The sequence below is a fragment of the Bordetella sputigena genome, from assembly GCF_965137885.1.
GTDB classification, from domain to species: Bacteria; Pseudomonadota; Gammaproteobacteria; order Burkholderiales; family Burkholderiaceae_B; genus Bordetella_C; species Bordetella_C sputigena.
The window spans coordinates 1-56,026 of the sequence record NZ_CBCSCA010000001.1 but is presented as its reverse complement, the minus strand read 5'-3'; the positions used below and the strand labels follow the sequence as shown (position 1 = coordinate 56,026).

At 66.2% G+C, this 56,026-nt stretch carries 54 protein-coding genes (1 of these 54 cut by a window edge); 27 read left to right on the top strand and 27 right to left on the bottom strand.

What is annotated here, in order from left to right:
• The 4 genes from yidC to rpmH form a co-directional block, all read right to left on the bottom strand.
• Positions 1-570: the 5' end (the start) of a membrane protein insertase YidC gene (yidC, locus tag ACNA0R_RS00270; protein WP_415823903.1), read on the bottom strand. Its footprint begins 1,134 nt before the window's first position; only the first 570 of its 1,704 coding nucleotides appear in the window; its start codon is at positions 568-570; the stop codon falls past the left edge of the window.
• 48 nt (positions 571-618) lie between these two features.
• The gene (gene yidD / locus ACNA0R_RS00265) at positions 619-891 is read right to left on the bottom strand and encodes a membrane protein insertion efficiency factor YidD (protein ID WP_415823902.1); all 273 of its coding nucleotides are present in this window, start codon (positions 889-891) and stop codon (positions 619-621) included.
• 22 nt (positions 892-913) lie between these two features.
• Entirely contained in the window at positions 914-1,291 is a 378-nt protein-coding gene (locus ACNA0R_RS00260) for a ribonuclease P protein component (protein ID WP_415823901.1), read from the bottom strand.
• A 74-nt stretch (positions 1,292-1,365) separates the two neighbouring features.
• Positions 1,366-1,500, bottom strand: coding sequence for a 50S ribosomal protein L34 (rpmH, locus tag ACNA0R_RS00255; protein WP_057654304.1), 135 nt, complete (start codon positions 1,498-1,500; stop codon positions 1,366-1,368).
• A gap of 337 nt (positions 1,501-1,837) precedes the next feature.
• Between rpmH and dnaA the strand changes: the two genes are divergently transcribed.
• The 3 genes from dnaA (at position 1,838) to gyrB (ending at position 7,018) form a co-directional block, all read left to right on the top strand.
• Positions 1,838-3,364, top strand: coding sequence for a chromosomal replication initiator protein DnaA (dnaA, locus tag ACNA0R_RS00250; protein ID WP_415823899.1), 1,527 nt, complete (start codon positions 1,838-1,840; stop codon positions 3,362-3,364).
• Positions 3,365-3,366: 2 nt separating this feature from the next.
• Entirely contained in the window at positions 3,367-4,476 is a 1,110-nt protein-coding gene (gene dnaN / locus ACNA0R_RS00245; RefSeq protein ID WP_415823898.1) for a DNA polymerase III subunit beta, read from the top strand.
• Between the two features lie 88 nt (positions 4,477-4,564).
• Positions 4,565-7,018 carry a DNA topoisomerase (ATP-hydrolyzing) subunit B gene (gene gyrB, locus ACNA0R_RS00240; protein WP_415823897.1) on the top strand — a complete coding sequence of 818 codons (2,454 nt, stop codon included), beginning with the start codon at positions 4,565-4,567 and terminating at the stop codon, positions 7,016-7,018.
• Positions 7,019-7,270: 252 nt separating this feature from the next.
• Here the strand turns inward: gyrB and ACNA0R_RS00235 are convergent, their stop codons facing one another.
• On the bottom strand, positions 7,271-8,704 hold the full coding sequence (locus ACNA0R_RS00235; RefSeq protein ID WP_415823896.1) for a CoA transferase: 1,434 nt from the start codon (positions 8,702-8,704) through the stop codon (positions 7,271-7,273).
• 102 nt (positions 8,705-8,806) lie between these two features.
• On the opposite strand from ACNA0R_RS00235, the gene ACNA0R_RS00230 reads away from it, so the two are divergent.
• Both ACNA0R_RS00230 and ACNA0R_RS00225 read left to right on the top strand, forming a co-directional pair.
• Entirely contained in the window at positions 8,807-10,093 is a 1,287-nt protein-coding gene (locus ACNA0R_RS00230) for a citrate synthase family protein (protein WP_415823895.1), read from the top strand.
• Positions 10,094-10,172: 79 nt separating this feature from the next.
• Positions 10,173-10,985, top strand: coding sequence for an SDR family NAD(P)-dependent oxidoreductase (locus tag ACNA0R_RS00225; protein ID WP_415823894.1), 813 nt, complete (start codon positions 10,173-10,175; stop codon positions 10,983-10,985).
• A gap of 17 nt (positions 10,986-11,002) precedes the next feature.
• Here the strand turns inward: ACNA0R_RS00225 and ACNA0R_RS00220 are convergent, their stop codons facing one another.
• Entirely contained in the window at positions 11,003-11,926 is a 924-nt protein-coding gene (locus tag ACNA0R_RS00220; RefSeq protein WP_415823893.1) for a LysR family transcriptional regulator, read from the bottom strand.
• A 269-nt stretch (positions 11,927-12,195) separates the two neighbouring features.
• Between ACNA0R_RS00220 and ACNA0R_RS00215 the strand changes: the two genes are divergently transcribed.
• From ACNA0R_RS00215 to ACNA0R_RS00180, 8 genes are all read left to right on the top strand, one after another.
• On the top strand, positions 12,196-12,879 hold the full coding sequence (locus ACNA0R_RS00215; protein ID WP_415823892.1) for a hydrolase: 684 nt from the start codon (positions 12,196-12,198) through the stop codon (positions 12,877-12,879).
• Positions 12,815-13,615: a pirin family protein gene (locus tag ACNA0R_RS00210; RefSeq protein WP_415823891.1), complete on the top strand. Its 801-nt coding sequence runs from the start codon at positions 12,815-12,817 to the stop codon at positions 13,613-13,615. The genes ACNA0R_RS00215 and ACNA0R_RS00210 overlap by 65 nt, the downstream gene beginning before the upstream one ends.
• 223 nt (positions 13,616-13,838) lie before the next feature.
• Positions 13,839-14,162 carry a DUF4148 domain-containing protein gene (locus ACNA0R_RS00205; protein ID WP_415823890.1) on the top strand — a complete coding sequence of 108 codons (324 nt, stop codon included), beginning with the start codon at positions 13,839-13,841 and terminating at the stop codon, positions 14,160-14,162.
• Between the two features lie 297 nt (positions 14,163-14,459).
• Positions 14,460-15,320 (top strand): HTD2 family dehydratase, encoded by an 861-nt coding sequence (locus ACNA0R_RS00200; protein WP_415823889.1) that lies wholly within the window; start codon positions 14,460-14,462, stop codon positions 15,318-15,320.
• Positions 15,321-15,358: 38 nt separating this feature from the next.
• Positions 15,359-16,516, top strand: coding sequence for an acyl-CoA dehydrogenase family protein (locus ACNA0R_RS00195; RefSeq protein WP_415823888.1), 1,158 nt, complete (start codon positions 15,359-15,361; stop codon positions 16,514-16,516).
• Positions 16,517-16,544: 28 nt separating this feature from the next.
• Complete coding sequence (locus tag ACNA0R_RS00190; protein ID WP_415824444.1) at positions 16,545-17,711, top strand: CaiB/BaiF CoA transferase family protein; 1,167 nt, start codon at positions 16,545-16,547, stop codon at positions 17,709-17,711.
• Between the two features lie 167 nt (positions 17,712-17,878).
• Complete coding sequence (locus ACNA0R_RS00185; protein ID WP_415824443.1) at positions 17,879-19,285, top strand: MmgE/PrpD family protein; 1,407 nt, start codon at positions 17,879-17,881, stop codon at positions 19,283-19,285.
• Positions 19,286-19,414: 129 nt separating this feature from the next.
• Positions 19,415-20,374 carry a LysR family transcriptional regulator gene (locus ACNA0R_RS00180; protein ID WP_415824442.1) on the top strand — a complete coding sequence of 320 codons (960 nt, stop codon included), beginning with the start codon at positions 19,415-19,417 and terminating at the stop codon, positions 20,372-20,374.
• Between the two features lie 3 nt (positions 20,375-20,377).
• Here the strand turns inward: ACNA0R_RS00180 and ACNA0R_RS00175 are convergent, their stop codons facing one another.
• Complete coding sequence (locus tag ACNA0R_RS00175) at positions 20,378-21,517, bottom strand: hypothetical protein (RefSeq protein WP_415823887.1); 1,140 nt, start codon at positions 21,515-21,517, stop codon at positions 20,378-20,380.
• Between the two features lie 169 nt (positions 21,518-21,686).
• Positions 21,687-22,592, bottom strand: coding sequence for a LysR family transcriptional regulator (locus ACNA0R_RS00170; RefSeq protein ID WP_415823886.1), 906 nt, complete (start codon positions 22,590-22,592; stop codon positions 21,687-21,689).
• Between the two features lie 86 nt (positions 22,593-22,678).
• Here ACNA0R_RS00170 and ACNA0R_RS00165 point away from each other — a divergent pair, with 86 nt between their 5' ends.
• From ACNA0R_RS00165 to ACNA0R_RS00135, 7 genes are all read left to right on the top strand, one after another.
• Entirely contained in the window at positions 22,679-23,890 is a 1,212-nt protein-coding gene (locus ACNA0R_RS00165; RefSeq protein ID WP_415823885.1) for an iron-containing alcohol dehydrogenase family protein, read from the top strand.
• Between the two features lie 17 nt (positions 23,891-23,907).
• Entirely contained in the window at positions 23,908-24,795 is an 888-nt protein-coding gene (locus tag ACNA0R_RS00160; protein WP_415823884.1) for a TauD/TfdA dioxygenase family protein, read from the top strand.
• A gap of 67 nt (positions 24,796-24,862) precedes the next feature.
• A complete protein-coding gene (locus ACNA0R_RS00155) occupies positions 24,863-25,897 on the top strand; it encodes a Bug family tripartite tricarboxylate transporter substrate binding protein (RefSeq protein WP_415823883.1) in 1,035 nt (344 codons plus the stop codon).
• Positions 25,898-25,920: 23 nt separating this feature from the next.
• Positions 25,921-27,174 carry an alpha-hydroxy acid oxidase gene (locus ACNA0R_RS00150; protein ID WP_415823882.1) on the top strand — a complete coding sequence of 418 codons (1,254 nt, stop codon included), beginning with the start codon at positions 25,921-25,923 and terminating at the stop codon, positions 27,172-27,174.
• Positions 27,171-27,590: a nuclear transport factor 2 family protein gene (locus tag ACNA0R_RS00145; RefSeq protein WP_415823881.1), complete on the top strand. Its 420-nt coding sequence runs from the start codon at positions 27,171-27,173 to the stop codon at positions 27,588-27,590. The genes ACNA0R_RS00150 and ACNA0R_RS00145 overlap by 4 nt, the downstream gene beginning before the upstream one ends.
• 20 nt (positions 27,591-27,610) lie before the next feature.
• On the top strand, positions 27,611-28,372 hold the full coding sequence (locus ACNA0R_RS00140) for a fumarylacetoacetate hydrolase family protein (RefSeq protein ID WP_415823879.1): 762 nt from the start codon (positions 27,611-27,613) through the stop codon (positions 28,370-28,372).
• A 35-nt stretch (positions 28,373-28,407) separates the two neighbouring features.
• Positions 28,408-29,394, top strand: coding sequence for an NADPH:quinone reductase (locus ACNA0R_RS00135; RefSeq protein WP_415823878.1), 987 nt, complete (start codon positions 28,408-28,410; stop codon positions 29,392-29,394).
• Between the two features lie 41 nt (positions 29,395-29,435).
• Here ACNA0R_RS00135 and ACNA0R_RS00130 read toward each other — a convergent pair whose 3' ends face one another.
• The 8 genes from ACNA0R_RS00130 to ACNA0R_RS00095 all read right to left on the bottom strand — a co-directional run bounded on the left by ACNA0R_RS00130 (position 29,436) and on the right by ACNA0R_RS00095 (position 38,289).
• Positions 29,436-29,999, bottom strand: a complete 564-nt coding sequence (locus ACNA0R_RS00130) for a LuxR C-terminal-related transcriptional regulator (RefSeq protein ID WP_415823877.1) — start codon at positions 29,997-29,999, stop codon at positions 29,436-29,438.
• A 219-nt stretch (positions 30,000-30,218) separates the two neighbouring features.
• Positions 30,219-31,220 (bottom strand): NADPH:quinone oxidoreductase family protein, encoded by a 1,002-nt coding sequence (locus tag ACNA0R_RS00125; protein ID WP_415823876.1) that lies wholly within the window; start codon positions 31,218-31,220, stop codon positions 30,219-30,221.
• 37 nt (positions 31,221-31,257) lie between these two features.
• Positions 31,258-31,767, bottom strand: a complete 510-nt coding sequence (locus tag ACNA0R_RS00120) for a PaaI family thioesterase (RefSeq protein ID WP_415823875.1) — start codon at positions 31,765-31,767, stop codon at positions 31,258-31,260.
• 5 nt (positions 31,768-31,772) lie between these two features.
• The gene (locus tag ACNA0R_RS00115; RefSeq protein ID WP_415823874.1) at positions 31,773-33,509 is read right to left on the bottom strand and encodes a class I adenylate-forming enzyme family protein; all 1,737 of its coding nucleotides are present in this window, start codon (positions 33,507-33,509) and stop codon (positions 31,773-31,775) included.
• Between the two features lie 138 nt (positions 33,510-33,647).
• The gene (locus tag ACNA0R_RS00110) at positions 33,648-34,388 is read right to left on the bottom strand and encodes an SRPBCC family protein (RefSeq protein ID WP_415823873.1); all 741 of its coding nucleotides are present in this window, start codon (positions 34,386-34,388) and stop codon (positions 33,648-33,650) included.
• Between the two features lie 100 nt (positions 34,389-34,488).
• The gene (locus tag ACNA0R_RS00105; RefSeq protein WP_415823872.1) at positions 34,489-36,864 is read right to left on the bottom strand and encodes a xanthine dehydrogenase family protein molybdopterin-binding subunit; all 2,376 of its coding nucleotides are present in this window, start codon (positions 36,862-36,864) and stop codon (positions 34,489-34,491) included.
• A 4-nt stretch (positions 36,865-36,868) separates the two neighbouring features.
• The gene (locus ACNA0R_RS00100) at positions 36,869-37,387 is read right to left on the bottom strand and encodes a (2Fe-2S)-binding protein (RefSeq protein ID WP_415823871.1); all 519 of its coding nucleotides are present in this window, start codon (positions 37,385-37,387) and stop codon (positions 36,869-36,871) included.
• On the bottom strand, positions 37,384-38,289 hold the full coding sequence (locus ACNA0R_RS00095; protein ID WP_415823870.1) for an FAD binding domain-containing protein: 906 nt from the start codon (positions 38,287-38,289) through the stop codon (positions 37,384-37,386). Before ACNA0R_RS00095 ends, ACNA0R_RS00100 begins: the two co-directional genes overlap by 4 nt.
• A 119-nt stretch (positions 38,290-38,408) precedes the next feature.
• Here ACNA0R_RS00095 and ACNA0R_RS00090 point away from each other — a divergent pair, with 119 nt between their 5' ends.
• A complete protein-coding gene (locus ACNA0R_RS00090; RefSeq protein ID WP_415823869.1) occupies positions 38,409-39,299 on the top strand; it encodes a polysaccharide deacetylase family protein in 891 nt (296 codons plus the stop codon).
• A gap of 76 nt (positions 39,300-39,375) precedes the next feature.
• Here the strand turns inward: ACNA0R_RS00090 and ACNA0R_RS00085 are convergent, their stop codons facing one another.
• The 5 genes from ACNA0R_RS00085 to ACNA0R_RS00065 all read right to left on the bottom strand — a co-directional run bounded on the left by ACNA0R_RS00085 (position 39,376) and on the right by ACNA0R_RS00065 (position 45,711).
• Positions 39,376-40,443 (bottom strand): Bug family tripartite tricarboxylate transporter substrate binding protein, encoded by a 1,068-nt coding sequence (locus ACNA0R_RS00085; protein ID WP_415823868.1) that lies wholly within the window; start codon positions 40,441-40,443, stop codon positions 39,376-39,378.
• 162 nt (positions 40,444-40,605) lie between these two features.
• Positions 40,606-43,119: a xanthine dehydrogenase family protein molybdopterin-binding subunit gene (locus tag ACNA0R_RS00080; protein WP_415823867.1), complete on the bottom strand. Its 2,514-nt coding sequence runs from the start codon at positions 43,117-43,119 to the stop codon at positions 40,606-40,608.
• A complete protein-coding gene (locus ACNA0R_RS00075; protein WP_415823866.1) occupies positions 43,116-43,622 on the bottom strand; it encodes a (2Fe-2S)-binding protein in 507 nt (168 codons plus the stop codon). The genes ACNA0R_RS00080 and ACNA0R_RS00075 overlap by 4 nt, the downstream gene beginning before the upstream one ends.
• 62 nt (positions 43,623-43,684) lie before the next feature.
• A complete protein-coding gene (locus ACNA0R_RS00070; RefSeq protein ID WP_415823865.1) occupies positions 43,685-44,575 on the bottom strand; it encodes an FAD binding domain-containing protein in 891 nt (296 codons plus the stop codon).
• A 137-nt stretch (positions 44,576-44,712) separates the two neighbouring features.
• Positions 44,713-45,711, bottom strand: coding sequence for a tripartite tricarboxylate transporter substrate binding protein (locus ACNA0R_RS00065; RefSeq protein WP_415823864.1), 999 nt, complete (start codon positions 45,709-45,711; stop codon positions 44,713-44,715).
• Between the two features lie 187 nt (positions 45,712-45,898).
• On the opposite strand from ACNA0R_RS00065, the gene ACNA0R_RS00060 reads away from it, so the two are divergent.
• A complete protein-coding gene (locus tag ACNA0R_RS00060) occupies positions 45,899-46,651 on the top strand; it encodes a UdgX family uracil-DNA binding protein (protein WP_415823863.1) in 753 nt (250 codons plus the stop codon).
• Positions 46,652-46,787: 136 nt separating this feature from the next.
• Here the strand turns inward: ACNA0R_RS00060 and ACNA0R_RS00055 are convergent, their stop codons facing one another.
• The 5 genes from ACNA0R_RS00055 to ACNA0R_RS00035 form a co-directional block, all read right to left on the bottom strand.
• Entirely contained in the window at positions 46,788-47,117 is a 330-nt protein-coding gene (locus ACNA0R_RS00055; protein ID WP_415823862.1) for a DUF4148 domain-containing protein, read from the bottom strand.
• Positions 47,118-47,477: 360 nt separating this feature from the next.
• Positions 47,478-47,813, bottom strand: coding sequence for a DUF4148 domain-containing protein (locus ACNA0R_RS00050; RefSeq protein ID WP_415823857.1), 336 nt, complete (start codon positions 47,811-47,813; stop codon positions 47,478-47,480).
• A 223-nt stretch (positions 47,814-48,036) separates the two neighbouring features.
• Positions 48,037-48,345 carry a hypothetical protein gene (locus ACNA0R_RS00045; protein ID WP_415823861.1) on the bottom strand — a complete coding sequence of 103 codons (309 nt, stop codon included), beginning with the start codon at positions 48,343-48,345 and terminating at the stop codon, positions 48,037-48,039.
• A gap of 225 nt (positions 48,346-48,570) precedes the next feature.
• Positions 48,571-50,058, bottom strand: a complete 1,488-nt coding sequence (locus ACNA0R_RS00040; RefSeq protein ID WP_415823860.1) for a heavy metal sensor histidine kinase — start codon at positions 50,056-50,058, stop codon at positions 48,571-48,573.
• Positions 50,031-50,726 (bottom strand): heavy metal response regulator transcription factor, encoded by a 696-nt coding sequence (locus tag ACNA0R_RS00035; protein WP_415824441.1) that lies wholly within the window; start codon positions 50,724-50,726, stop codon positions 50,031-50,033. Before ACNA0R_RS00035 ends, ACNA0R_RS00040 begins: the two co-directional genes overlap by 28 nt.
• 178 nt (positions 50,727-50,904) lie before the next feature.
• Between ACNA0R_RS00035 and ACNA0R_RS00030 the strand changes: the two genes are divergently transcribed.
• The 5 genes from ACNA0R_RS00030 (at position 50,905) to ACNA0R_RS00010 (ending at position 54,842) form a co-directional block, all read left to right on the top strand.
• A complete protein-coding gene (locus tag ACNA0R_RS00030) occupies positions 50,905-51,555 on the top strand; it encodes a hypothetical protein (protein ID WP_415823859.1) in 651 nt (216 codons plus the stop codon).
• 103 nt (positions 51,556-51,658) lie between these two features.
• Positions 51,659-52,267 (top strand): cytochrome b/b6 domain-containing protein, encoded by a 609-nt coding sequence (locus ACNA0R_RS00025; protein WP_415824440.1) that lies wholly within the window; start codon positions 51,659-51,661, stop codon positions 52,265-52,267.
• Positions 52,260-53,033 (top strand): molybdopterin-dependent oxidoreductase, encoded by a 774-nt coding sequence (locus ACNA0R_RS00020; RefSeq protein WP_415823858.1) that lies wholly within the window; start codon positions 52,260-52,262, stop codon positions 53,031-53,033. Before ACNA0R_RS00025 ends, ACNA0R_RS00020 begins: the two co-directional genes overlap by 8 nt.
• Before the next feature lie 252 nt (positions 53,034-53,285).
• A complete protein-coding gene (locus ACNA0R_RS00015) occupies positions 53,286-53,621 on the top strand; it encodes a DUF4148 domain-containing protein (RefSeq protein WP_415823857.1) in 336 nt (111 codons plus the stop codon).
• A gap of 228 nt (positions 53,622-53,849) precedes the next feature.
• Positions 53,850-54,842 (top strand): XdhC family protein, encoded by a 993-nt coding sequence (locus ACNA0R_RS00010; RefSeq protein ID WP_415824439.1) that lies wholly within the window; start codon positions 53,850-53,852, stop codon positions 54,840-54,842.
• Between the two features lie 36 nt (positions 54,843-54,878).
• On the opposite strand, the gene ACNA0R_RS00005 is transcribed toward ACNA0R_RS00010, so the two are convergent.
• Positions 54,879-56,026, bottom strand: a 1,148-nt coding sequence (locus tag ACNA0R_RS00005) for an alginate O-acetyltransferase AlgX-related protein (RefSeq protein WP_415823856.1), incomplete at its 5' end; no start/stop codon positions are given.

Here is a 56,026-nt window from a genome sequence, read left to right as displayed (position 1 = left end):
GGTGACCTTCATTCCCCCCGACTCGGCCTCGAACACCACGCTCAGCGTATCGCCGGTCATATTGCGTTCGGACGACACCATGCGGAACGGCGTCTGGTGGGTCGGGAAACCGGGCTGGCCCGCGGCGCCGACCACGCCGGATTGCACGATGTACTGCAGGTCGGGCGTATCGTCCAGCAGCACCGTCGGCTGGTCGCCGCGATTGGCGTCCGGGTACTTCAGCAGCACCGCCTGCACCAGCTGCGCGCCGGTGGTGTCGAAGGTCAGGCGCAGCACGTCGGTGGTGACGACGATTTTCTGCGAATCCGCCTGGGCCTTGGCGGCCGAAGCCGGCACGGCGCCGGGCGCGGCCGTGGCAGGCTGGCCGGCCGCGGGCACGCTGGGAACGGTCGTGTTGCCGGCGGGCTGTGCCGCATCGCCGGCAGCCGGCTTGGCCGCTTGCTGGGCCGGCGTGGTCGCCGGCGGCACGCCGAACAGCGACGGCTTTCCGTTATGGACTTGCCAGTTGTTCCAGAGGAGCAACAGCGAGAAAGAGAAGATCATCCAGAGGATGGTTCGTCGGATATCCATGGTGCCTACAAGGTAAAAGCGGGACCGGCAAAGCCCGCCAGTTTAGCGTCAATCCTGCCGGGCGCGGTGGCCGTGGCGGCAGGAGCAAGGGTCGCCGGACCGCGGCGCGGGGGGAACCGGGTCGAGACCGCCCGGGCTCCAGGGGTGGCATCGGCCAATGCGCCGCGCCGCCAGCCACAGACCGCGCAAAGGCCCGTGAGTTTCAATGGCTTCGATGGCGTAGGCCGAGCAGGTGGGCGTGAAACGGCATTGCCGCCCCATCCAGGGGCTCAGGAAGAACCGGTAGAACCGGATCGGCGCGATCAGCAGGGTCTTGATCATGGACGCGCTCACGCGGGCACCTTCAGGAGGAACAGCGTACCAATCGCACGAAGTGAGTGTCTACTTCGGCGCGGGCCGCGTGTTTCAGGGCTGTCAACGACAGCTCGGGGACGCGCGTGTGCAGCCTGACGACATAGTCGGCCGGCGGCAGCGCGAGGCGGCGGGCCCGGAATGCTTCCCGTATGACGCGTTTCAGGGCGTTGCGGGTCGCGGCACGCGCGGCATGCCGCTTGGCGATGACCATCCCCAACCGGGCTTGAGCCGGCCGGACGTCCGCGGGTGTGGCGGTGGACGTGATCATGAAAAACGCCCCTCGCGCCAGCCGGCGGCCTTTCAGCGCGGCGGCGAATTCCGAGGGGCGATGCATCCGCGCCTCCGGTGGAAGCGTGGTGCGCGGCATGGCGGGCAACTGCGCGGCCGTGCCGGCGGCCTTTATATCGGCCGCGGCGGGCGCAACGCCTCGTGGCGCGGCGCTCAGACCGCCAGACGCTTGCGGCCCTTGGCGCGGCGCGCGTTCAGCACGGCGCGGCCGCCACGGGTCTTCATGCGCACGCGAAAGCCATGGGTGCGCTTGCGGCGGGTAACGGAGGGTTGGAAGGTGCGTTTCATGGGCGGTCCACAAAAAGAACAATTAAAAAATACGGATGGGCACGGACGCGGACAAAATCGCCCGCGCGCCCATGCGGGTCGGCGGTCTTCTCGGCGGTCTTGCTACCGGGGTATCAATCTTTAGCTATATCTCTTAGCTATCTCGGGCCGAGTGGTTTGCGCGAGGCGGTTTGCCTGGGGCGAACGAGGTCACCCCGACCTCAGCCGAGCCCGCCATTTCAGCAAGTTTCTTCTCTGTTGTCAAACAGTTAGCGCCGGGGGTGCCACGGCCGGCACCTCCAGCCTGTGGATAACCACAGCCCAGGCAAGGTAGAATCGAGGTTTAGACAAGACCGACATGAAAGAATTCTGGCAGACCTGCGTCAGTCGTCTTGAGCAGGAGCTCCCCCCTCAGCAGATCAGTGCGTGGATCCGTCCGCTGGTGCCTCTCTCCTTCGACGAGGCGCAAGCGGTGCTGCGCATTTCCGCGCCCAATCGCTTCAAGCTGGATTGGGTGCGCAAGAACTTTGCCCACCAGATAGAGGCGCTGGCCGCCGAATGGTTTCAGCGGCCGGTGCAGGTCCAATTCGAACTGCCGGCGGGCGTCAGCGCGCCCCGCATGCCGGTCGCGCCGCGGGCGGGCTCGCCCGCCGCCGGCATGGCCGGCATTCCCGGCGGGATGCCCGCGGGCGGCGCCGGCGCCGCCATGGCGGTCCCCGGCGCGGGCGCGGCGCCTGTGGGTTACAGCGCATCGGCGCCAGCGGCTGAAACGCTGGCACCCGCGGCCCCGGCGACCACGGCCGCCGCAGCCGCCGCGGTGGCCGCCGCCGTCAATGCCGATGCCGCCAATGTCGTCTACGAACGCTCGCGGCTGAATACGGATCTGACGTTTGAAAACTTCGTCACCGGCAAGGCCAACCAGCTGGCTCGCGCCGCGGCGCTGCAGGTCGCCGAAAACCCCGGCATTTCCTACAACCCGCTGTTCCTTTATGGCGGCGTGGGCCTGGGCAAGACGCACCTGATCCATGCCATCGGCAATGCCATGGTCGCCGCCGGCACCGGCGTGCGCGTGCGCTACGTGCATGCCGACCAGTACGTGTCCGACGTCGTGAAGGCATATCAGCGCAAGGCCTTCGACGACTTCAAGCGCTACTACCATTCGCTGGACCTGCTGCTGATCGATGACATCCAGTTCTTCTCCGGCAAAAACCGCACGCAGGAAGAATTCTTCTACGCGTTCGAAGCGATGGTCGCGCAGCGCAAGCAGATCATCATCACCAGCGACACCTATCCGAAGGAACTGGCCGGCATCGACAGCCGCCTGATCTCCCGCTTCGATTCCGGCCTGACGGTGGCGATCGAGCCGCCGGAACTGGAAATGCGCGTGGCGATCCTGCTGCGCAAGGCGGAATCGGAAGGCGTGCCCATGCCGGAAGAGGTCGCGTTCTTCATCGCCAAGCATCTGCGCAGCAACGTGCGCGAACTGGAAGGCGCCCTGCGCAAGGTGCTGGCCTATGCGCGCTTCCATGGCCGCGACGTGGTGACCGTGGACGTCTGCAAGGACGCCTTGAAGGATTTGCTGTCGGTGTCCAACGGGCAGATCACGGTCGAAAACATCCAGAAGACGGTGGCCGATTTCTACAAGATCAAGGTCGCCGACATGTATTCGAAACGGCGTCCCGCCAATATCGCCCTGCCTCGCCAAGTGGCCATGTACCTGGCCAAGGAGCTCACCCAGAAAAGCCTGCCTGAAATCGGCGATCTGTTCGGTGGCCGCGACCACACCACCGTTCTTCATGCCGTTCGCAAGATTTCGGACGCGCGCGGCAAGCTCGCCGAGCTCAACCATACCCTGCACGTGTTGGAACAAACTCTAAAAGGATGAACATGCAACTCGTACAAACCACACGCGATGCATTGCTGAAACCGCTATCGACTGTGGCGGGCATCGTCGAAAGACGCCATACCCTGCCCATCCTGGCGAACATCCTGATGCGCAAAGAGGCCAACAAGGTGTCGTTCATCGCGACCGACCTCGAAGTGCAGATCACCACGCATGCCGATTTCGGCGTGGGTTCCGACAACGAATCGACCACCGTCGCCGCGCGCAAGCTGCTGGACATCCTGCGCGCGCTCCCGGATACGGGCGACGTCAAGCTGGCGCTGGCCAGCAACAAGCTGTCCGTGCAGACAGGCAAGAGCCGCTTCGCGCTGCAGACGCTGGCGGCCAGCGAATTCCCCACCGTGGCGCAGCCCGAACAATGGGACGTGTCGCTGACGTTGACGCAAAAGAATCTGCGGCATCTGTTGAACATGGTGTATTTCGCCATGGCGCAGCAGGACATCCGCTATTACCTGAACGGCATGCTGATGGTGTTCGAGCCGGGCCGCGTGCGCGCCGTGGCCACCGACGGCCATCGCCTGGCGCATTGCGCCACCGAGGCCGAAGGTATCACCGAAAAGCATGAAGTCATCGTGCCGCGCAAGACCGTGCTGGAAATGCAGCGTCTGCTGGAAGACTCGGATGCGCCCGTGTCGGTGGACGTGGCGCCCGGCCAGATCCGTTTCCGCTTCGGCGAGGTCGAGCTGGTCTCCAAGCTGGTCGAAGGCAAATTCCCCGATTTCACCCGCGTGATTCCCACCAGCTACACGCGGCATTTCGTGGTCAGCCGCGAAGCCCTGCAGGGCAGCCTGCAGCGCGCCGCCATCCTGACCACCGACAAGTTCAAGGGCGTGCGCCTGCAACTGGCGCAGAACGTGATGAAGATCTCTTCTTCGAACGCCGAACAGGAAGAGGCGCAGGAAGAACTCGATATCGACTACGGCCACGAGCCGCTGGATGTCGGCTTCAACGTGAGCTACCTGCTCGATGTCCTGAGCAACGTCAAGGTGGACGAAATCAAATGGTCCGTGATGCCGGACCAGAACGCGTCCGCCCTGATCACCCTACCCGATGACGACAACTTCAAGTACGTCGTGATGCCGATGCGCATCTGACCCGACCTGTCCGTCTATCCTGGCCGCGGCGCGATTCCGCGCGGCCAGGCCGCAAGCCAGCTCTTTATTCGTGCAATCACAGAGATTTATGTCCGATACTCCGAATACCAATCCCGAGAATTCCGGCTACGGTGCCGATTCGATCAAGATGCTCAAGGGGCTGGAGGCCGTGCGCAAGCGCCCCGGCATGTACATCGGCGATACCTCCGATGGCACGGGTCTGCATCATATGGTGTTCGAAGTCGTGGACAACGCCATCGATGAAGCGCTGGCGGGCTATTGCGACGACATCGTCGTCACCATCCACACCGATAATTCGATCTCGGTTTCGGATAACGGGCGCGGCATCCCTACCGATATTCACAAGGACGACGAATTCGGCCGCAGCGCGGCGGAAATCGTCATGACCGAACTGCACGCGGGCGGCAAGTTCGACCAGAACTCGTACAAGGTGTCCGGCGGCCTGCACGGCGTGGGCGTGTCCTGCGTGAACGCGCTGTCCGAATGGCTGCGGCTGACCATCCGCCGCAACGGCGAAGTGCACGAGATGGAGTTCCGCCAGGGCCAGCGCGTGAATCCCCTGACGGTGACGGGCAAGACCGAAAAGCGCGGCACTGAAGTGCGCTTCCTGGCCGACCCCCTCATCTTTAATCACATCGAATACCACTACGATATTCTGTCCAAGCGGCTGCGCGAGCTGTCGTTCCTGAACAATGGCGTCAAGATCCGCCTGATCGACCAGCGCCAGGGCAAGGAAGAAAACTTCGCCTTCTCCGGCGGCGTGAAGGGCTTTGTCGAATACATCAATCGCAGCAAGACGGTGCTGCATCCGAACGTGTTTTCGGTCAGCGCGGAATCCAGCGCGGGCGGCGTGCCGGTGACGGTGGATGTCGCCATGCAGTGGAACGACAGCTATTCCGAAAGCGTGCTGTGCTTCACCAACAACATCCCGCAGCGCGATGGCGGTACCCACATGACGGGCCTGCGCGCGGCGATGACGCGGGTGATCAACAAGTACATCGCGGACAACGAACTGGCCAAGAAGGCCAAGGTCGAAACGTCCGGCGACGATATGCGCGAAGGCCTGACCTGCGTGCTGTCGGTCAAGGTGCCCGAACCGAAGTTCAGCAGCCAGACCAAGGACAAGCTGGTATCCAGCGAAGTGCGTCCGGCGGTGGAAGATGCCGTGGGCCGTACGCTGGAAAGCTGGCTGCTGGAACATCCGGCCGACGCCAAGGCGCTGTGCGGCAAGATTGTCGAGGCCGCCCGCGCGCGCGAAGCCGCCCGCAAGGCGCGTGAAATGACGCGTCGCAAGAGCGTGCTGGAAGGCGCGGGCCTGCCCGGCAAGCTGGCGGATTGCCAGGAAAAGGATCCGGCGCTGTGCGAGCTGTACATCGTGGAAGGGGACTCGGCCGGCGGCTCCGCCAAGCAGGGCCGCGACCGCAAGTTCCAGGCGGTGCTGCCGCTGCGCGGCAAGGTGCTGAACGTGGAGAAGGCGCGCTTCGACCGCCTGATCGCCAGCGAGCAGATTGCTACGCTGATCACCGCCCTGGGCACCAGCATCGGTCCCGATTTCAATGTCGACAAGCTGCGCTACCACCGGCTGATCATCATGACCGATGCCGACGTGGACGGCGCGCACATCCGTACCCTGCTGCTGACGCTGCTGTACCGCCAGATGCCGGAGCTGGTGTCGCGCGGCTACGTGTATATCGCGCAGCCGCCGCTGTACAAGGTCAAGGTGGGCCGCGACGAGCGCTACCTGAAGGACGACGCGGAAGAAGCCATCTTCATGCTGCAGCTGGCCCTGAAGGACGCCGTGCTGATCCCGGCGGAAGGCGCCGAACCCATCACGGGCGATGCGCTGGCCGCGCTGGCGCGGCAGTACACGCTGGCCGATGCCGTCATCGCGCGTGCGTCGCGTATGATCGATGAAGCCGCGCTGTCGGCCATGGCCGAGGGCGTGGAGATCAACCTGGACACGGCGGAAGCCGCCACCGCTTCGGCCCAGCGCCTGGAGAAAGCGCTGTTCGATCCGCTGCACCCGCATGCGGTGAAGGTCTACGCGGAAGTCGACCCCGCGACCGAAAAACAGCGGGTGGTGGTGCAGCGCATGCGCCACGGCAATGCGCGCAACAGCCTGATCGACGCCACCTTCGTCGAAGGCGCCGACTACGGCGTGCTGTCGACCGCGGCCAGGACCTTCCTGGGCCTGATCGGCGCCGGCGCGGTGATCGCGCGCGGCGAAGGCGACAAGCGCAAGGAAGCGCCGGTTTCCGACTTCCGCGAAGCCATGCGCTGGCTGCGCGCCGAAGCCGAACGCAGCGTTTCCAAGCAGCGCTACAAGGGCCTGGGCGAAATGAACCCCGAGCAGCTTTGGGAAACCACCATGGATCCCAAGGTGCGCCGCCTGCTGCGCGTGCAGATCGAAGACGCCATCGCGGCCGACGAGGTGTTCACCACCTTGATGGGCGATGAGGTCGAGCCGCGCCGGGCGTTCATCGAAACGCATGCCTTGTCGGCGAGCAATATCGATATCTGAGGGTGTAGGATCTCGTCAAAAGCTGGCGTATTTCCTACCGAGAGTAGATGTGTTGAATGGGGCTGCCTGATGGCAGCCCCTTTTCTTGCCGAACCGCGTGACTTTTTATTGCGACGCAAGATGGGTTTGAGGAAGACGGTCTTGACGCCGAACCTGAGAGCCTAGGCTGGACAGAGGAGCCTGCTCGCGTTTGGAAGGCCTTGGCTGGAGGTGCTACGGCTGAGTGGTCTCAATCATCGTTCCTGCCCAAACTCAAAGTTCTTCATTCGAAGATAACCATTCAGGCTCATACTCGCCCAGTGCGCGCGCCGGGTAACGCCATGCGAGCGGCGCCCCCTCGATCGCCAATGGAGGAAGCAGCCGGGCCGCGGGCCCCCAGGACGTTTGCTCGACGTCCCCGGCGCGGTCGCGTGGCGTATCCGCCGCGATCTCAAGCACCTCGCTCATTCGCTCCGGGCGCACTTGCAGAACCGCCGCGGTACGCGCCAGCGACGCACGAAACTCGGTTCCAGCCCCTTGGGTCATTCGCTTCGTCAATCCGCGCAGCGCCGCCGCCGCCATCAGGTAGCCGGTCGCATGGTCGATCGCCTGGACCGGCAGGCTGACCGGTTCGTCGCTGCGCATTGCGCGCATGCCTGCCTCGGCGATGCCCGTGCTCATCTGAATAAGGCTGTCGAAACCGCGCCGGCAACGCCACGCGCCGGACCAGCCATACGCGTCGAGCGATACGTCGATCAACGCGGGATTCAGCCCGCGCCGCTCAGCGGCGTCGAGACCGAGACGGGCGAGCGCATCGGACCGGTAGCCGTGGACAACGATGTCCGCGCCGCGCAACAGTTGTCGGAGCGTGTCGAGATCCGCGGCATCTTTCAGGTTCAGCCGCGCACAGCGCTTGCCCAGGACGACCTCGGGCACCGTGCCCGGCTCTTCCCAGCCGTAGGGGTCGATGCGCAACACTTCCGCGCCCAGTCCCGCAAGGAAGCGCGTCGCGACGGGACCCGCGAGGATACGCGTCAAATCGAGCACGCGAATGCCGCGCAACGGACGCTCGCGCGAGGGCTGCCATTCGCGCGTCGCGACACGGCGCTCCGTGTGGACGTGCAACAAGGGCTCGGATGCGACGGCTTGGCCTTGCGGATGTTCGGCCCATTCCCGCCGCGAGTACATGACGGCTGCGCAGCCGCCGCGCGCGACCACGGCGTCTTCGAGTGCATGGGCCTCCCAGCGGCTTACCGCGTGCGCGACGGATTTTGCATCAGCGGCGCAATCGAGAACAGACAGCGCGGCCTGGCGATGATGCGGCGCATTGGTGTGCAACCTGATCCAGCGATCGCGCGCCCGATAATTGCCGGCTATCGGGTCCCATTGCGGCGGCATCGTCCATCCGAGCGGACGCAGCGATGTGCCGAACCATAACGACGCCATACGTCGGTCGACGTGAACCGCCGGCAAGCTGCCGGTCGAGGCCTGCAGCAACTCGGCGGCCGCGATTCCCGCCGCGCCGATGGCCGCCGTCGCCAGATCGGTCACGCGAAACGCGGAAATCAGATCTCCCGATCCGCCAAAGCCGCACGCATCGAGAAACCGGGAGGCTCCACCCAGCGCCGTCCAGAGTTCCCGCAAATGTCCCGATGCCGGGTTCTCATCCTTAATGACTGTGCCTTGTGACACCTTGTCGACACGCATGTTCGCCTCGAATGGTCCAGAGGCGATAAAGATCGGCTGGCTCGCATTTATTGTCAACGTTGATTATCCTGATCAACCGATCGAACGATTCCCTCTCCCACAATGTCGAACTACCTTAATTCGACCGAAGCCGCGGCAAGGCTCGGGGTGTCGCGGCAAACGCTCTACGCGTATGTCAGCCGCGGTCTGCTGCATGCCGAGCCCGGCGGCAATCAACGCGAGAGCCGTTATTTCGCGGCCGATGTCGACAGACTGGCGTCACAGCGCGCACGCGGCCGCAAGCCGAAAGAAGTGGCGAAGGCCGCGCTGAACTGGGGCTCGCCCGTACTGGAGTCGAGCATTACGTTGATCGATGGCGGACGCTTCTACTATCGTGGCGTGGACGCGCTAGGACTCGCCGGCCATGCGAGCCTCGAGGACGTCGCCGCAATACTCTGGCAATGCGACAGGCAGATTGCTTTCGGCCCTCGCGCTGCGCCCGCGCCCGCGGTCTTGCGACCGCTCTTCAAGCACTATCGGGATCAACGCGCGGAGGAAGCGCTCCTGCCGCTTTTCGCCGTCGCGAGCGAAGACGCGCCGACTGCTATCTGGCAGCAAGCGGCCGCGCGGCAGGCCCAAGGCTGCGGAAATCTGGTCCGGATTCTGGCCGCATGCCTGCTGGGCATACGTCCCGATACGGCGCCGATCCACGAGCAATGCGCGCGCGCATGGGGCGTGGATCCTTCGGGAGCGGAACTCATCAGGATGGCACTTGTGCTATGCGCGGATCACGAACTCAACGCATCGAGCTTTACGGCTCGATGCGTGGCCTCGACCAACGCGAGTCTGCGGGCTGTCGTGATCGGCGGCCTGGCCGGCCTGTCCGGCAGACGGCACGGGGCAACCACTGCGCGCGTCGAGGCGTGGTGGGATGAGCTCGGTGCGCGGGATATCGAACGAAAAGTGCGAGACCGGCTTTCCAGGGGAGACGATCTGCCAGGCTTCGGACATTCGCTTTATCCCGACGGCGATGCGCGCGCGGCGTATCTGTTGGCGCGCGTTCTACCGCGCCATCCTCAATGGACACGCATGATCGATGCCGGGACGGCGCTGGTGGGCCAGAAGCCTTCCATGGATCTCGCACTCGTGGCGTTGCGCAGGCATCTACGGCTTCCCCTCGGTGCCGCTTTCGGTCTGTTCGCGCTTGGCCGCTCGATTGGATGGATCGCACACGGACTGGAACAGCGCGCGCAGCCCGATCCGATCAGGCCCCGTGCGGTGTACGTCGGACCCAATGTCGAGCCGGAGCGGACTCGATCCCAGGGACGGTCGACAAAGCGGCAAACGCCGCGGCATGCAGTGCCAAAGAGCGATTTGCCTGCCGCTTTCTTCAGGACTCGACAGCTTTGATCCACGATGTGGTTGCGTATCGCAACCTTTTGGCGTTATCCTGCAGCCAGCGCGTGTGCCGCGGACCGGAGGCTCTGACATGGCTACGATTCCATCCATATACGAGCTCGCGGGGCCGGCTCCGGCGCCGTCTTCCGGGCGGCGTCTGCAGGGCCGGGTTTGCCTGGTTGTAGGGGGCACCAGCGGTATCGGACGCGCTACGGCTTTGCGGATGGCCCACGAAGGCGCGGCGGCGGTGATCGTCACCGGCCGGCGCGAGACGCTTGGGCGGGAACTGGCCGCCGACATCCACCAGACGGGGACGGAAGGCATCTTCATCGCCGCCGATGCAACGGTGGAGGCCGAGCTCGCCGCCGCGATAGCGCAAGTGGTGCAGCGCTTCGGCCGCCTGGACGCGGTATTCAACAACGCCGGCTACCAGGAGCGCCGGGCGCCGCTGGCCGAGCAGACCGACGGCGTCTACACCCGGGTGTTCGACACCAACGTCCGCGCCGTCTTCAATGCCATGCGCCATGAGGTTCCCGCGCTGCTGGCCTCCGGCGGCGGCAGCATCGTCAACAATACGAGCGTCAGCGGGATACGCAATCCCAATCCCGGGCTGGCGCTCTATAGCGCTTCCAAGGCCGCGGCGAACGCGCTGACGCGCGCGGCGGCCATGGAGTATGCGCCGCAAGGCATACGCGTCAATGGCGTCGCGCCGGGGCGGGTGGTGACGGACATGATGCTCGGCTCGGGCATTGCCGATATGAACGCCGTGAAGGCCGGGCTGCCCTTGCGGCGCATGGGTCATCCGGAAGAGGTCGCCGCCGCCGTGGTCTGGCTCATGTCGGCGGAGGCGAGCTATGTGGTGGGCCATATCCTGGCCGCGGATGGCGGATTCCTGGCCAGCTGAGACCGCCTCGCGGTGGCTTATCCCTGCACGTTGTTTGCCCAGGGCTCCGCATTCAAGCGTTCGGCCAGGTAATCGATAAGCGCCTGCACCCGCGCGGGCCGCCGGCGGCCGGGCGGCGTGACGATGTGCAGGGCGATGCTGTCCACCTGCCAATCGTCCATGGCCGTTTCCAGCGCGCCAGACCGCAGATCCTCCCACACCAGGAACTCCGGCTGCAGCGCGAGGCCCAGGCCGGCCCGCAACGCGGGCGTCAATGCTTCGGCGTTGTTCACGTTCAGGAGCACGGGCAGGGCCTGGGAGAACTCGCCATGCGCGTCATGCCGGAATCGCCAGCTGGCGCCATTACGCGCATACATGTACTGCAAGCCGGTGTGCTGCGCCAGATCGCGCGGATGCGTGGGCCGCCCCGCGCGTTTGAAGTATTCGGGCGCGCCCACCAGCAGGATGCGCACGGAACATAGCCGCCGCGCCAGCAAAGTCGAATCCACCAGGTTGGAGATACGCAGCGCCAGGTCGAAACGTTCGGAGACCAGGTCTACTTGCTTGTCGTTGAACTCGATTTCCAGGCCGACGTCGGGATGGGCCTGCATGAAGGGCGGCAGCATGGGCGCCAGATGCGTGATGCCGAACGACATGGGGCAGGTCAGCCGGATTTTCCCGTGCAGGCTGCTCGATTTTTCGGTGACCTCCGCTTCCACGGCCTCGCCTTCTTCCAGGATGCGCGCGGCGCGCTCCAGTGCCGCATAGCCCGCGTCGGTCAGCGACATGCTGCGCGAGGTGCGGTGGAACAAGGTGGTCTTCATGCGCGTTTCCAGCCGCGTGATGGTCTTGGAAATCGTGGCTTGCGACAAGGAAAACTCGGCCGCCGCCTTGGCGAACGAGCCCGTTTCGGCGACCTTGGCGAAGATCGCCCAGCCTTCCAGGTCCGGCAGTTTCTGCATTCGTTATTCCCGCGAAATTTGCGGTCGATGATAGCGGCCGGCCCTGGCGCGGACAAGCGCGGTCCGGCCGATCATGCACAAAACGGAAAGGATGGAATTCGCTTCCTTGGATTCTCAGGGCGGACGCCCTTCCCTAAGATGCCTGCACTGACAGACGACGCGAACGGCACCACGAAACAGCACCTCGCGTATGACTGATCAGCGCAAGCCGGGACGCTTGCGACCTGTCGAATTCATCCTTCACCACACCCTTGAAAGAGAGCCTAGCCATGTCGAACAAATACCTCGAAGTCCTGACCCCGCAGAACAGCCAGATCATCTTCATCGACCAGCAGCCGCAGATGGCTTTCGGTGTGCAGTCCATCGATCGCCAGACGCTCAAGAACAACGTCGTGGGCCTGGCCAAGGCCGCGCGTACCTTCAACATTCCGACCACCATCACGACGGTGGAGACCGACGGGTTTTCGGGTAACACCTATCCGGAACTGCTGGCCGTTTTCCCGGAAAACAAGATCCTGGAGCGCACGTCGATGAACTCCTGGGACGATCAGAACGTGCGCGATTCCCTGGCCGCCAACGGCCGCAAGAAGGTCGTGGTCGCGGGCCTGTGGACGGAAGTGTGCAATACCACCTTCGCGCTGTGCGCGATGCTGGAAGGGAACTACGAGATCTATATGGTGGCCGATGCCTCCGGCGGCACGACGGCGGACGCGCACAAGTATGCGATGGATCGCATGGTGCAGGCGGGTGTCGTGCCGGTGACCTGGCAGCAGGTGATGCTGGAGTGGCAGCGCGATTGGGCCCGCCAGGAAACCTATGACGCGGTGACGTCGATCGCGAAGGAGCACTCGGGCGCCTATGGCATGGGCATCGACTATGCCGTGACGCATGTGCACAAGCTGGCCGAGCGGGTCGCGCACGGCCAGCGTATCGGCCCCAATCCCGCCAAGTAAAGCGGGCACGCTTCCTCACGCAATAGCCATCATGATCGAGCGCCGAGCCCTCGCAAGCCTGGCCACCGCGGGATGCGGGCGGCCCGGCGCCGGATATGGCCTTTGGCCGGCCGGCGGCTCGCCGCGCGCGCGCCCCGCCTGGGGCGCGTTGCGCGCATGGCGTGATGAAACGCTGGCGCCGGGCGCGGGATATCCCGCCGTCGTGCACAGGGATATGGAGATCATCACCTGCGTCCGGGAAGGCGTCCTCACGCACGAGGACGATATGGGAAACCGCGGCCGCGCCGCGGCCGGCGACGTGCAGGTGATGAGCGCGGGCAGTGGCCTGACCTACGCCGAGTTCAATATGGAGGACGAGCCGGCGCGGGTGCAGCGCATCTGGATCGAGCCGGACCGGCGCGTATCCTTTCCCAGCTGGGGCAGGAAGTCTTTCCCCCGCGGCACCACCAGGGATGGCTTCGTGACGCTCGCCAGCGGCATCGATGGCGACCGGGATGCGCTGCCGATACGCAGCGACGCGCGCGTGGTCGGCGTGGCGCTGAAGGCCGGCGAGGTGGCGGTATACCGGTTCGCGCCCGGCTCGCGGCGCGGCTTTCTGGTCGCATCCAGCGGGCGGCTCCGGATCGACGACTTGCCCATCCATCCCGGGGCGGACGCCGTCATTCGCGATGAGTCCAGTGTGCGGATCACCTGCCTGGATGACGCCGAGGCGCTGCTGCTCGACATGCGGGCATGAGGGCGGCAATAGGCCCTGCTTATCGATTCGATAGGCTGCGGCTTAGAATCGAAAGCGATTGGTCTCGAAAATGGAAAGATGATTTTCGGATATGCGGGTTTATCCCTAGTCTCTGGAAGCACAGAATACGTTTCATCGGGAACAGCAACGGACATCGCGACGTTCTCAACAGCAAATCGCGATGGACGTCCCGGATCACTTAACCAGGACTAGGAGTACTGCCATGAAAGCCAAGACCATCGTTTCCGCTCTGATTCTTTCCTTCGCCGCCATCGGCGCCGCGCAAGCCGCTACGCCCCGTGGCGATTCGGACAACACGCCGTTCCAGGGCGTCTACGGCCAGCAAGCCAGCAGCGCCAGCCGCGACCAGGTCGTTGCGCAACTGGAGCAAGCGCGCGCCGCCGGCCTGACCGGCAACGCCGACAACGACAACGCGCCGTTTACCGCGCAAGCGGATACCCCCTCCGTCCCCGCGGTTGCGCAAAGCGGCGGCGTGCACGGCGACCTCGCGTTCGGCGACATCGACAACCAGCCTTTCCAAGGCTGATCAAAGGCTACCGGCGGTTCGAGCAGCCAGATCCGCGTGATCGGGCCGCCAGGAAGTCCTGCCGTTCATGCCAGCATGGATGAACGGTTTCCCCGGCGAGAGGCGGGGATGCTGTAGTGGCAGTCCTCTCGGTGTGGTGCGTAGTACGATCGGCCCCCTTCATAGGGGGCCGATTTTTTTGTCGGCGGGTGGCGCCGTGGTTAACCACGCTCGAATGCGACCTTAAGCAAAAGCGACTTCGCGAAAATGTCCTACGGGCGCATAGTTGAGGGCGTTGCAAAGCGAGGAGACCCGCGCATGCCGGACGACCATGCTCCGCTCGAAGACTGGCTGGACAAGACCGAGACGGTCCAGGATCTGATTACCCCTTTCCCGCTGGCCGCGCTGGCCGCCACGCTGGGACGGGCCGATCCCGGCGGCGTCGTGCCGCCGCTGTGGCATTGGCTGTATTTCCTGCCGGTCACGCCCATGGACGAAGTGGGTCCGGACGGGCACGCCAGGCGCGGCGGATTCCTGCCGCCGGTGCCGCTGCCGCGGCGGATGTGGGCGGGTGGACGGCTGACTTTCCATGCGCCCTTGCGTGAAGGCGAACGAGCGGCCCGGGAGTCGACGATCACGCATATCGAGGACAAGACGGGCCGAAGCGGAAGGCTGGTGTTCGTCACCGTGCAGCATCGTTATTCAGTGGACGATGAGCTGCGTGTCGAGGAAGAGCACGACATCGTTTATCGCGACGCGTCGCCCGCGCCCGGCGGCGCGGCATCGCGTCCGGCCGGCGGGCCGCCGGCCGCCGCCGCGCCAGCCGACGAGGCCTGGTCGCGTACCCTGCATCCGGATCCCGTGCTGCTGTTCCGCTATTCGGCCTTGACCTTCAACAGCCACCGCATCCACTACGACCATCCCTACGTCACCGGCGAGGAAGGCTATCCCGGTTTGATCGTGCATGGTCCGCTGATCGCCACCCTGCTGGTGGACCTGCTGCAGCGCGAGCTGCCCGATGCGGCGCTGCGCAGCTTCGCGTTCCGCGCCATGCGGCCGTGCTTCGCGGGGAATGCCTTGACCGTGTGCGGCAAACGACAAGGCAATAGCGAAGTGACCTTGTGGACCAAGGACCACGAGGGCAGTCTGGGCATGCTGGCCACGGCCACGATAGCCTGACGCGACGGACAGGACGGATGGGACCATCGATGCCAGCCATGAATCCGCGGGAATCTTTCCAGGACATACGCGAAGCGGTGCGCGATCTCTGCGCCCAGTTCCCGCCAGAGTATTTCCGTGAAATCGATGAGGCGCGCGGCTATCCGGAGGCCTTCGTCGACGCCCTGACGAAGGCCGGCTGGCTGGCGGCCCTGATCCCGCAGGAGTACGGTGGCTCGGGCCTGGGCCTGACCGAAGCATCGGTCATCATGGAGGAAATCAACCGCTCCGGCGGCAATGCCGGGGTATGCCATGGCCAGATGTACAACATGGGCACGCTGCTGCGCCACGGTTCGGTCGAGCAGAAGCGCGCCTATCTGCCGAAAATCGCCAGCGGCGAGCTGCGCCTGCAGTCGATGGGCGTGACCGAACCCACCACCGGTACCGATACCACCAGGATCAAGACGACCGCGGAGCGCCGCGGCGACCGCTATGTGGTCAACGGACAGAAGGTCTGGATATCGCGCGTGCAGCATTCCGACCTGATGATCCTGCTGGCGCGCACGACGCCGCTGGCCGACGTGGCGCGCAAGTCGGAAGGCATGTCCATCTTCCTGGTCGACCTGCGCGATGCGGTGGGCAAGGGCCTGACGGTGCGGCCCATCCGCAATATGGTCAACCACGAAACCAACGAGCTGTTCTTCGAGAACCTGGAGATCCCCGTCGAGAACCGCATCGGCGAAGAAGGCCAGGGCTTCAAATACATCCTGGACGGATTGAACGCGGAGCGCACCTTGATCGCGGCGGAATGCATAGGCGACGGCTACTGGTTCGTCGACAAGGTCAGCGCCTATGCCAAGGAGCGGGTGGTGTTCGGCCGGCCCATCGGGCAGAACCAGGGCGTGCAATTTCCGATCGCCCGCGCCTTTATCAACGTCGAGGCGGCCAGCCTGATGCGTTTCGACGCGGCGCGGCGTTTCGATGCGCACGAGCCGTGCGGGGCTCAGGCGAATATGGCCAAGCTGCTGGCCGCCGACGCTTCCTGGGAAGCGGCCAATGCCTGCCTGCAATTCCATGGCGGATTCGGCTTCGCCAGCGAGTACGACGTCGAACGCAAGTTTCGCGAGACGCGGCTGTACCAGGTGGCGCCGATATCGACCAACCTGATCCTGTCGTACGTGGCCGAGCACGTGCTTGGTCTGCCGCGGTCTTTCTAGCCTTCCCGCCAGTCATATGGAACCGATCATCAGACCGCTCGATGGCATCAAGGTAATCGCGCTCGAGCATGCCATCGCCGCGCCGTTCTGCACGCGCCAGCTGGCCGACCAGGGCGCGCGCGTCATCAAGATCGAACGTCCGGGCGTGGGCGACTTCGCGCGGCGCTACGACGAGCGCGTGCATGGGCAGGCCTCGCACTTCGTGTGGACCAATCGCTCGAAGGAAAGCCTGACGCTGGACTTGAAACAGGAAGAGGCGCAGCGCATCCTGCGCGCCCTGGTGGCGGACGCGGATGTGCTGGTGCAGAACCTCGCGCCGGGCGCGGCGGAGCGCATGGGCATGAGCTACGCGGCCTTGTCGCAAAGCCACCCGCGCCTGATCGTCTGCGATATATCGGGCTATGGCGCGGACGGACCCTATCGCGATCGCAAGGCCTACGATCTGTTGATACAAAGCGAATCGGGCTTTCTGTCCGTGACCGGTACGCCTGATGAGCCGGCCAAGGCGGGATGCTCCATTGCCGATATTGCGGCCGGCATGTACGCCTACAGCAACATCCTGAACGCGCTCCTGCTGCGCGGTCGCACCGGGCGGGGTTGCCGCATCGATGTGTCCATGCTGGAGAGCATGGTGGAGTGGATGGGATATCCCCTGTACTACGCCATGGACGGGCAGCCCGCGCCGCCGCGCGCCGGTGCGTCGCATGCGACCATCTATCCCTATGGGCCCTTTCCCACGGGCGACGGCAAGGCCGTCATGCTGGGGCTGCAGAATGAACGGGAATGGAAGGTGTTCTGCGACGAGGTGTTGCGGCAGCCATTGCTGGCGGACGACACGCGCTTCGCCACCAATTCCGCCCGTTCGGCCGCGCGCGATGCCTTGCGCGCGCTGATCGTGGCCGCTTTCGGTGAATTGACGGCGGAACAGGTGGTGGAACGGCTGGACGCGGCCGGCATCGCGAATGCCAGGATGAACACCATGCACGATGTGTGGGCGCATCCGCAGTTGCGGGCGCGTGATCGCTGGCGCCAGGTGGAGGCCCCGGGCGGGGCCATAGACGCATTGCTGCCGCCGGGCATGCCCGCGCGCATGGACGCCGTGCCGGCGCTGGGCCAGCACACCGATGCGATCTTGAACGAGCTGGGCTACGACGCGGCGGCCATCGCGCGCTTGCGCGCCGCCAGGGTCGTTTGAAAAGGTGGTGGCGCGGCCGCAGGGGCAGGCGCCGTGACGGCGCCGTCGCACCGGCCAGCCATGTTCACGCGCGCGCACCCTTGCCGCGCGGCCACGCGGCGCCTTCCACGGCCACGCGGCGTATCGACCGCGACAGCCGCTTTCGAACACAGGAGACACGCATGCATATGCACGACGCCAGCAGTCATCCCACGCGCGACCTGGCCGCTTTCGCGGCGGGGCTGCGCTTCGAGGCCATTCCGGCGGAGGTCGCCGAACGCGCCGTGAACCTGTATGTGGATTGGCTGGGCTCCGCGCTCGCCGGCAAGGGCGCGCGGCCGGTGGAGATCATCGCGCGGTTCGCGCGGGCGGCCGGCGGCCGCGAGGGACCGGCGGAAGTGGTGATCGATCGCGGCCGGGCGTCGTCGTACTTCGCCGCGATGATGAACGGCGCCGCGTCGCACTTCGTCGAGCAGGACGACGTGCACAACGGGTCCGTGCTGCACCCGGCGACAGTGGTGTTCCCGGTGGTGCTGGCACTGGCGCAGGAGCTCGGCGCCTCCGGCGCCGACCTGATCACCGCGGCCGTGGCGGGCTATGAGGTGGGCATCCGCGTCGGCGAATACATGGGCCGCAGCCACTACAAAGTGTTCCACACCACGGGCACCGTAGGGACGCTGGCGGCGGCCGCCGCGGCGGGCCGCATGCTCGGCCTGGATGCCGAACGCATGGTGCATGCCTTCGGATCGGCCGGCACGCAGGCCAGCGGCTTGTGGGAGTTCCTGCGCGACGCGGCGGATTCCAAGCAGTTGCACACCGCGATGGCGGCCGCCAATGGCCTGATGGCGGCGCGGCTGGCGGCCGATGGCTTTCGTGGCGCCGCCCGCATCCTGGAAGGCGCGCAGGGCATGGCCGCCGGCATGTCCAGCGACGCCGACCCCGCGCGCCTGCTGGACCGCCTGGGACAGCGCTGGGCCACCATGGAGACATCCTTCAAGTACCACGCGGCCTGCCGCCACACCCATCCGGCCGCCGATGCCTTACTGGCGGTCATCGCCGAACACGGACTGCGGCCGGCCGACATCGGTCGTGTTACCGCGCGCGTTCATCAAGGCGCGCTCGATGTGCTTGGCAATGTCGTCATCCCGCGCACGGTGCATCAGGCCAAGTTCAATATGGGCACCGTGCTGGGCATCGTGGCGCACCGTGGCTATGCGGGCGTGACGGAGTTCGAAGAAGACTACGACGCCACGGAAATCGCCGCTTTCCGCGACAGGGTGCGGATGGAGCTGGACGCGGAAGTGGATCGTGCCTACCCGGCGCGCTGGATAGGGAAAGTCACCGTCGAAACGGCGGATGGACGCGAGCTGCATGGACGGGTCGACGAGCCCAAGGGCGATCCGGGCAATACCCTATCGCGGGAAGAGATTTCCGCGAAGTTCATCCGGCTGGCGATGTTCCCGGGTGCGGCCGGCGCCGCGGCCGGCTCCCCGGCAGTCGGCGTGGACGAAGCGCGCGCGATACTGGAGCGGGCGTGGCGGATCGCGGAACAGCCTGTCGTCGGCAGCGTCTTCGCCGCCATGCAGACCGCGTGAGGCCGGCAGCGGGTCCGGCCGGCCAGGCAGGGCGCGTGGCGCCTGTCCATGGACCGGACCCGGACTCCGCCACGCGCGGCAAACCGCTCGGTTACCATGGGGATATTCACACTGCCCGGCCGCGCGGATATGCATTTCGATTTCGTCGACCTGCGTCTACTCGTACATCTTGCCGATACCCATAACCTGGCGCGCGCGGCCGAACGATTGCATCTGTCGGCGCCCGCGGCCAGCGCGCGCATCCGCAACCTGGAGCGCGACCTGGGATTTCCGCTGCTGTATCGCAGCAGCCAGGGCATGACCCCGACGCCGGCGGGACAATCCTTCGTACATCACGCCCGCCTGGTGCTGGAGCGCGTCCAGCATCTTGCCGGCGATATGCAGGAGTACGGGGAAGGGATCAAGGGGCACGTCCGCATCTGGGCCAACACCACCGCCATCAGCGAGTTCCTGCCCGGCGCGCTCAGCACTTTCCTGCGCGATTATCCCGATGTGAATGTCGATCTCAAGGAGGTGCTCAGCGTCGAGATCGTCAAGGGCGTGGCCGACGGGGCGACGGATATCGGCATAGTCGCGGGCAATGTGCATGGAGGGCCGCTGGAGATGCTGCCCTATCGCGACGATCGCCTGGTGCTGGTGACGGCCATGCAGCATCCGCTGGCGCGCGAGGACTCGGTCGATTTCGCGCGCACGCTGCGCGACAACTACGTCAGCCTGCCTACGTCCAGCGCGATCCATATGTTCATCGACAGCGCGGCGCAGGCGCTCGGCGGTCGCATCAAGCTGCGCATCCAGGTGGGCAACTTCGAGGCGGCGTGCCGCATGATAGAGGCCGGCGTGGGCATAGGCGTGGTGCCGCAATCGGTGGCGCGACGCCATGCGCGGTCCATGGCCATCGCCATCATTCCCTTGAACGATCCCTGGGCGGAGCGCAAGCTGAAGATCTGCGTGCGCGCGCTGGCCGAGCTGCCGCCATTCGCGCGCACCCTGGTGGAAAGGCTGATGACGGACGTGGCGGCCGGCGATCCGGCGGCCGGCGACCCGGCGGCCGGCGAAGCGCCCACCCTATCTTCCCTGCGGCGCGCATGAACATCACGACGCCGGCGTCGCGGGCATGATGTCGCTTTCCAGATACTCCAGGATGCCCGTACCGGTACCGATATAGAGCCGTTCCTGGTGCTGGTGCATGCAGTTCAGCGCCAAGGGCGCGATATATGCGGGAAACCCGTCGCCCGTTTCGATACCCGGGTCCTGGTTCGCCTGGCCGATGAAGAACAATACCTGTCGCAGGTCCGTGCCCGCCGGGCCGTCCGATGACACCATACCGGCGGGCGCCGGCACGGCCAGATAAAAATTCGGCCCGGTGTAGCTCGTCGTCGATGACACCGCCAATGCCGTCACGCGGGGGTCTATCGCGTACTGCGGCGCATTCACCCGCGGCCCCGGGCCGAGCTTGAATTCCGGGTCGTCATTCTTGGCCTGGAACATCCGCATGTTGACGGTGTACAGGGTCTGCGGCTGCGCCGTGGGGTCGTAGAGCCAGCTGACCAGATAATCGCCTTTGGTGTCATACGAATAGTTCACCGTGCTTTGCACCGTGGCATCGACATAGGCGATGGTATCGAAGCTGTCGTCGCCTTCGTAGAGACAGAGCGCGCCCGAAGTCGTGCCGACGAAGGCGGCGGTCCGGCCGGGATAATTGACCTTGATGCTCTGCACCTTCACACCGAAGGCGGATTGGGCGAAGGCCAATTCCTGGTTGATGTAGCCGTGCGGCCGCCACGTCCTGCCCAGGTCGGTGCTGTACAACACGGTGGCCGGGCTGGCCACGTACAGCGTGCCGTGTTCATCGAAGCAGGCGTTGTGCTCGGATTGCGCGAACATCGTCATCAGTCCGCTGAAGTGCGTCTCGATGTGCCCGCCGGCAGTGGCATTGATGTCGCCTATCCATGCGGCATTGACGATGGCGGCGTCCAGCCCTATCAAGGTCACGCATACGATATCCCCATGGCTGCAGAACGAATAGCACGCGCGCTGCTGGTTGCGGCCCGGCGCGGCAATGGTCCGTACCTTGCGAAAGTCCTGTTCGTGAGCGTCCTTTCGGTACAGGCTGGTCCCGCCAAGCGCGTACAGGCAGTCCGCTTGCTCGTCGTATTGGATGCTGCGTATGGACTCGCCCAGGTTCCAGTTGTGCAACGGCGATGCCGACGCGCGGATTGGCGGTGCGTTCATGTTTCCTCCTTGGGTGGCCCGATCGCCGAACGCTAGCATTCGCGCCCCCGCGCCGTCAGTCGACGGTTACGCCCCGCGGGCCGGATATGCGTGGCGCGGCCTCGGGCGGTATGAATGCACGCCGCCGTCCCGTTGCATCGTGTTGGAATAGATTACGCAGCGGCTGCTCTTACTGCTTCCACTCCGCGTCCTTGAACCAGCGTCGCAAGTGTTCGACGAACAGCCGCACTTTGTAGGGCAGATGTCGCTTGCTCTGCACGATGGCATAGATGTCCAGCCCTTCCGGACGGTATTCCGGCATGACGACCTGCAGGGTGCCGGCGCGTAAGGCGCTTTCCACCATATAGCGCGGGTGCATGGAAATCCCGTGGCCCAGTTTGGCCAGATGCATGATGGACTCGCCCAGGTTGGAATTGAACGTACCCGACACATGCACCACCTGCGTGTTGTTGCGCGCGTCGGTGAATGTCCACATATTCGTCGGCGCCTTCAGGCTGTGCACCAGGCAGTTGTGGTTCTCCAGGTCCTTGGGCGTGGCCGGCGTGCCGTGGGCCTGCAGATAGGCGCGCGTGGCGACGATGACCTGCGGCACGACGGTGATCAGGTAGGCGATCTGGTTGGTGTCCTTCAAGCGCGGGGCGATGCGCACGGACAGGTCCATGTTTTCCGCGATCAGGTCGCTGCGGCCGTCGTCCAACAGCAGCGATATCTTGATCGCGGGATGGCGGCGCAGGAATTCATCGATGGCGGGGGCCAGGTGCACCGCGCCGAACGACGGTGGCGTGCCCAGCCGGATCCGGCCGCTGGGCGTGCGCACCGGGCCCTGCACCAGCTCCTTCAGGTTGCGTGTCGCCAGCGCCAGGGTATCGGCGTTTTCCAGCAGCAGGCGGCCGCTTTCCGTCAGGCTGACGTGTTTGGTATTGCGGTTGAACAGCTGCACGCCGAAATAGCCTTCCAGCCAGGCGATCTTCTTGGTTATCGACGAACGGCTGGACGCCATGCTTTCGGCGGCCTTCGAAAAGCTGAGGCTCTTGCCGACTTCCTGGAAGACTTCCATGCATTCGATCAGGTCCATCGACTGTTTCCGTTTTGGAAAAAATGATTTCGTGGCGTGGGCCTTCTGCGGCGCCGGGGTGCTCACTACACTGGGCCATCTTTTTTGTGAACCGTACCGCATCGGCGCGCACCGGCATGATTCCTGGCGACTTCGATTACCACCTGTTCGGCACGCATGTGCGCTTCGGCGACGGTGTGGCGAATGCCGTGGGAGACGAGCTGCGCGCGCGGGGATTGCAACGGCCGGTGATCCTGACCCAGGACAGGATCGCGAGCGCGCCGCGCCATGCGGCCTTGCTGCGCTCCCTGGACGGCATGGCGGTGCTGCAGCGCGCCGGCATCCCGCCGCATTCCAGTGTCAGTTTAATAGAAACAATGGCGCCGGAAGTGGCCGCTTTCCGCCCCGATTGCCTTATCGCGGTCGGCGGCGGCAGCGTGGCCGATACGGCCAAGGCCCTGGCCTTGTTGCTGGCCGAAGGCGGCTGCCTGGCAGATCACGTTACCGTGTTCCGCCCGCCGGCGACCGTGGAGATTCCGCGCCGGATCAAGCCCAAGTTGCCCATCATCGCGGTTCCCACCACGGCATCCGGGGCGGAGACCACTTCTTCTTTCGGCGTGCGGGATGGCGAGCGCGACAAACGCATGTTCTGGAATCGCCAGGTGTCGGCCGCGGCCATCCTGATCGATCCCTTGCTGAGCCAGGACGTGCCGCTGGCCACGATGCGCTACACGGCGATGAACGGCATCGCGCATTGCCTGGAAAGCCTGTATTCGAAAGGCCGGTCCATCGTGTCGGACGGCATGGCAATGCAGGGCCTGGCGCTGTTCAGCCAGGCGCTGGGACCACCCTTGCCTGAAGAGGCGACGCAACGCCGCCTGATCCTGGCCGCCGCGCACGTATCCGGCATGGCGCTGGCGATGGCGCGCAGCTGCCTGCATCACGCCATCTGCCACGTCGTCGGCGCGCGGCTGGATCTGCCGCACGGGCTGGTGAACACGGTCATTCTGCCGCATGCCGTGCGCTTCAACGAAGCGGCGGCGGCACCTTTGCTGGCGGACGCGCTCGAATGCGTGAATCGACGCGTGGCGCGGCAGGCAGGCGGCGACGCGGCGCGCCGCTACGACAGCCTGTCGAGCTGGCTGGAACAGACCGCCGATGCGCTGCGCTTGCCGCGCCGCCTGCGCGATGTGGGCGTCCCGGAAGAGGCGCTGCCGGACATCGCCGAGCACGTGATGACGGAACGCGGGCTGGCGCTGAACCCCCGTCCTGTCGCCTCCGCGAGCGAGGTGCTCGCGATCCTGCGGCAGGCGTTCTAGATACAGTAGGAGACAACATGAATATCGTGGAAAGCGGCGCCACGCTGGGCGCGCGCATCGAAGGCATGGATCTGGCGCAACCCCTGTCGCCGCGGGACTACCGCTCGATAGAGCAGGCGCTGGGCCGCTACGGCGTGGTGTGCTTTCCGCGCCAGCAGCTGGACGCCGCGTCGCTGAAGCGCTTCGCGCAGAACTTCGGCACGCTGGAAGTGAACGTCGCCAACCTGTATCACGAGCCGGACATTCCCGAGGTCATGATCCTGTCCAACATCGTGGAGAACGGCAAGCCGATAGGGCTGAGCGACGCCGGCCAGGACTGGCACACGGACATGTCGTACAGCCGTACCATCGCGTTCAGCAACGTGCTGTACGGCATACGCATTCCCGTGCGCGACGGCAAGTCGCTGGGCAACACGGAGTTCTGCAATATGCATGCGGCCTACGAGGGCTTGCCGCGGGCTTTGAAGGATGAATTGGACGGCATGACCATTACCCACGACTTCAACAAGTTCTGGGAGATGATGCGGCGCGAGAAAGGCAGCACGCGCCCGCCGCTGACGGAGGAACAGCGCCGCCGCAAGCCGCCCGTTTCTCATCCCGTATTCCTGACGCACCCTATCACCGGCCGCAAGGTGCTGTATGCGAATCCCGGCTATTCCATGCGCATCAACGAGATGACGGAGGCGCGCAGCGCCGAGGTGCTGGACTTTCTGTTCCGGCATCAGCTGCAGGAAAAGTACCGCTATCGCCATAACTGGACCGAAGGCGATGTGCTGATGTGGGACAACATGGGCACCATCCATAACGCGGTGGCCGACTATCGGCCCGACGAGCCGCGCCTGATCAAGCGCTGCCAGGTCATGGCGGACAAATACTTCCCCGAGGCCTTTGCCGCGCAGGGATGACAACGCGCTCGCGAGAACGAGCGACGCACTATGAGCGGCCTATGCCGCCTGCAATGAGGAGACAGACATGAAGCTACGAGACCTGGCCGGCCGGGCACTGGCAAAGGGGGCGATTGCCGTGTTGCCGGCGATGGCGATCGCCGCGCTCGGCGTGATCGCCGCGATGCCTGCGCCCGCGCGCGCCGACGACTATCCGTCGCGGCCGATACGCATGGTGGTGGGCTACGCCGCCGGCGGTCCCACCGACGTGATTGCGCGGGTCATGGCGAAGGAGATGACGGAAAGCCTGGGTGCCTCTGTCGTGGTGGAGAACAAACCGGGCGCCAGCGCGTCCATCGCCGCGACCGACGTGATGCGTTCGCCGCCCGACGGCTACAAACTGCTGGTTACTTCACTGACGTTGAACGTGAACCCGCTACTGTATCCCAAGCGCTATGACTACGATCCGGTGAAGGCTTTCGAGCCCATCACCAACTTCGCCAACAATCCGATGTTGCTGGTCACCCACTACAACTCGCCCTACAAGGATCTGCCCAGCCTGATCGCCGATGCCAAGGCGCATCCCGGCAAGCTGACCTTTGGCTCCTCGGGCGTGGGCGGTTCGGCGCACCTGGCCGCGGAGATGCTGGCGACGGAAGCCGGCATCAAGATGGTCCACGTGCCCTTCAAGGGCAACGGGCCGGCCCTGCAGGAGATGGTGGCGGGACGCATCAGCTTCATGTTCTACCCCAGCGTGGGCATCGCCAACTATGTGGCCGCCAAGCAGCTGCGCGTGCTGGCGGTCGGCACGGATAAGCCGGAGAAGGACTTTCCCGGCGTGCCCACCATGGACAGCCTGGGCTACAAGGGCTTCGAACAGGGCGCGCCCTGGGTCGGCATGCTGGCGCCGGCCGGCACGCCCAAGGCCATCGTCGACAAGCTGAACAAGGCCGCGGTGGATGCGCTGGCGAAGCCCGCCGTGCGCGAGCAGCTGGCACAGCTGGGCGCGGTGGTGGTGGCCGACAGTCCGGCGCACTTCCGCCAGTTCCTGATCGAGGACAAGGCGCGTTGGGCCGACGTCATCAAGAAGGGCAACGTTACCGCGGACGATTCGGGCAATTGAGCATGCGCCTTTTGCCGCCGGGAATGAGCAGAGTCGCCCTGGACGATTGCTATTCCATCGACCGCTTGCGGGCGGCCGCGCGTGCGCGGCTGCCGGCGCCTGTCTTCGACTTCTTCGAAGGCGGCGCGGAAGACGAGATCACCCTGCGCGACAACGTGGATGCGTTCCGGCGCATCCGCCTGCTGCCGCGCGTGCTGCGCGACGTGTCGCGTGTGGACCTGACCGCGACGCTGCTGGGCCGCGCCGCGCGGCTGCCCTTGGCCATAGGGCCCACCGGCGCGGTAGGCTTCGGTTGGCGCGGCGGCGACGTTGCGCTGGCGCGCGCCGCGGCGCGCCTGGAGCTGCCTTATGCGCTATCCACTTCAGCGACAGCGTCGATCGAGGAAATCGCCGACCAGGCGCCGGGCCGGCTCTGGTTCCAGGCCTACATCCTGCGGGACAAGACCCGGCTGGACGAGCTCATCGGCCGCGCGCTGGCGGCGGACTATGAAGGATTGGTGATCACCGTCGATTTGCCCGTGGGCGGCAAGCGCGAGCGCGATCTGGCCAACGGACTGGGCTTTCCGATGAAGATCACGCCGCGCAATTTCTGGCAGTTCGCGCGTCGTCCGGCATGGTCGCTGGACATGCTGATACGCCGGCCGCCCGTCATGCCCAGCCTGGTCGGCATGAACAAGGTCGAAAGCAATCGCAAGGCCATGCAGTCGGTGGCGGGCCGCAATTACGATCCTGCCTTCGACCTGGCGGCGCTGGCGCGCATCCGCGACCGCTGGCCGCGCAAGCTCATCGTGAAGGGCGTCGTGCATCCCGCCGACGTCGAAGCCATCGTCGCGCTGGGCGCGGATGCATTGGTGGTTTCGAATCATGGCGGACGCCAGCTGGATACCGGCATCGCCACGCTGGACGCCCTGCCCGCCATCGTGGCGGCGGCGCGCGGCCGTGTGCCGGTGCTGCTGGACGGCGGCGTGCGACGCGGCAGCGATGTCTACAAGGCCCTGGCGCTGGGCGCCGCGGGCGTTCTGACGGGACGCGCGACGCTGTATGGCGTGCTGGCCGGCGGCCACGACGGCGTGCAGCGGGCGCTGTCCATCCTGGCCGATGAACTGGCGCGCACCATGCAGTTGTGCGGCACGCCCACGCTGGCGGATATATCGAGCGATGTCCTGTGCCTGCCGGAACGGGTGGCCGCGTCCCGGTCGGTGTCCGCCCGCGCATGGGCGGAAGAGCCGCGGCCGGCGCCGTCCGCCGCGTATCGTTATGCAAAGGAGCTGGAATGAACGACACGATCAGCCTGTGCCGCAATCAGGTCATGGGTTTCTTCCGCGACCTGGACGACAATGCCTACGACAGCCTGGTGGGCCGCATGACGCCGGACGGCGTATGGCATCGCCAGGGCAAGATCCTGAACGGCCGCGATGCCGTGCTGCAGGCCCTGTCGGCACGGTCGCCCACGATGCGCATCCATCATTTGATCAGCAATCTGTACGCCGACCAGGCGGACGAGCGCCGGTGCGTCATGCGCGGCTATATGCTGGTGGTGCGGCACGATGCCGGCCGCCCGCTACAAGGTCCCGCGCCGCTGTCCGGCATCGAGAACATCCGCACGACCCATATCGAACTGGCCCGCGTCGACGGCGCGTGGCTGATCGCCCGCATGCGCAATGACGACCCCAGCTTCGCCATGCAGGCATAGACGATCACAAGGAACAGGCGATGAAATGGATACGCTATACGCAGGCCGGGCGCACGGGCTACGGCATTCTGGAAGGCGACAACATCACCGCCGTGCGCGGCGATCCCTTCCACGGACACGAGAAGACCGGCGAGACGGCGCGCCTGGAAGACGTGCGCCTGGAAGTGCCCGTGGTGCCGCCTACCTTCTATTGCGTGGGCCTGAACTACGTAACCCACATCGGCACGGAGGGCCTGAAGATCCCCACGCAGCCGGACGTGGGCTATCGCGCCAACAATGCCCTGCTGGCGCATGGACAGGACGTGATCATGCCGGCCGACGCCACCAAGGTGCATTACGAAGGCGAGCTGGTGGTGGTGATCGGCAAGAAGACGCGCAACGTCAGCGAGTCCGAAGCGCGCGGCTGCGTGCTGGGCTACACCATCGGCAATGACGTCAGCGAACGGGTCTGGCAAGGATCCGATCGCACCTTCTGGCGCGCCAAGAACAGCGATACCTTCAAGCCGATGGGGCCGTGGATAGAGACCCAGGCGGATGTCGATGCGATGGAAACCGTGGTGCGGCTGAATGGCGAGGAAAGCACGCGGTTCCGGACCAACGATATGCTGTTCGGCATCGACCGTTTCATCAGCGCGATGAGCCGCTATCTGACCTTGTATCCCGGCGACATCCTGTGGATGGGCACGGACGGGCACTCGCCCGATCTGCGCGACGGCGATGTGGTCGACGTATCCATCACCGGGCTCGGTACGTTGACGAACCGCTTCGTGCGGGCACAATAGGACTCCTTGTCGGCTTTCGCTTTTCGGAGACCACCATGCGCGCAGCCCTGTATTCCAGGAACGGACCGGCGCGGGACGTTCTGCAAGTGACCGATCTTCCGACGCCGGAACCCGGGCCGGGAGAAGTGCGCGTGAAGCTGGCCGTTTCGGGGGTGAATCCTTCGGACGTGAAATCCCGCGCCGGCGGCCGGCCGGTGACGCAGGGCTATGTGGTGCCGCATAGCGACGGCGCCGGCGTGATCGATCGCGTGGGCAGCGGCGTGGCGGCAAGCCGTGTCGGCGAACGCGTATGGGTCTGGAATGGCCAATGGCAGCGGCCGATGGGTACCGCCGCCGAGTACATCGCCTTGCCGGCGGACCAGGCGGTACCGCTGCCGGACGGCGTCAGCTTCGAGGCCGGCGCTTGCATGGGCATTCCCGGACTGACCGCGATGCGCGGGGTCATGCTGCTGGGCGACCTGGCGGGGAAGACGGTGCTGGTGACCGGCGGTGCTTCAGGCGTCGGCTATTACGCCGCGCAGATGGCCCATCTGCGTGGCGCGCGCGTGATCACGACGGTCGGCTCGGCGGAGAAGGCCAGCCTGCTGCAGCGGGTGGGCGTGACGGACAACATCCTGTACAAGCAGGAATCCGTGGCGGACCGGTTGCTGGAGATGACGGCCGGGCGCGGCGTCGATGCCGTCATCGATATGGATTTTTCCACGACGGCGGCGCTGATACCCGCGGGGGCGGTCGCCGCGCATGGCGTGATCGCGGTGTACGGATCCAATCAGCGCGGCGATATTCCGCTGAACTTCGCGGCATGCCTGCCGCGGTCCCTGAGCTTGCACTTTTATCTCGTCTACGACCTGCTGGCGCGGGTACGGCGCGAAACCGTCGATGCCTTGGACGACCTGCTGCGGCGCGGCGAGCTTGCGCATCTGGTGGCGCCGGCGTTCAGCCTGGACGATATCGTGGGCGCGCATGAAGCGGTGGAGTCGGGGCGCGTGGTGGGGAACGTGGTCGTCGCCCTGCCGGCATAGCCGACACGGCGGGGATCGGCGGCGTGGCCGGCGCAGGGCGATCAATCCTCGCTCGGCCGCATAAGCTTGCCGGCCAGGCCCGAGAACGTCGACGCGGCGAATTTCGCCATCAACCGGGATCGGTACATCTCCACGGTGCGGGGACTCAGGTTGAGATGCCGCGCCACCATCTTGCTGGTCTTGCCTTCGGCGATGAGCAGGGCGATTTCCCGCTCGCGGTCGCTGAGGTCCGGCGTTATCGGGTGCCGGTTGCTCAAGTCTTCGAAGGTCCAGATGCAAAGCGCCAAAGGGTCCGCCGGCGTCAGCGACCTGCCGACCAGGCGGCACCAGAACAGATCGCCGTCCAGGCGCTTCATGATGCGTTCGCAGGCATATATGCCATGGGCGTTCATCGCCGTCCCCGCGCCGTCGGCGGCCCGCGCCGCATCGCGCCGCGCCGGATACAGCGCATCGAAGCCGGTCTCGTTCAGACTGCCGGGAGGGTAGCGAAAGATGGACTCCAGCCGGGCGTTGGCCTGCTGGATGATGCGCCAGCGTGCGACGCACAGGCCGGTCGGCGCCAGCATGAAAGCCTGTCGATAATCGAGCTGTGGCTGCACATCCATGCGGCCTCCCGGGAGTCGCGCCGGCGGGGCGCGTAAGCCGAAATCTACGCCACTAGTCGCCGGTCGTGATATGCGCCTTCCGTATGATTTCGCGTGCGGCCCCGCTCTTGCGGTCCCGCATTTGGCCTAGTCGCCCGGCGCCCGCGCGTTGCTCCCGGGATCGATGTCCGCCACGTAAAGGATCGCGTCGCGGTGGCGGCGTGACCCGGCGGCGCCGGGTCAATGCGCCGCGGTCGCGGGCACCAGCACCAGCCGGCCCTGCGCGGTGCGCGCCTCCAGTTGGCGCAATGCGTCCTGAACCTGATCCAGCGGCATCACGGTCGCGCGCGGCGCGGTCAGCTGGCCGGCTTCGTACAGGCGGAAGATCTCCTGGATGCAGTGGCGCATTTCGTCGGGCGCTTTCTTGCGGTAGTCGCTGACCTGCACGCCGCTGACTTCCATGTTCTTCAGCATGACGTAGTTGACCTTCAGCGTCGGTATGCGGCCCGCGGCGAAGCCGATGACCACGTAGCGACCGCGCCATGCCACCGCGCGGATGGCGGCGTCGAAGATATCGCCCCCCAGCGGGTCCAGCACGATGTCCGCGCCTGCGCCGCCGGTCGCGGCATGGACCTGGGCGCGCAGGCCTTCGCGCAGATCCGGTACCGACAGGTCGATCACCGCATCGGCGCCCGCGCGCAGCACGGTAGCGGCTTTGCCGGGATGGCTGACGGCGGCCAGGACGCGCACGCCATAGGCCTTGGCCAGCTGCACCGCGGCCATGCCGACGGCGCCGGTGGCGCCCAGGATCAGCGCGGTGTCGCCGGGCTTGGCGCGGCCGCGTTCGCATAGCGCGAACCAGGCGGTGTCGAAGCCCAACGACATGGCGGCGGCGTCGACGAAGGACAGGCTGTCGGGCAGGCGGAAGCAACTGGTCGCCGGCACGGCGATTTTCTCGGCATAGCCGCCGTGCTCGGCCAAGGTCAGCACGCGATCGCCGGAGCGCAGTCCGGTAACGCCGGGGCCGATGGCGCTGACAATGCCGGTGGGCAGCTTGCCGGGGGAAAACGGCCTTTCCGGCAGGAACTGGTATTTGCCGGCCACGACCAGGGTATCGACAAAGTTCGCCGCGATGGCCTGGATATCGACGACGACCTGGCCGGTGGCCGGGACGGGATCGGCGACGGTTTCCATGCGCAATTGCTCGATCGCGCCGTGTTCCCTGAGGATAGCTGCCTGCATGGTGCGGGTCCTATGGTGATGGGCGTGCGCCGCGTGCCTACGCGCCGCCGCGCGGTTCCAGGGTGCTGAAGGTGCCGCGGCCCACGGCGCAAGGCGCGGCGCCGGGCGCATGGGCGATCTCTACGTCGGCGCGCGCGATGGCGCGGCCCAGGCGCAGGACCTTGGCGGTGGCGTACAGGTCGGCGCCGGGAGCGGGCTTCAGGTAGTCGATGCGCAGATCCACCGTGGGCGCCATGCGGCTGATCTGCACCGCCACGGCCGCGTGCGCGGCCATGTCGATCAGCGCGGCGATGACGCCGCCGTGGATGTTGTCCGATCCCGCCGCGCGGCGCAGGGCGGGGCTGTACGGCAGGCGGATCACCACGACGCCGGTGTCGGCGTCCGCCGACACGGCCTCGGGCTTGAGCAGGGCGTGGAACGGCGGGTGCGCCAGTTCGTGTTGCAGCCGCTGCAGCACGGTCTCGGGCTGGCGCTGGTCCGCGCCGGCCGGATGCGCGGCATCGGCCGGATGCGCGTATGGAGGCCGTGGTTCCGCGGGATTGCCCATGGCTTTCACTTCGCGGGCGCCGCGGCGCCTTCCCTGGCCTGCCAGCGCACCGGTTGCGGCGACAGGCGGCCGCCCCTGACGTCTTCCACCAGATCGCGCTTGAAGATCTTGCCGCTGGCGGTCAGGGGAATCTCGGGAAGTTCGATGTAGTACTCGGGCATGTCGTAGCGGGACAGCCCGGATGCGTCCAGATGCGCCAGCATATCCTCGCCCGTCAGGCTGGCGCCGGGCTTGAGCATGACCGCCAGGCAGACCTTTTCGCCCAGCCGCGCGTCGGGCACCGGCAGGACGGCGGCGCGAGCCACGGCGGCGTGCTGCATGGCCAGGTTCTCGATGCGGGCGGGGTAGATGTTGTGGCCGCCGCGGATGATCAGGTCTTTCTTGCGCCCGGTGATCACCAAATAGCCGTCCGCGTCCAGGCGGCCGACGTCGCCGGTCATGAACCAGCCATGCGAATTGAAGGCGCTTTCGGTGGCTTTCTGGTTGTCGAAATAGCCCAGCATCAGGCTGGCGCCGCGGCCGCCGATCTGGCCGGTTTCGCCGATGGGGACTTCCGTGTCCGGATCGTCGGTCGACCAGATTTTGACTTCATAGCTGGCGCAGGCGCGGCCGGAAGTTTCAATGATGCGGCGCGGGTCGTCGTTCGGCAGCGTGTAGTGGTGGGAGCAGGCCTCGGTCATGCCGTAGCCGCTTTGCGGCATAACGCCGTAGCGCAGCAGTTCGGCGACCACGTCCTTGGGGGCGGAAGCGCCGGAGATACGGAAGCCCTGCAGCGCGCCGACGCGCGACAGTCCGCGGGACTTCAGTTCGGCGAGCAGATCGACGGCATGCGTCGGTACGCCGAACAGGAAGGTCGCGCCGGTATCGAGGAGGCGGTCGAGCACGCTGGCGCCGCGCGGCAGGTCGTGCACGACCAGTTCGCCGCCAGTCGCCAGCGCGCTGATCAAGGCGCCCAGGCCCAGGTTATGGCTGAGCGGACTCATGGTGTAGATGACGGAGTCGGGGCCGAAAGACCAGTCCTTGGCGATTTCGCGCGCGTTCGCCAGCAGCGTGTTGTCGCTGTGCATGACGCCCTTGGGCGCGCCGGTGGTGCCGGAGGTGAAGGCCAGATAGACCAGCCGGTTGGGTTCGGTGGACCAGGCGGCCGCCGCGCCCGCGTCCCGGATGGCGGAGATATTGCCAGGCGATGAATCGGTGTCGGCCGACGCGGCGGCGAACAGGGCGGCGCCCGCGGGCCTGTCCGCGAGCGGCGGCAGGACGATGACGTGCCGCAGGGTGGGCACGCGTTCCAGCATGGGAAAGATGTCGTTGCGGCCGGCATCCGCGCCGTAGCCCTTTTCGCCGATGAAGGCGGCGGCGCTGACGCTTTCCATCAGGGCAAGGACGTCGGCCGCGGTATGGTCCCGATGCAGCGACGGGCAGCAGGCGTAGGCATTGCGCGAGCATGCCAGCAGCGCGATCGCGGTTTCCACGCGGCTGGACATCCACACCCCGACGCGCTGCCCGGCGCGTACGCCGGCCGCTTGCAGCGTCGCCGCCAGGCGGTCCGCCGCGGCGATCAGCTCCGCATAGGTCAGGCGCAATCCCCGGTCACGCACCGCATAGGCGTCGGGCGCGGCCTGGGCGTGGCGCCTGGCCGCCATGTATATCGTTTCGTCCCGCCAGAGGCCCGCTTCGTAGAACGCCGCCATCCGCTCGGCGCTCAGCAGGGTCAGTACGGTGTTGATGGAAGGCTTGGTCAAGGGTCGCTCCGGTGTAGCGCATGCCCCTTGTGTGCGGTCGGCGCGCGCTACGTGAAAATCGGGAAAAGTTTCTTTTTTTGTACTCAGTGGGCGCGCGACGTCGGCGGCTTACGCACCGCGCCGTTACGCGAGGCGCGGTCAGCGCGAAGAGCCGCCGAACCAGCCGCGGATCATGGCCCACAGGGAAGAGAGGATCAGCGAAAAGCCGCTGATGGGCTTGGCGGGCTGGACCGGCGGCCGCGGCGTGCGCGGTCCGGTGGGCGCCTGGCCCCCGGTTGCGCCGGCTGCGCCCGCCATACCGTTGGTCGCGCCTGCCGCCGGAGCCGGCGTGGCGCCCGTGCCAGCACCGGCAGCAGCACCAGCATCGACGCCAGCGCCGACATTACCGGCACTGGCGGCCGAGCCAATCGACTCCCCAGCCTGGCGGCCATGCGAAATCTGCGCTTCCAGGTTCTTGGAGAACTGCGAGATGATCTGGTTGGCGACCGTCTGGATCATGCCGACGCCGCGGCCGTACTGGGCCACCGCGCCGGACAGCGTCAGATCGGTGTCGATGATCACCTTCGATCCCTTGGCGCTGGGCTGCAGCCCGAAGCGGATGGTGGTGTTGGCGTTGCCGCGGCCCTTGGCGTCCGCGCCGCTGGCCTTGATGCGCGCGGTATGGGCCGTGTTATCGACTTCCTCGAACACCGCGTTGCACAGGAAGGACAGCGCCACCGGTCCCAGTTTGACGGCGACCTTGCCCTTGAAGGATTTGTCGTCGACGATTTCCACCAGCTCTGCGCCCGGCATGCAGGGCACGATGCTTTCGATGTCCATCAGGACCGGCCAGGCCTGGTCGGGAGGCAGCGATACTTCGAAGTTGTTGGTGAATTGCATGACGGTTGTCCTCCCCGGGGCATGATGCAGTGTAGCAGGTCTATGCCAAATTAAATACAAGTACCAAAAATAATACACACACGCATGCTGCTGTATTCCCTTACGCCGGCGGCGTGGACTGCATGCGTGCCAGCTCGCGCGCGGCGATGTGCCGGCGCACGTCCAGCGGCTTGATCGGCAGGCGGGTCACGAAGCCCGGCGCGCCCAATGCGTCGTCCACCGCCGCCGCGATAGCGGCGCCGGCCGCGTTGGTGCCGCCTTCTCCGGCGCCCTTCAAGCCCATGGGATTGAGCGGGCTGGGCGCGTCTTCCGTGATCAGCACGTCGACCGGCGGCATTTCGTGCGCCGTGACCATGACGTAGTCCGCGAAGGTGGTCGACAAGGGCTGGCCGTCGGCGTCATAGGTGAATTCCTCGAACAGCGCGCCGCCTATGCCTTGCGCCAGCCCGCCGACGATCTGGCCTTCGATCAGCATGGGGTTGACCGCGCGGCCCACGTCGTACGCCACCAGGTATTTTTCGAGGCGTACCTGCCCCGTGTCCGCGTCGATGCGGACCTGCGCGGCATGCACGCCGTAGGGGTAGTTCATGTGGTCGCTGTAGAACCAGCCTTCGGCGGACAAGCCCGGTTCGTGGCCATCGCTGGTGCGCGCGCTGGGATGCAGATAGCGCGCGACTTCTTCCAGCCCGATGGACCGGCCGGCGGTATCGTCGGCGCGGCGGATGCGGCCGTCGGCCATCGTCAGGCCGGCGGGCGTGGCGTCCAGCAGCTTGGCGGCGACGTCCAGCGCCTTGGCGCGCACCTTGCGCGCGGCGATCTGCGTGGCCGAGCCGGACATTACCGTTACCCGCGACGCATGCGCGCCATTGCCGAACTCGATCAGATCGGTGCGTCCGTGGATCACGCGCACGCGCCGGTAGTCCACGCCCAATTCCTGCGCGCAAATCTGCGCCAGGGCGGTTTCCATGCCCTGGCCCACCGAGCCCGCGCCGGTCACCAGTTCGATCGCGCCGCTGACGTCGACTGTCAGCCGCACCATGTCGGAGGGACCCAGCCCGGATTTTTCGACGAACATCGCCAGGCCCAGCCCCACGCATTCGCCGTCCGCGCGGCGGCGCGCCAGGTCGGCCTGCAGGCGCGGCCAGTCGAGCCGCGCCAGCGTCTTATCGATCAGGCCGTCGTAATCGCCCGAATCCAGCACCACGTCGGTACCCAGCGCGTCGAGCGGCCGGGCATAGGGCATTTCGTGCGACTTGATCAGATTGCGGCGACGCGCTTCGACGGGATCGATGCCGACGCGCTGCGCGATGGCGTCCATCAGCCGTTCGCGCACGAAGGTGGTTTCGTAGCGGCCCGGCGATCGATAGGTGGCGGCCGGCGTTTTGTTGACCAGGCGATAGTGGCCCGCGACTTCGTACGCGGGGACGCGATAGGGACCCAGCAGCAGGCCGGCCGACATGTCGGCGACACGCGCCCCATGCGTGCGCGTGTAGGCGCCCTGCGCGTGGAAGAAGGTATTGCGCAGGCCCAGGATGCGGCCGTCCGCGTCGATGGCGGCTTCGATCTGGTGGCGCTGTTCGCGGGAATGATTGGTCGCCATCAGGTTTTCGCGGCGGTCTTCTATCCATTTCACCGGCCGGCGCAGGCGCAGGGCCGCGAGGCACACCAGCACGTCCTCGGGATAGATTTCGCCGCGCACGCCGAAACCGCCGCCCACGTGGCCTTCGTACAGGTGGAAGCTGCTGGGGCTGCGGCCCAGCATTTTCGCCATTTCATCGCGGTTCCAGTGCGACTTCTTGGCGGCGCCGTACATCTCCAGCACGTCGCGGGCGGCGTCGTAGCGGGCCACCGCGCCACGGCATTCCAGCGGCACGCCGGAGTGCCGGCCCACCGACAGGTCCAGCGCGACGACGGCGTGGGCGGCCGCGAAGGCGGCGGCGACGTCGCCATAGCCTTTGCGGATGACCGTGGGCTCCGTGTTCAGGCCGGGCAGGAACTCGCCGGGCTCGTCGTGCGCCGACAGGATGGGCGGCAAGGGGTCGATCTGGACGTCGACCAGGTCCGCGGCGTCTTCCGCGACATAGGGGCTGTCGGCGAACACAACGGCGACGGGTTCGCCGACGTAGCGGACGCGCTGCTGGGCGAGGATGGGCTGGCAGTAAGGCTCCAGGCCGGTGACCTTGGTGGCGCGGAACGGGATCGGCGGGATGTCCGCGACGTCGGCGCCGGTCCAGGCGGCGACCACGCCGCGCAGCGCCAGGGCGCGCGTGGTGTCGATGGCGACGATGCGGCCGTGCGCGGTTTGCGCGCGCACCACGCGCATATGCAATTGGCGCGGGAAGTTGACGTCGGCGGCGAAGCAGGCTTCGCCACGCACGAGCGGCGGGTCCTCCAGGCGCGATACCGAACGGCCGACGATGCGTTCGCCGGTCACCGGCGCATCGACGCGGGGTTCCTCGTATACATGAGAGCTCATCGCTTCACTCTCCCGCGGAAGCATTGGCTGCCGCCATGGCGGACCGGGCGGCGCGTACGGCGGCCAGGATGTTCTGGTAGCCGGTGCAGCGGCATAGATTCGACGACAGCACGTCCAGCAGCTCCTCGTCGCTGATGTCCGGATTGCGCTCCAGCGCGCCGGTGGCCAGCATCAGGAAGCCGGGCGTACAGAAGCCGCACTGCAGCGCATGATGATCCATGAACGCCTGCTGCATGGGATGGAAATCCGCGCCTCGCGCCAGTCCTTCCACGGTGCGTATGCAGCTGCCTTCGGCCTGCACGGCGAACATCAGGCAGGATCGCACGGGCTCGCCGTCGACCAGTACCGTGCATGCGCCGCACACGCCATGTTCGCAGCCGATATGCGTGCCCGTCTGGCCGCAGTCGTCGCGGATGGCATCCACCAGGGTTTTGCGCGCTTCCACCCGGATGGGATATTCCACGCCATTGATCTTCAGCACGACGTCGTGGTCGACGTCCGCGGTCGCGTCCCGTTCGTTCATCGATATCCCCTGCCATGTACGTGTTCCGCGGTGCCGGCGCGACCGGCGTCGTGGGTTTGCGCCAGCGCGCGACGCACGACCGCGCGCACCAGATCGCGCCGATAGGCCCGTTCATCGTCGCCGCTGTCGGTGGGCTCGGCTTCCATCGCCGCCGCTTCCGCGGCGCGCGCATAGGTCTCCATATCCGGCGCCTCGCCTTCCAGGCAGGCCTGCGCCGCCGGCATGCGCCGCGGCCGGTCTTCCACGCCGCCCAGACCGATGCGTACATTGCACATTACGCCATCGCGGACTTCATAGGCCGCCAGCGCCATGGCCTGCGCGAAGTCGCCGGCGCGCCGGCTGAATTCGTGGAAACCGACACGCGTCTCCGCCGGCAATACCGGCAGGCTGGCGCTGACCAGCAATTCGTCCGGCGCCAGCGCCGTGGCCATATAGCCATGAAAGAAATCGTTCGCGTCGATGTGCCGCGTGCCGCGCAGGCTGCGGGCTTCCATCACCGCATCCAGCGTGGCCGCCACCAGGCACCATTCGGACGCCGGATCGGCATTGGCGAGGCTGCCGCAGAAGGTGCCGCGCGTGCGTATCGGCAGATGGGCGATGTGGCGCACGACGGTGGCCAGCAGCCGGCCCAGCGGACCGGGCTCCGGCGCCAGATGGAAATCCGCATGGCGCACACAGGCGCCGATATGCAACCGGCCGTCGCGTATGTCGAGCCTGCGCAGCGCTTCTATGCGGTTGATGTCCACCAGATAGGCCGGACGGGCCAGGCGCAGCGCCATGGCCGGCACCAGTGTCTGCCCGCCCGCCAGCACGCGCCCGTCCTGTTCGCAGACGTCGGCAAGAATCATCACTGCCTGATCCACGGAAGTGGGCTCGTAGTGCACGAATCTGCTCGGTTTCATGGCCGGTTTACCCCTGATCCTGGTGTCCGGTTGAGGACGCGCGGTGTTATATTTATGGGATTATATCTATTTTTGGTACGGTCCAGGTCGACCGCCCGAGTAGAACCGGAGAAAACGCCATGCTGTTGCCTTCCCACGATCGCTATCCCTATCGAGCCATTGGCGCGCGCAAAGACTACAGCTGGCCCGAAGGCAAGCGCATTGCGATGCATATCGGCTTGAACATCGAGATCTTCGCTTTCGGTACCGGACTCAGCCATAACCTGACCGTACCGCTGCCGGCGCCCGACCAGCGCGCCTTCGCGTGGACCGATTACGGCAACCGCATCGGCGTCTGGCGCATCCTGGACATGCTCGACGAACTGGGACTGCCTGCCTCGCATCTTTGCAATACCGAAATCTTCAAGTACTGCCCCGAGCTGATCGCGCCCATCAAGGCGCGCGGCGATGAATTCATCGGCCACGGCCGCACCAACGCCGAACGCCACGGCATGATGTGGGAACCGGACGAGGCCCGCTTCCTGGCCGAAGTGCGCGACGCCATCCTCGAACACACCGGCCAGGAAGTGCGCGGCTGGATGGCGCCGTGGATGTCGCACAGCCGCCATACGCCCGACCTGCTGCAGGAGGCCGGCTACAAGTTCCTGATGGACTGGCCGGCCGACGACCAGCCCATCTGGATGAAGACCCGCGGCGGCCGCATCATGTCGGTGCCTTATCCGCTGGAGCTCAACGATTCCCCGCAAATGCTGGTTCGGCATCACACCCCCGACCAGTTCAGCCAGATGATCATCGATCAGTTCGAAGAGATGCTGGACCAAAGCGCCAAGCAGCCGCTGGTCTTTGGCATCGCCCTGCACACCATGGTCACCGGCCAGCCCTATCGCTTGCGCGCCATGCGGCGCGCCCTGAAGTACATCGCCGAACATCCGCGCCGCAACGAGGTCTGGTTCACCCGGCCGGGCGCGATCTACGACCATTGCCTGAACCTTCCTGAAGGGACGATGTAGGCCGGGTGCCGGCGGACGTCGCCGCCAGCCGCCTCGGCGCGCGCCGTGCCGCCACGCAGGCGGCGTGGCAGGCGCCTCAATCCAGCGTAACGTTCGCCTTCTTCACGATAGCGTCGAAGTTGGCGAAGTTCTTCACCGTGCGGTCGGTGAATTCGGCGGGCGTGGTGTACTGCACTTCCAGTCCCTGCGATTCCAGCAGCGCCTTCAGATCGGGCCGCTGCAGCGCCGCCTCGATCGCTTTCGACAGGGCATTGACCACATCCGGCGGCGTGTTCTTCGGCGCGTAGAAACCGAACAGGTTTTCCGCGCTGAAATTCTTCACGCCGGCCTCGGTGATGGTGGGCACATCGGGCAGCATGGGCAAGCGATGATCGCCGGCCACCGCGAGGACGCGCACGGCGCCGCTCTTCATATGCGGCACGGCCGCCGGCGCGCTCAGGAACATCATGCTGGAGTTGCCGGCGATCAGATCCATCAAGGCCTGTGAACCGCCGCGATAGGGCACGTGCGTAATCTGCACGCCGGTGGTGAGCATCAGCAGCTCGCCTTCCAAATGCGACAGGGTGCCGATCCCGATCGAGGCAAAGTTGTGCTTGCCCGGTTCGCGCTTCAGCAGATCGATCAACTGTTGCAGGTTCTGCGGGGCGGACTTGGCGGGCACCACCAGGATGTGCGGCGCCAGCGCCACGCCGGCCACGGCGGCGAAGTCGTCGCGCAGGTTGACCGACGGCGGCGCCTTCGACGCCGCCTTGAAGATGGCGGAGTCGGTGGTGCAGCCAAACAGAATGGTGTAGCCGTCGGCCGGCGCATGCGCCACGACCGACATGCCGATAAGCCCGCTGCCGCCCGTGCGGTTTTCCACCACGACGGATTGCTTCATCGTCTCGGAGATGCGCTGGCCTATGCTGCGCGCCAGCGTATCGGTCGCGCCGCCGACGGGGTATGGCACGACGATGGTGATGGGCCGTTCGGGAAAGGCGGCATGCGCGGGCACGGCCGGCATCACGGCGGCGGCCGCGGCCAATGCCAGCGAGCTCAGCGTAAGCACGCGGCGGGCGCGGCCGGCAAGCCGGCGCGCGGCGGCAATACCGGACTGCAACGAAATGCCGCCGGCGGCGGGCCGGCGATGAGGCATGGCGGACATGGATGTTCCCGACGGAAGTAGGAGAAGGGTTATCGGCAGCGGACCGCTCGGCGCGGCCTGCTTATCGACGGAAGTTCTACTGTTGGGATTTTTCCCGATTTTGGTACGGCGCGGAACGTGGGAATACCCTAGCCGGCGCCGCCGGCGGTCATGGCGAGGGGCCTAGCGCGCTTCCAGCGCCTGCAGCAGATTCACCGGCGATATCGGCACGCGCGTGATGTGAACGCCCGTGCCCTCCAGTGCGTTATCGACGGCGGAAGCGACGGCGGCCGTGATCGGCAACACGCCTGCTTCGCCTACTCCCTTCACGCCCAGTTCATTCAGCGGCGTGGGCGATTCAAGATGCGTCAGCACGATGGACGGCATTTCCGTCGCCGTGACCAGCAGGTATTCGGCAAGATTCGTCGTCACGGGCTGCGCGTTCTCGTCGTAACCCATCTGTTCGAACAGCGCATTGCCGACACCGTGCGCGATGCCGCCCAGCAACTGCCCTTCGACGATCTTCGGGTGGATCACGCGCCCGCAGTCGTGCGCGAACACGATCTGGCGCAAAGTGACCTCGCCGGTCTCGACGTCGACTTCCACTTCCGCCACCGCCGTCGCGTTGCCGTAGGCCATATCGTTGATGATCACCTGCTCGGTGGCTTCCAGCCCCGGTGTCGCGCCCGGCATCATGAAGCCCGGCAGCCCGGCCGCCGCGCGCGCCAGCTCGCCCAGGGAAGCCTTGGCATCGGAACTTCGCGCCACCACCTGCCGTCCTTCGATGTCCAGCGCGTCCACCGGCAGGCGCATCACCGAGGCGGCCACCTCCAGCACTTGCCGCCGCACCTCCAGCGCCGCCTTGTGCGCCGAGCTGCCTGCCATCACGGCCTGTCGGCTATTGAAGCCGCCGAAGCCCTGCACCGACGACCGGCTATCCCCGGCCGTCACCCGCACATTGTCCATATCGCCACCCAGCTGCTCGGCGACGATCTGCGTCAGCATGGTCCGCGTGCTCTGGCCCATCGCCGCCGCGGCCGACTCGACTTGCACCGTCCCTTGCGTCGTGATCCGCACGCGGATCTGCTCGTAAGGACCGCGGCCGGTGCCTTCGACGGAATTGGCCAGGCCTATCCCCAGCCGCTTGCCCTGCCCGCGCGCGATCGCCTGCCGCGCCGGGAAGCCGCTCCAGTCCGCGCGGTGCAGCGCCATCGCCTGGCAGCCCGGGAAGTCCCCGCTATCCAGCACCACCTGCATGCCACCCCGCGTTTTCATGGGCGTGGCGTAGGGCATCATTTCCGCCGGCACCAGATTGCGGCGGCGGACTTCCGCGCGATCCAGGTTCAGTTCCCGGGCTACGCGATCCAGCAGCCGTTCCATCGCGAACACGCCCTGCGGCTGGCCGGCGCCGCGCACCGGCGTTACCGGCACGCGATTGGTGGCCACACACTTGATGTCGAGGCGATAGGCCGGCACGCGATAGGCCAGCGTCATGGCCGCGCCCGCGCCGTAGGGCACATTGGTGCCGCGCACGTTGTACGCGCCATGGTCGTGCAGCAGCGTGCCGCGTACGCCCAGGATACGGGCGTCGTCGTCGACCGCGATCTCCACGTCCCAGATCTGGTCGCGTTCCTGCGTGGTCGAGATGAAGTGTTCGCGCCGGTCCTCGATCCACTTGACCGGCCGCCGCAGCATCAGGGCCGCGACGGCCACGACGGCTTCTTCCGGATAGAACACCAGCTTGGGGCCGAAGCCTCCCCCCACTTCCGGCGTGATTACGCGCACCTGGTCGGGGCCGCGCCCCAGCAGGTCGCACAGGATCTGCCTGGCCGGCAAGGGCGTTTGCGTGGAGCTCCATACCGTCAGCACGTCGTCCAGCGCGTCGTAGCGCGCCACCACGCCGCGGCATTCGATCGAATGGCTGCCGCCGCGATGCTGCAGCAGCGACTCGCCGTAGACGTGCGCCGCCGCGGCGAAGACGGCGTCGACGTCGCCATAGGCCAGGTCGAATTCCGCTACCAGGTTGTGCGGCGCGCTGCTGTGTACCGTGGGGGCGCCTTCCTGCAAGGCGGCGCGGCAGTCCGCCACCGCCGGCAAGGGGTCGTATTCGATTTCCACCAGTGCGGCCGCGTCTTCCGCCAGGTAGCGGTCTTCCGCGATGACGACGGCGATCGCCTCGCCCACGTACGCGGCTTCGGTCGATGCCAGCACCGGGCGATGCAGGTTCATGCGGAAGCTGGGGCTGGGCAGCGCCGTGACCAGTTCGGCGCTGGTCAGGTAAGGCATCAGGTCGGCCAGCGTCAGCACCGCATGCACCCCGGGCGCCGCCGTGGCGGCCGCGGTGCCGATGCCGCGTATCGCCGCGTGGGCATTGTCGCTGCGCACGAAGGCGGCGTGCAGCATGCCGGGCGCGTCGATGTCGTCGACGAAGCGGGCGGTGCCGGTCAGCAGCGCCTGGTCTTCCACGCGCGGCACGTTGACGCCGAAGGTTTTGCGGCCTGGCCGCGCGCCATGCCCGGCGGGCGGGCCGCCGGGCGTCGCCGGGGGCTGTGTCGACGGCTCTTGCGCCGGCGTGGCCGGGGGCGCGATCACCGGGGTTTCTATGGCGCCCGCGGCGCCCGCCTCGGCCATCGCGCCGCTGCCGGACCGGCCGTCCGCCAAAGCGGCGTCCCGATGGATGCTGTCCCGCGGGCTCATGGTTGCGCTCCTTCGCCGCGCAGGCGCGCGGCGGCGGCCAGCGTGGCCTTGACGATGCCGTCGTAGCCGGTGCAGCGGCACAGATTGCCGGAGATCGCCACGCGGATCTCCGCTTCGGTGGGATGCGGATTGCTGTTCAGCAGTTCGGTGAGCGTGGTCAGCATGCCCGGCGTGCAGAAACCGCACTGCAAGCCATGTTCGTCCTTGAAGGCCTGCTGGATGGGATGCAGCCTGCCTTCGCAAGCGAGCCCTTCGATAGTGGTGATCTCATGGCCGTCTGCCTGCACGGCCAGCGTCAGACAGGAGCGCACCGATAAGCCATCCATCAGCACCGTGCAGGCGCCGCACACACCGTGTTCGCAGCCCACGTGGGTGCCGGTCAGTCCCAATTGATGGCGCAGGAAATCCGCCAGCGTCAGGCGTACGCGGACTTCCTCCGCATGTTCCTTGCCGTTGACGCGTAAGGCGATCCGGCGGGTTTGTTCGTTGACGGCAGTAGTCATGGCGATACCTTGGTGCGACGATGCGGGCGGGCGCGCCTGGTCGTGGGCGGGCCGCGCGGCGTTCATGCGGGGATGCGGCCTTCGGCGATGGGGGCGCCGGCACGCGCACAGGCGGTGGTCAGCGCGCGGCGCGCCATCACCACCGCCAGGCTTTGGCGATAGGCGGCCGGCACCAGCGCGTCGTCCAGGGCTTCCACGGCGCGGCACTGCTCGGATGCCTGGCGCAGCAGTTCCATGGACGGCACGTTGCCGGTCAGGACCTTCTCCACGCCGGCCATGCGCAGAGGCACGGTCCCGACGCCGCCCAATACCAGCGCGCTGCGCGCGATGCGGCCGCCGGCGTCCAGCGCGACCAGCGCGGCGGCCGATACGATGGCGAAGTCGCCGTGGCGGCGAGAGAACTCGAAAAACGCGGCGCCGTGTCCGCGCGGCCACAATGGAAAGCGCGCGCCGACGACCAGCTCGTCCGCTTCCACCGACGGCATCATGAAGCCCAGCGGGAAGGCGTCGAAGGGAATATCGCGGCGGCCATTGGGCCCGGCCACTTCGACCACCGCATCGCAGGCCGCGGCGACGGCGACTAGTTCGGCCGCCGGATCCAGGTGGCACAGCGAGCCGCCCAGCGTGCCGCGGTTGCGTGTCTGCCGATGGCCGACATGCAGCAGCGCTTCGCTCATCAGCGGTATGCGCGCGCCGATCAGCGCGGAGAATTCCAGGTCGCGCTGGCGCGTCATGGCGCCTATGCGGATCGCGTCGGCGGATTCGTGGATGCCGGCCAGTTCGTCGACCTTGTTCAGGTCCACCAGATGGTCCGGCTGCACGAAACGCATATTGATCATCGCCATCAGCGACTGCCCGCCGGCCAGGGGCCGCGCGTTATCCAGGCGCCCCAGCAGACCGACGGCATCGTCGACAGTGCGGGGGTCGTGATAGGTGAACACCGATGGCTTCATACCGCCTGTGACTCTGGGGATGACGGGCGCGAAGCCACCATGACCCCTCGCCGCTGTGTATTTTTATTGGAATGCTATACAAATTTTGGTACGACCGCAACGCGCCCGGAAGCGTGCCGCCGCCAGGCGCGGGAGGGTCAGTCGACCTTGATATTGGCGTCCTTGACCACGGTCGCCCACATCTTGCTTTCCGACTGCACGAAGTCCTGGCTCTGCGCCGCCGTCATCGTCGGTGCCGGCGTTTCGCCTATCTTCTTCAATGCTTCCTGGGCCTCTTCGCTCTGCCACACTTTGGCGACCGCGGCGTTCAGTTTCGCGACGACGTCGGCGGGCGTCTGCGCGGGGACGAACAGGCCGGTCCAGAATAGCACCTTGAATCCCGGCACCGTTTCCGCCACGGTGGGTAGTTGCGGCCACTCCGGGCTGCGCTTGTCGCCCGTGGTGGCCAGCGCCCGTATCTTGCCCGTGGTAACGAAGGGCGATGCGGCGGCAATGGTGGAGAAGGAAAACTGCACCTGGCCGGAGATCAGGTCGGTCATGGCCGGGCCCGAGCCCTTGTAGGGCACATGGATGAAGTTGCCCTGGGTTTTCAGCTTGAACAATTCCCCTGCCATGTGGGGCGTGGTGCCGATCCCGGCGGAGGCGAAGCTCAGCCCCTGTCCGCCGGACTTTGCCAGGCCTTGCAGCTCGGCCACGCTCTTGGCGGGCAGGCTGTTGGTGACGGAGAGCATCAAGGGCGAGACCGTCAGCATGGACACTGCCCTGAAATCCCGCAGGGGGTCATAGGGCAGGTTGGGCATCAGGCTGGGATTAATGATCAGCGCCGGGTCCACCACCATGACCGTGTAGCCATCGGCCGCGGCGCGCTTGACATAGCCGGCGCCGACGGTGGCGCCCGCCCCGGGACGGTTTTCCACCACCACGGATTGATTCAGTTCCTTGGCCAGTCCGCGGCTGAGGATGCGGCCGACGGAGTCCACGCCGCCGCCGGGGGCGTACGGTACGACCAGCGTGATCTGATGGTCGGGATAGGCGGCCACGGCGGTGCCGGCGCCCAGCGCCAGGGCCGTGCACAAGGCGGCGGCCAATGCCGAGGCGGCGCGCCCGAAGGCGCGAATGTGGTGTCGTTGCGTCATGGTGGAATTCCCCTTGGTCCCCGGATCGCGGGGTTATGCCGGCACGATACCATTTTTGGTCCATGTACCATATTTGGGATTACCCCTAGCGCATGGACGGGTGCGGTTTTTGCGCCGCCCGTTGGTCGGGTTGCGGGCGGGTTGCCGCTATCGCACCGCCCCCTCACCCAACTTGCGCAGGACCGTGATGACTACCCGATCGACGACAAAGAACTCCGAGGCCGTCCAGGCCCCAGGCGAGCGGGGCGATACGCCTTTGATCGTGCCCGACCAGCAGCCCGCGACGCTGGGGGACTGCCGGCGCTGCGGCCTATGGCATGACGCGACCCAGCCCGTGCCGGGACAGGGCCCGCGTCGGGCTCCCATACTGCTGGTGGGGGAACAGCCGGGCGACCAGGAGGACAAGGCGGGCAAGCCATTCGTCGGACCGGCCGGCGGCCTGCTCGACAGGGCCCTGGGGGATGCGCGCGTACAGCGCGACGACGTGTTCATCACCAACGCCGTCAAGCATTTCAAGTGGTTCCCGCGCGGCAAGCGCCGCATGCATAAAACACCGGCACAGCGGGAAGTGATGGCCTGTCACTATTGGCTGGAAAAGGAATTGGCGTCGGTGCGTCCGGCGGTGGCCGTCAGCCTGGGCGCCACCGCCCTGCGCTCGCTGATGCAGCGCGCGGACGTGCGCCTGAACGCCATGCTCGGCGAGCCGGTCCAGGTGGGCGACCTGGTGGTTGTGCCGACGTACCACCCCTCTTTCATATTGCGCGCGCCCGATGCGCGCACCCGCGAGATGGCCTATGCGGCGCTGGTGCAGGCGCTGGAAACCGCGGGACGGATCGCCGCCGGCGACGGGGCGTCCGGGAAATCGGCGAGGGCGCCGGCCAGGACATCGGCCAAGGCATCGGCCAGCACGGCGACCGTCAAAAAGACATCGGCCCCGTGAGGGCGGGGCCGATGGTACTGCACGAGAGGAGCACCGGAAGACGCCCCGCCTCTCTTCGGGGCTGCCGCCGTGCCTTGTGAGCTGGCGGCCGGTCTGGTCGGCCGGCGTGTCCGCCGGCGCCTCGCCGTTCCGGGCCTTAGACGCCTTGGAACGGCTGGTTGTCGATGTCGCCAAAGGCGACGTCACCATGCACGCTGCCGCTTTGCGCGATGGCGGGCGCCGAAGGGGCATCCGCCTGGGCGGTGAACGGGGCGTTGTCTACATCGTCGTTGCCGGTCAGGCCAGCGGCGCGCGCTTGCCGCAGCTGGGCGACGACCTGGTCACGGCTGGCGGCATTGCTGTCGACCTGGCCGTAGACGCCCTGGAACGGAACGTTGTCCGTGTCGCCGCGGGGCGTACCGGCTTGAGCACCGGCCACCAGGGCCAGGGATAGGGCAACGGAAGAAACAATGGTGTGGATTTTCATGGCACTTCTCCAATAGTCGATTTGGGGAACAGGGGGCTGTTCTTCTGCTCTCGTTCCCGACGCCTGGATATTGTGCATCCCAGCATCCTAGGGATAAACCCGCGCTTCGCGAATACACTATCCCAAATCCAGGACCAATCTAAGATTTGAAGCTCGTTAAAGAACGTAAATCGATAGTATCAATCTATGTAATCCAGGATTTCATTGGGGGTGCATGGATAGCCGTCCCAGGCCCCGAAAAGCAGTCGGCCCCCAAAAGGGGGCCGACCGTACCGCGCACTGCACCGAGAGGACTGCCACTATGGCAACCCCCGCCTCTCGCCGGGGGAACGGTTCGGTGATCGCCACCGGTAGTTGCGATCAGCCTTGGAAGGGCTGGTTGTTCGGGTCGCCGAAGGCGATGCTGGTGGCGGTGTTGCCGCTGTCGATGTCGGCCACGACCTGCGCGCGGGTCACGCCGCTGTCGGCTTGCGCCACGAAGGGCGCGTTGTCATTGTCGGCGTTGCCGGTCAGGCCGGCGGCGCGCGCTTGCTGCAGCTCGGCGACGACCTGGTCGCGGCTGGCGCTGCTGGCTTGCTGGCCGTAGACGCCCTGGAACGGCGTGTTGTCCGAATCGCCACGGGGCGTAGCGGCTTGCGCGGCGCCGATGGCGGCAAAGGAAAGAATCAGAGCGGAAACGATGGTCTTGGCTTTCATGGCAGTACTCCTAGTCCTGGTTAAGTGGTCCGGGACGTCCATCGCGATTTGCTGTTTGAGAACGTCGCGATGTCCGTTGCTGTTCCCGATGGACTGCATTCTGCGCCGCCAAAACCTAGGGATAAACCCGCATAGTCGAAAATCATCTTTCCGTTTTCCGCACTAATCTCCCATCATTCTTAGTCTCCGACTAATGAATCCATATCCCGCGACTATTGGACGATCAGGAATCGCCAGACCCGGAACCGCCGCCGTCGCCGGAATCGCCCTGACCCAGGGGCAGCTCATCGAACGGTCCGGGACGGGGCGCGTCACGCAACTCGGCCAGCACCTGCTCGCGGGTCAAGCCGCTTTCAATCTGGCCATACACGCCGCGAAACGGAATGTTGTTGGGATCGTCATTCGTGGTCCTGACGTGCCCGCGGCCCGCGCCCGGTGCCGCGGGGCCCTCATCGGCGCCTGCTTGGGCGTGCGCGGCGCCCATGGCGGTAAACGAAACGATCAATGCGGAAATAAGGGTCTTCGCTTTCACTGCGATGCATCCACTTCAAGGTTGAATCGAACGGGAGGCGCGTCGCAAAGCATCGATGATCGGCCGCGGCGCGCATGGACATCCCGGTAATGCGTACTGCGCTGCAATGATTGAGGAAGCGCCTCAGTCACAGTTAGGAAGCTTTCCTTTATCGGACTAAATCCAGGTAGACAGATTTGTCCCACCAGGTTAGGAAAAAAACCCCTGCGGGAGGCGGATAGCGCCTTACGGCGCGGTGCTGATTTGCGCGCCGGCTTTTTCGTTGCCACCGCCCGTAGCGGTGCCGCCGGTGGTCGTGAGGGCGGTGCGCCGGGACGCAGCCGCCGGATAGGAAAGTGTGAAGCGGATATGCCCGTCGGGCGATGACTCCGCCCAGGCCTTGCCGCCATGCAATGCCATGATGGCCCGCACGATGGCCAAGCCCAGGCCGCTGGCGTCCGAGCCGGCGCTGCGCGATAGATCCGCGCGATAAAAGCGGTCGAACAATTTGTGCAGCCGGTCCTGTGCGATGGGCACGCCCCGATTGTCGACGTGCACCAGGACCGCATCGTTCGTCGTTCGCGCCGACAGGCTGATTACGCTTTCCGCGTTCGCATAGCGCACCGCGTTGGCCACCAGGTTGCCCAGCGCGCGCCGGAACAGCATGGCGTCGGCATGCACGCTGCCACTCGCGGAGCACTCCAGCCGCAGTCCCCGCTCTTCCGCCAGTCCTTCGAAATAGTCGGCCACGCGGCGCAGTTCCGTTTCCAGATCCAGCCGCACGTAGTCGAGGGCCGATTGCGCGTTCTCGGCGCGCGCCAGGAACAGGATGTTCTCCACCAGGCGCGACAGGCGTTCCAGTTCTTCCAGACTGGAGGCCAGCACGCTTTCATATTCGGCGGGCGTGCGGCGCTGGTACAAGGCGACCTGGCAATTGCCCATCAGTGCGCCGATGGGCGTGCGGATTTCGTGGGCCAGGTCGGCGGAAAACTGGGTCAGCCGTTCATAGCCATCGGCCAGCCGGTCCAGCATGGCATTGAACGAAGCGGTCAGCTCGCGCAGTTCGTGCGGTGTATCGGCGAGGTTCAGCCGCTGGTCCAGGCTGGCCGGCGTTACGCGGGCCGCCTGCCGCGCCATGGCGCGCAAGGGCCGCAAGCCGCGCCGCAGCGCCAGATAGCCCAGTACCGCAATGGAAAGAAAGGCCGCCGCCACCGCCAGCGCGATCTGGTCGCGGTACGCGGCCAGCATGCGCGTTTCGTTCACCAGCAAGTGCGCGGCCTGCACTTCAAGCTGTCGTCCGTCCATGGTGCGCGCCATCGCCGCGACCACGCGCATGGCGCCGCCCGTGGTGGTCGTGCCGCTGTGGATATCGGCGCGGGTCAAGGGCTGGTCCAGCGCCACGGGCGCGACTCGCGGCAGCGCCTGGTGGCCGGGATTGACGTCCATGATCGGTTCCGCGTCGGGAATGCGGAACACCAGCACGTCCTGCTCGTTGCCCAGCATGTTTTCGAACAGGCCCGGCCGGGCGCGGATCTCGTCCAGGGTCAGCGTGTCGCGCAGCAGCGCGCGAAAGCGATCGACCCGGCCTATCAGCCCGACATCGCTGCGGGCCAGCATGCTGGATTCCATCGCCTTGTACAGATACATCCCCGCCATGCTGACGACCAGGGCCGACAACAGCGCGAACAACAGCGCGGTGCGCAGCGTCAGGGAGCGTCGCCATTGTCCGCGCATGCGCGCACCTCGCAGACGTAGCCTATGCCGCGCACCGTATGTATGAGTTTGGGTTCGAATGGCTTGTCGATCTTGGCGCGCAGCCGCTTGATGGCGACGTCGACCACATTGGTATCGCTGTCGAAATTCATGTCCCAGACTTCCGATGCGATGATGGCGCGCGATAGCACTTCGCCTTCGCGCCGTACCAGCAGGTGCAGCAGCGTGAACTCTTTCGTGGTCAGGGCGATGGCGGTCTGCATGCGTGTTACGCGGCGGCGCAGGACGTCGATATGCATGTCGGCCAGGCGCAGATGATCGGCCTCGCGCACTACGCCGCGGCGCAGCAGGGTGCGCACGCGCAGCACCAGCTCGGTAAAAGAAAATGGCTTGACCAGGTAGTCGTCGGCGCCCAGCTCCAGGCCGCGGATGCGATCCTGCAGATGATCGCGCGCCGTCAGGAACAGTACCGGCACGTCCTGCTGCCTGCGCAGCGCTTCCATGATCTGCCAGCCGTTCATGCCGGGCAGCATGACGTCGAGCACGATCAGGTCGTAGCGCTGTTCGAGCGCCATGTGCAGGCCGTCGGCGCCATGGCGCGCAAGGTCTACCGCATAGCCCGATTCACCGAGGCCTTTTTTCAGATACTCGCCGGTTTTGAGGTCGTCTTCGACCACCAGTATGCGCACACAGCACCTCGATTGCTTGCCGTCGATTTTATCGGGGTGCGCCAAATCGTTCATGACATTATTGTCATCCGCTCGTCATGCTGCCGTCCCGGCGGGAGAGTCACGATAGCTCCGCGATCCTTTTAGAACCGCGTGGCGGGACCGATACCGCGGCCCGCGGCGCCTGATGGAGAAACGGATGAACAAGCATTATCGGATAGTCGCATGGTGCGCCGGCGTCCTGCTGGCGGGCGGCATGGCGGCCGCGCAGGCGCAGGCGGCCGGCTCAGGCCAGGCCGGGCAGGCACCGGCCAATCGCCTGGCGGTACGCGGCAAGATCGAGCAGGTCACCGATACGACTTTGCTGATCAAGGCGCGCAATGGCAAGGACGTGACCGTGGCGCTGCCGGCCAATGTCGCGGTGCGCGCGGTGTCGCTGGCCAAGCTTGGCGATATCAAGCCGGACAGCTTTATCGGCACGGCGGCCACGCCGCAGCCCGACGGCACCTTGAAGGCGCTGGAAGTGCATGTGTTCGCGGCGTCGCTGCGCGGTTCGGGTGAAGGCAACCGGCCCTGGATGGGGTCCGATGGCAAGACGGGCCAGATGACCAACGGTACGGTGGGCAGCCTGGTCGGCACCAACGGCACGACCATGAAGGTCAAGTACAAGGACGGCGAGAAAACCGTGGTGGTGCCGCCCGATGTGCCCATCGTCTACATGGAGCCGGGCGATCGCAGCCTGCTCAAGACCGGTGCGCCGGTGCTGGTATTCCCCACCAAGAACGCCGACGGCAGCCTGACCGCCGCCACGGTCATCGCGGGCAAGGACGGCACGATTCCGCCGATGTAAGGCCGCGATCCGGCGCTGGAGATTCGTCTTGTCCACATCCTCGTTACACGATGATGGTCCGGCCGCGCCGGTCCGGGCCGGGCCGCAGGGCGGCGGACGGCCGATCCACCCCCTCTACGTGCGCATCACGCATGGTCTGAACGTTTATGCGATGGCTTGCATGTTCATGAGCGGATGGGGCATCTACAACGCCTCTCCCATCTTCCCTTTCAACTTTCCGCAATGGGCGACGCTGGGCGGCTGGCTGGGCGCGGCGACGATCTGGCATTTCGCCGTGATGTGGCTGCTGGTCGGCAATGGCCTGGTGTACCTGCTGGCGGGCATCGCGTCGGGGCATCTGCGGCGCGATCTGATGGACGTGACGCCGCGAGCCGTATTGCGCGATGCCGCGGCGGCGCTGCGATTGCGCCTGCGCCATGCGCCCGGCCGCTACAACGCGGTGCAGAAAGTGCTTTACCTGGGCGTTCTGCTGCTGGGCGTATTGATCGTGCTGTCCGGCCTGGCCATATGGAAGCCGGTGCAATTGAGCTGGCTGACCGATTTGTTCGGCGGTTTTGCCGCCGCGCGCGTGGTGCATTTCTGCGCCATGGCCGGTATCGGCCTGTTTGTCATCGTTCACCTGCTGCTGGTGATCCTGGTGCCACGCACCTTGCCGCCGATGATCACCGGCCGTGCCCTTGGCGGCCGTGCCGATGGAGCCTCCGATGCCTGATCGCAAGACCCGTCCCGACGGTCCGCGCCTGATCCTGGAGCCGGCGCAGCGCAGCCAGCTGCATCGCGCGCAGCGCCGGCTGTTCCTGCGCGGCGGGCTGTCGCTGGGGGCTTTGGCGATGATCAGCGGCTGCAACATGCAGGACGGCGATACGTTCGATAAGGTCCTGTGGGCGATGTCGCGCTGGAACGATCGCGTGCAGGCCTGGCTGTTCGATCAGAACAAGCTGGCGCCGACCTATCAGGCCGGGCAGGTCACCGATCCTTTTCCCTTCAACGCCTACTACCCCGAGTACAGCGTGCCGGATATCGACCTGTCCGCGTGGCGGCTGGAAGTTTCCGGCATGGTGGCGGACAAGCGCGCCTGGACGCTGGAAGATCTGCGCCGCTTGCCGCAGGCCAGCCAGATCACGCGGCTGATCTGCATCGAAGGCTGGAGCGCGATCGGGCAATGGAGCGGCATACCGCTGAAGACTTTTCTGCAACGCGTCGGCGCCGACCTGACGGCGCGTTACGTCGGCTTCAAATGCGCCGACCGCTACTACGGCAGCATAGACATGCCTACGGCCTTGCATCCGCAAACCATACTGGCGCTGGATTTCGGCGGCGCGGAGCTGCCGGCCGACTATGGGCAACCGCTGCGGCTGCGCGTGCCGACCAAGCTGGGATTCAAGAATCCCAAACATATCGTCGCGATGTTCGTCACGAATACCTATCCCGGCGGGTATTGGGAAGACCAGGGCTATAACTGGTTCAGCGGGATATAGGCGGGAAGCGGCGCCGCGCCCCGGGGGGCGTCGGCCATAGACGCCCTCTATGGATTCATTAGCCGGAGACTAAGAATGATGGGAGATTAGTGCGGAAAACGGAAAGATGATTTTCGGCTATGCGGGTTTATCCCTAGGTTTTGGCGGCGCAGAATGCAGTCCATCGGGAACAGCAACGGACATCGCGACGTTCTCAAACAGCAAATCGCGATGGACGTCCCGGACCACTTAACCAGGACTAGGAGTACTGCCATGAAAGCCAAGACCATCGTTTCCGCTCTGATTCTTTCCTTCGCCGCCATCGGCGCCGCGCAAGCCGCTACGCCTCGTGGCGATTCGGACAACACGCCGTTCCAGGGCGTCTACGGCCAGCAAGCCAGCAGCGCCAGCCGCGACCAGGTCGTCGCCGAGCTGCAGCAAGCGCGCGCCGCCGGCCTGACCGGCAACGCCGACAATGACAACGCGCCCTTCGTGGCGCAAGCCGACAGCGGCGTGACCCGCGCGCAGGTCGTGGCCGACATCGACAGCGGCAACACCGCCACCAGCATCGCCTTCGGCGACCCGAACAACCAGCCCTTCCAAGGCTGATCGCGCGGCCCAGCGCTGATATGAAAAGCCGGCCCCTTCGTGGGGCCGGTTTTTTTCGTTCCGCGGATCGGGCGTCCAGCGATGTCCGTATTTGGAAAAGTGCCGAAAGTGGGGCAAACTCGTCAAGCGCCCGATAAGCTCGAAACGGTCGCGTCTGGTACTTTTCCCGGCGGTGCCGGTAGTGCGGCAGTCCCGCTTTCGTGGCGGGACTTTCAGGATGAATGCTTGATGAATTCCCTGGACATCGATGTATTGCAGCATGCGCGCGACTGGGTCGCCGAAGGCCATCGCGTACACCTGATCACGGTAGTGCAGACCTGGGGCTCGGCCCCGCGCCAGGCAGGCGCGCTGGCGGCCCTGCGCGGCGATGGGCGGCTGGTCGGCTCCGTGTCCGGCGGATGCGTGGAAGACGACCTGATGGCCCGCGCGGTGGCCGGCACGCTGCCGGAGTCGGCCGACCGCGTCACCTACGGCATCACCAGCGAAGAAGCGGCCCGCTTCGGCCTGCCCTGCGGCGGAACGTTGCGGCTGGTGGTGGAGCCCTTGCACGATACCGCCTGGCTGGATCCCGTACTGGCGGACGTGCGCGCGCATCGCCTGGTCATGCGTACGGTGGACCTGCAGACCGGCGCCTGCGCGCTGGCGCCGGCCAGTCCCATCGACGGTCCGGATTTCGACGGCCGCACCTTTCGCTCGGTCTACGGGCCCCACTGGCGCCTGCTGATCATCGGCGCCAATCAAACCGCGCGGGTGCTCAGCGAAATCGCGACGGCGCTGGATTTTCACGTCATGGTGTGTGATCCGCGGGAAGAATTCTTCGCCGACTGGAATATGCCGAACGTCACGTTGCTGACGTCCATGCCGGACGATACGGTGACGGAAATCGGTACGGACGAACGCACCGCCATCGTCGCCGTGACGCATGATCCCAAGCTGGACGATATGGCATTGCTGGAGGCGCTGAAGTCGCCGGCGTTCTACGTGGGCGCGCTGGGTTCGGCGCCCAACCAGGCCAAACGCCGCGAGCGCCTGCGCATGTTCGATCTTTCCGATGAGGAGATCGGCCGCCTGCACGGGCCGGTGGGTCTGCGTATCGCCAGCCGTACGCCGGCGGAGATCGCCGTGGCGATCGCCGCCGAGCTGGTGTGGGTCCGCAACACGCTGGGCGGCGCGGACGCCTGCGCGCCCAATCCCACCACCGCTTCGCGCGAAGACTCCTAGCACGCCCGCGTTCGGCCGCCGTGGCCCCGCGAGCCTCTATGGCTGGCGCAGTGTGATGGCGTCGCCGTTGCGAGGCGCCTCGATTACCCGTTCCGGGATCTCCCAGATCACCAGCCTGGGCGGCGTCTGCCTGAAGGCCGCGCTGCCGAAGTAGGCGTTCGCCGCGCCGGCGAAGTCGCCGCCATCCTTGGCGAAGTCGGGGATGCGTGCACGCAGCGCGCTTTCCAGGAAGGGCACGAAGTTGCTGTTGCGCGAGAACGATGTGCCGATGAGCGCCGCATTCGGCAGATTGTCGTCGCCGAACAGATCGTCGGCGCCGGCCGCGGCGGCGGCCGGCTGCGTTGGCGTGAAGACGGAAACGCGCGTGCGGTCGCGCGGCGGCTGCAGGCGAGCCGGCAGCCAATCCAGGCCTGCCAACCGGACCAGGTCGCCGGCTCGCGATTCCACATTCGAATGCACCGTCCAATCCGTGCGCGGCGTTACCGTGATGCCGGCGCGGCGTATCGCTCGCGCTACGGCTTCGGCGGCGGCTTGGGCTCCCGCTTCGTTCCAGTGCGTGTCGGTGCGCAGATAGGCGCCCTGGCGATCCTCGGCGCCGTCGCCGACGGCGGCCAACACCGGCGCCAGGTTTATGGCATCCACGCCTTCCGCACGGAGCGACGCCACCCAGTCGTCCAGGCGCGCCGCGGATGCGGCGGGCCGCCGCAAGCCGCACAGGTGCGCGGCGGCGATGCGGCTCTTGTCGGGGACGACCGCCACCACCAGCGCGATATGCCGCCGCCCCAGGGCATTCTTGACGTGCAGGACTTCTCGCGCGCGCGATTGCGCGTTGTCCTCCGCATGCGGGTAACGCATGAATTCATCGCTCAGGAACAGCCAGCCGGGGCAGCCCTGCCGCACGCGGGGGCCGAGGTCGCCCGCTACCAGCCAGCTGAATCCGCGTTCCAGCCTGGCCGATTCCGCGGGCAGCGGCGCGTTCGATAGCGCGTGGGCCAGCTCGCGGGTGGTATCGCCGTTCAGGAAAGCGGCCCAGCCCAGGCCCTGCGGGAACAGGTCCAGATCGCCGCGTGCCACCTTATATGCGGTGGTGACGAGTGCGGCCATCAGGAATACGATCAGCGCCGCGCCGGCCAGCCGGCTGGTCCAGCGGGCGATGCGGCCGGGATGGTCCACGGGAGGGGGGG

What these genes read in the sequence shown, in the direction of transcription:
- ACNA0R_RS00210 (WP_415823891.1), top strand. Translation starts at nt 12,815, where the DNA reads ATGTGCACAAGCTGGCCGAGCGGGTCGCGCACGGCCAGCGTATCGGCC.
- ACNA0R_RS00100 (WP_415823871.1), bottom strand. Translation starts at nt 37,387, where the DNA reads ATGAACGAACGGGACGCGACCGCGGACGTCGACCACGACGTCGTGCTG.
- gyrB (WP_415823897.1), top strand. Translation starts at nt 4,565, where the DNA reads ATGTCCGATACTCCGAATACCAATCCCGAGAATTCCGGCTACGGTGCC.
- dnaA (WP_415823899.1), top strand. Translation starts at nt 1,838, where the DNA reads ATGAAAGAATTCTGGCAGACCTGCGTCAGTCGTCTTGAGCAGGAGCTC.
- ACNA0R_RS00105 (WP_415823872.1), bottom strand. Translation starts at nt 36,864, where the DNA reads ATGAGCTCTCATGTATACGAGGAACCCCGCGTCGATGCGCCGGTGACC.
- ACNA0R_RS00145 (WP_415823881.1), top strand. Translation starts at nt 27,171, where the DNA reads ATGAACGACACGATCAGCCTGTGCCGCAATCAGGTCATGGGTTTCTTC.
- ACNA0R_RS00020 (WP_415823858.1), top strand. Translation starts at nt 52,260, where the DNA reads ATGCCTGATCGCAAGACCCGTCCCGACGGTCCGCGCCTGATCCTGGAG.
- ACNA0R_RS00110 (WP_415823873.1), bottom strand. Translation starts at nt 34,388, where the DNA reads ATGCAATTCACCAACAACTTCGAAGTATCGCTGCCTCCCGACCAGGCC.
- ACNA0R_RS00010 (WP_415824439.1), top strand. Translation starts at nt 53,850, where the DNA reads ATGAATTCCCTGGACATCGATGTATTGCAGCATGCGCGCGACTGGGTC.
- ACNA0R_RS00050 (WP_415823857.1), bottom strand. Translation starts at nt 47,813, where the DNA reads ATGAAAGCCAAGACCATCGTTTCCGCTCTGATTCTTTCCTTTGCCGCC.
- ACNA0R_RS00230 (WP_415823895.1), top strand. Translation starts at nt 8,807, where the DNA reads ATGTCGAACTACCTTAATTCGACCGAAGCCGCGGCAAGGCTCGGGGTG.
- ACNA0R_RS00080 (WP_415823867.1), bottom strand. Translation starts at nt 43,119, where the DNA reads ATGAGCCCGCGGGACAGCATCCATCGGGACGCCGCTTTGGCGGACGGC.
- ACNA0R_RS00185 (WP_415824443.1), top strand. Translation starts at nt 17,879, where the DNA reads ATGCACGACGCCAGCAGTCATCCCACGCGCGACCTGGCCGCTTTCGCG.
- ACNA0R_RS00220 (WP_415823893.1), bottom strand. Translation starts at nt 11,926, where the DNA reads ATGCAGAAACTGCCGGACCTGGAAGGCTGGGCGATCTTCGCCAAGGTC.
- rpmH (WP_057654304.1), bottom strand. Translation starts at nt 1,500, where the DNA reads ATGAAACGCACCTTCCAACCCTCCGTTACCCGCCGCAAGCGCACCCAT.
- ACNA0R_RS00160 (WP_415823884.1), top strand. Translation starts at nt 23,908, where the DNA reads ATGAATATCGTGGAAAGCGGCGCCACGCTGGGCGCGCGCATCGAAGGC.
- ACNA0R_RS00260 (WP_415823901.1), bottom strand. Translation starts at nt 1,291, where the DNA reads ATGCCGCGCACCACGCTTCCACCGGAGGCGCGGATGCATCGCCCCTCG.
- ACNA0R_RS00200 (WP_415823889.1), top strand. Translation starts at nt 14,460, where the DNA reads ATGCCGGACGACCATGCTCCGCTCGAAGACTGGCTGGACAAGACCGAG.
- ACNA0R_RS00150 (WP_415823882.1), top strand. Translation starts at nt 25,921, where the DNA reads ATGAGCAGAGTCGCCCTGGACGATTGCTATTCCATCGACCGCTTGCGG.
- ACNA0R_RS00225 (WP_415823894.1), top strand. Translation starts at nt 10,173, where the DNA reads ATGGCTACGATTCCATCCATATACGAGCTCGCGGGGCCGGCTCCGGCG.
- ACNA0R_RS00120 (WP_415823875.1), bottom strand. Translation starts at nt 31,767, where the DNA reads ATGGGCAATCCCGCGGAACCACGGCCTCCATACGCGCATCCGGCCGAT.
- ACNA0R_RS00155 (WP_415823883.1), top strand. Translation starts at nt 24,863, where the DNA reads ATGAAGCTACGAGACCTGGCCGGCCGGGCACTGGCAAAGGGGGCGATT.
- ACNA0R_RS00215 (WP_415823892.1), top strand. Translation starts at nt 12,196, where the DNA reads ATGTCGAACAAATACCTCGAAGTCCTGACCCCGCAGAACAGCCAGATC.
- ACNA0R_RS00015 (WP_415823857.1), top strand. Translation starts at nt 53,286, where the DNA reads ATGAAAGCCAAGACCATCGTTTCCGCTCTGATTCTTTCCTTCGCCGCC.
- ACNA0R_RS00140 (WP_415823879.1), top strand. Translation starts at nt 27,611, where the DNA reads ATGAAATGGATACGCTATACGCAGGCCGGGCGCACGGGCTACGGCATT.
- ACNA0R_RS00085 (WP_415823868.1), bottom strand. Translation starts at nt 40,443, where the DNA reads ATGTCCGCCATGCCTCATCGCCGGCCCGCCGCCGGCGGCATTTCGTTG.
- ACNA0R_RS00195 (WP_415823888.1), top strand. Translation starts at nt 15,359, where the DNA reads ATGAATCCGCGGGAATCTTTCCAGGACATACGCGAAGCGGTGCGCGAT.
- ACNA0R_RS00090 (WP_415823869.1), top strand. Translation starts at nt 38,409, where the DNA reads ATGCTGTTGCCTTCCCACGATCGCTATCCCTATCGAGCCATTGGCGCG.
- ACNA0R_RS00070 (WP_415823865.1), bottom strand. Translation starts at nt 44,575, where the DNA reads ATGAAGCCATCGGTGTTCACCTATCACGACCCCCGCACTGTCGACGAT.
- ACNA0R_RS00205 (WP_415823890.1), top strand. Translation starts at nt 13,839, where the DNA reads ATGAAAGCCAAGACCATCGTTTCCGCTCTGATTCTTTCCTTCGCCGCC.
- ACNA0R_RS00170 (WP_415823886.1), bottom strand. Translation starts at nt 22,592, where the DNA reads ATGGACCTGATCGAATGCATGGAAGTCTTCCAGGAAGTCGGCAAGAGC.
- ACNA0R_RS00055 (WP_415823862.1), bottom strand. Translation starts at nt 47,117, where the DNA reads ATGAAAATCCACACCATTGTTTCTTCCGTTGCCCTATCCCTGGCCCTG.
- ACNA0R_RS00060 (WP_415823863.1), top strand. Translation starts at nt 45,899, where the DNA reads ATGACTACCCGATCGACGACAAAGAACTCCGAGGCCGTCCAGGCCCCA.
- ACNA0R_RS00030 (WP_415823859.1), top strand. Translation starts at nt 50,905, where the DNA reads ATGAACAAGCATTATCGGATAGTCGCATGGTGCGCCGGCGTCCTGCTG.
- ACNA0R_RS00125 (WP_415823876.1), bottom strand. Translation starts at nt 31,220, where the DNA reads ATGCAGGCAGCTATCCTCAGGGAACACGGCGCGATCGAGCAATTGCGC.
- ACNA0R_RS00135 (WP_415823878.1), top strand. Translation starts at nt 28,408, where the DNA reads ATGCGCGCAGCCCTGTATTCCAGGAACGGACCGGCGCGGGACGTTCTG.
- ACNA0R_RS00180 (WP_415824442.1), top strand. Translation starts at nt 19,415, where the DNA reads ATGCATTTCGATTTCGTCGACCTGCGTCTACTCGTACATCTTGCCGAT.
- ACNA0R_RS00095 (WP_415823870.1), bottom strand. Translation starts at nt 38,289, where the DNA reads ATGAAACCGAGCAGATTCGTGCACTACGAGCCCACTTCCGTGGATCAG.
- ACNA0R_RS00075 (WP_415823866.1), bottom strand. Translation starts at nt 43,622, where the DNA reads ATGACTACTGCCGTCAACGAACAAACCCGCCGGATCGCCTTACGCGTC.
- ACNA0R_RS00065 (WP_415823864.1), bottom strand. Translation starts at nt 45,711, where the DNA reads ATGACGCAACGACACCACATTCGCGCCTTCGGGCGCGCCGCCTCGGCA.
- yidD (WP_415823902.1), bottom strand. Translation starts at nt 891, where the DNA reads ATGATCAAGACCCTGCTGATCGCGCCGATCCGGTTCTACCGGTTCTTC.
- dnaN (WP_415823898.1), top strand. Translation starts at nt 3,367, where the DNA reads ATGCAACTCGTACAAACCACACGCGATGCATTGCTGAAACCGCTATCG.
- ACNA0R_RS00235 (WP_415823896.1), bottom strand. Translation starts at nt 8,704, where the DNA reads ATGCGTGTCGACAAGGTGTCACAAGGCACAGTCATTAAGGATGAGAAC.
- ACNA0R_RS00130 (WP_415823877.1), bottom strand. Translation starts at nt 29,999, where the DNA reads ATGGATGTGCAGCCACAGCTCGATTATCGACAGGCTTTCATGCTGGCG.
- ACNA0R_RS00175 (WP_415823887.1), bottom strand. Translation starts at nt 21,517, where the DNA reads ATGAACGCACCGCCAATCCGCGCGTCGGCATCGCCGTTGCACAACTGG.
- ACNA0R_RS00040 (WP_415823860.1), bottom strand. Translation starts at nt 50,058, where the DNA reads ATGCGCGGACAATGGCGACGCTCCCTGACGCTGCGCACCGCGCTGTTG.